Origin of the sequence: Pseudonocardia cypriaca (assembly GCF_006717045.1) — a bacterium.
Lineage (GTDB): Bacteria > Actinomycetota > Actinomycetes > Mycobacteriales > Pseudonocardiaceae > Pseudonocardia > Pseudonocardia cypriaca.
In genome coordinates this window covers 2,273,776-2,329,575 of the sequence record NZ_VFPH01000001.1, presented here as the reverse complement: position 1 = coordinate 2,329,575, position 55,800 = coordinate 2,273,776, and the positions used below count along the sequence as shown (strand labels likewise).

The window sequence follows — 55,800 nt, the reverse complement described above, 5'->3', positions numbered from 1 at the left end:
CAGGGCCTGCAGGCGCTGGGCGTGCCGCAAGAGTCGCTGGACAGCTTCGCGCCGGAGTTCCGGGAGGGCATGGCGGCCCGCGCGGCCCAACTGGGCGACGTCGGCGAGAGCAGCCCGGCCAATTGGGAGAAGCCGCTCGGAACCCCCGACGTCCACGTGGCGCTGGCGGCACTGTCGCCCGACGCCGCGCGGCTGGCGGCCGTGGTCGAGCGGGCCCGCCGCGCCCACCAGGAGCTGCCCGGGGTGGAGGTGATCTGGCGCCAGGACTGCTACCAGCTCCCCACGGGGCGCACCTCCTTCGGCTTCAAGGACGGGATCGGCCAGCCGGCTGTGGAGGGCAGCGGGATCCCGGGCTCCAACCCCAGGGAGCGACCGATCAAGGCGGGCGAGTTCATCCTCGGCTATCCCGACGAGACGGGGAGCCTGCCGCCGATGCCGACCCCTCAGCTGCTCGGTCGCAACGGCACCTACATCGTGTTCCGGAAGCTGCACACCCGCGTCGCGGCCTACCGGCGCTACCTCCGCGAACGAGCCGCCAGCCGCGAGGAGGAAGCGCTGCTGGGCGCCAAGATGATCGGACGCTGGCACAGCGGCGCGCCCCTGGCGCTGTCGCCGGACCACGACGATCCCCAGCTGGGTGCGGATCCCGCGCGCAACAACGACTTCGACTACCACGACGATCTGCGGGGCTTCGGATGCCCGGCCGGCGCGCACGCGCGGCGGGCGAACCCGCGTGACGCGCTCGACCACGAGGGAAGCGTCAACGTCCGCCTCCACCGCATGATCCGGCGCGGCACGAGCTACGGCCCCGTGTTGCCCGAAGGCGTCCTGGAGGACGACGGCGCCGACCGAGGAATCGTCTTCGTGTTCGTCGGTGCGCACCTGAAGCGCCAGTTCGAGTTCGTCAAGACGCAGTGGTTGAACGACGGCATCTTCATCGGCGCACCGGCCGAGAAGGACCCGCTCGTCGGGGCGAACGACGGGTCCGGCGCGTTCACAGTCCCGCAGCGGCCGATCCGGCGTCGGCTGCAGGGCCTGCCGCCGTTCGTCGTCACCCGCGGTGGCGAGTACTGCTTCGTGCCGGGCCTGCGAGCCCTGCGCTGGCTGGCGGAGCTGGAGACCTGAACGGGCATCGAAATCCCAGGAAAGGAGGGCGACGTGACAACGAGCCCGACGAGCACCGACCGCTGGAAGGCACTCGACTTCGGCCCGCCGCCGTCGGGGCTGGCGGAGCCCGAACTGCCGGTACTCGTCGACTACGGCTCCGGCGGACGCGTGGCACTCATCACCCTGAACCGGCCGCACACCGACAACGCGATCACGACGGAGATGGGGGCGCGGCTGACGGAGGTCCTCGAGACGATCGCGGTCCGTCCCGCCGTGCGCGTCGCCATCATCACCGGCGCCGGCGACCGAGCCTTCTCGGTCGGCAGCGACCTGCGCCAGCGCAAGGACATGACCAAGGAGCAATGGCTGCGGCAGCGCCAGGACTTCGACCGCACGCTCTACACCCTGCGCCAGCTGCGCAAGCCGATCTTCGCCGCCGTCAACGGCATCGCCTACGGCGGCGGCTGCGAGATCGCCCAGAGCACCGACTTCATCATCGCGTCCGACAACGCGACCTTCGGCCAGCCCGAAGCGATGATCGGCCTGGCCGCCGGTGGCGGCTCGCCGGCCCTGCTGCCCCGCTTGCTCCCGCCGGGCAAAGCCCTGCAGATGCTGATGACCGGCGACCCGATCACCGCGCAGGAGGCATACCGGCTGGGCATGGTCAACGAACTCCGCCCCCAGGACGAGCTGCTGGAGGTTTCGCACCGCATCGCGGACAAGATCGCCAGCAACTCTCCCACGGCGGTCCAGGCGGTCAAGCGAGCCGTCCGGATGGGCCAGGGGCAGCCGATCGAACAGGCCATCGCGATCATGATGGAGGCCCACTGGCGCTCAGCCGTGCACCCCGACCGCGTCGAAGGCATCGGCGCTTTCAACGACGACCGGGAGCCCACCTTTCAGGATCCCGACTACTGAGGCGCGACCCGCGCGTCCGCGGCCGGCCACGAGGAGGCGGAGAACATGACATTGGCAGATGACCTGGCGCAGGCGCGTTCGGCGCTCACGATGATCCACGACGAGCCCTTCAACGCAGAAGCCCCGCCGGAGGCCCTGGAAGGCGACACCACGCCGACGGAACTCCACTACGTCCGCAGCAATTTCGCGGTACCCGCCCACGATGGATCGCTCGAGGTCGGTGGCGCGATCGAGCACCCGAGGACCCTGACGCTCGACGACCTGCGCGCCATGCCCTCGGTCGAGCGGGCCGTCACGATGGAATGCGCCGGGAACGGGCGCCTCGCGATGCGACCGCTGCCGGCCGGCGAACCATGGGGTGACTACGCCGTCTCCACGGCTCGCTGGACCGGTGCCCTCCTGCACCAGGTGCTGGAGCAGGCCAAGCCGACAGCGGAGGGCGTCGAGGTTCGCTTCGCAGGCGCCGACCACGGCTCGTACCTGCTCCATCCGGTCCTTGCCGTCACCAAGCGGTCCGACTTGGCCTTCGTGCGATCCCTGACTCTCGCCCACGCGACCGATCCGCAAGCCGAGATCCTGATCGCCTACGAGATGAACGGCGAGCCGCTCAACCCCGACCACGGCGCGCCCTTCCGGCTCATCGTGCCTCACTGGTACGGCGTCGCCTCCGTGAAATGGCTGAGGCACATCGACGTCCTGACCGAGCCGTACGCCGGGGAGTTCGAGACCGGGCACTACATGTACCAGTGGGCCGATCGTCCGCCTGAGCGCGTCACCGTCATGCGTGTACGCGCGCGGATCACCGATCCCGCTCGCGGCGCGACCATCCCCGCTGGCACCTACACCGTGCGCGGAAAGGCCTGGTCGGGCACCGGACCGATCACGAACGTCGATGTCAGCCTCACCGGCGAAGGCGAATGGCACCCGGCGCAGGTCGAACCCCCGAAGGGCCCGTACCAGTGGCAGGATTGGTCGTTCGCGTGGGAGGCGACCGAGCGCTGCCGCCACAGCCTCCGCGCCCGTGCGATCGACGAAGCCGGCAACGTGCAACCCGAGGTTCCACCCTGGAACCGCCTCGGCTACGGCAACAACGCCGTCGAGGTTTCCTACGTCGACGTGCGCTGACGCCGGGCAAGCCCAACCGGCTCCACGTCCTTCATCCGATCAGCTCGGCCCCCGTGACGGGTCCGCGCAGCACGACCAACGACCTGGCATTGACCGTGACGGGATCGCCGACGCCCAGCTTTGCCGGCGAAGCGACGCCCGTGGGCTCGGAGCTGTCCAGCTCCGGCTCCCAGACCTGACCGTCCCGCGTCGGCGGTATCACGAACCGCAGCGGCGCCCACCAGGCGTTGACCAGCACGAGGAAGTCGTCGTCGAGTAGCAGGGCGCCATCCTCGGCATGGTCGGGCTCGTCGACCCCGTCGAGGTAGATCGCCACACTGCGCGCACCCGGATCAGCCCATTCCTCGCCGGTGACGATCTCTCCGGACGGTGTGTACCAGCGCAATTGCTGCCAATCGACGCCGAAGAGGAACCGTCGTCGCCGGAACACCGGGTGCCCCCGCCGGAATGCGATCAGGTGCCGGGTGAAGGTGAGCAGTTCTTCATCGACGTGGTCCCAGTCGAACCACGTCAACGGGCCGTCCTGGCAGTAGGCGTTGTTGTTGCCCTGCTGCGTGCGGCCGAGCTCGTCGCCGCCGAGCAGCATCGGCACGCCGAAGGACAGCAACAACGTCGTCAACATGGCTCGCTGCTGCCGCCCGCGCAGGGCGAGCACGTCCGGATCGGTGGTCGGACCCTCGGCGCCGCAGTTCCACGATCGGTTGTCGTCGGACCCGTCGCGGTTGTCGTCGCCGTTGGCCTCGTTGTGCTTGCTTTCGTAGGAGACGAGGTCGGCCAGGGTGAACCCGTCGTGCACGGTGATCAGGTTGACCGAAGCGGTGGGGCGGCGGCCCCGGCCACCGTAGAGGTCCGCCGAACCGCCGAAGCGTGTCGCGAAATCGCCGAGCAGGCCGTCGTGGCCGCGCCAGAAATCGCGCATGGTGTCGCGGTAGCGGCCGTTCCACTCCCGCCACAGCGGCGGGAACCGACCGATGTCGTAGCTGTCGCCCTGGCCGACGTCCCACGGCTCGGCGATCAGCTTGGCCCGTGAGACGATCGGGTCCTGCGCGACCAGGTCGAAGAACGCCGAGAGGCGGTCGAAGCCGCCCTGCTCGCGGGCGAGCGTCGGCGCCAGGTCGAAGCGGAATCCGTCGACCCGCATCTCGGTGAGCCAGTAGCGCAGCGAGTCCATGATCATCTGCAGGGCGAACGGGTCCGCCGCGTTGAGCGAGTTGCCGCATCCGGTCGTGTCGACGTAACGGCTCCGGTCCGCCGGGTCGAGACGGTAGTAGGCGGCGTTGTCGATGCCACGGTGGCACAGGGTGGGGCCGAGGTGATCGCCTTCGGCGGTGTGGTTGAACACCACGTCGAGCACCACCTCCAGCCCGGCGCCGTGCAGGGCGTCGACCATGGCCTGGAACTCGGCGACCTGCCCGCCGGGGCGTCCGGCGCGCACGGCTGCGGAGTAGCCGGCGTGCGGGGCGAAGTAGCCGATCGTGTTGTAGCCCCAGTAGTTGGTCAGGCCGCGCTCGGGCAGGAATGCCTCGGGAACGTTGTGGTGGACCGGAAGCAGCTCCACCGTGGTCACGCCGAGGCCGACCAGGTGGGAGAGCGCAGCGTCGTGCCCGAGGCCGGCGTAGGTCCCGCGGAGCGCGGCGGGCACGTCGGGGTGGCTCGCGGTGAAGCCCTTGACGTGCACCTCGTAGAGGATCGTGTCCGAGTACCGGCGCCGGGGCCGAGGTCGCTCGCTCCACCGGAACCCCGTGTCGATCACGAGGCTGCGCGGCACGTGCGCCGCGGACTCCAGGTCGCTGCGCGCGTACGGGTCGTCGGGCCGGTGCGCGAGCACTTCCGGCCCGAACCGCACCTCCCCGCTGATGGCCCGGGCGTAGGGGTCGAGCAGGAGCTTCGCCGGGTTGTAGCGCAGCCCCCGGCGCGGATCCCACGGCCCGGACATCCGGTAGCCGTACGCCTGGCCGGGGCCGACACCCGGCACGAACCCGTGCCAGACGCCCGCGTCGTACTCGGTGAGCTCGACCTGGCGCTCTCCGCTGCCGTCGATCGGGCCGCCGTCGATCGAGCCGTCGTCGAACAAGCAGAGGCGCACCGCCTCCGCACCCGAGGCGACCGCGAAGTTCGTGCCACCGGTCGTCGGGCCCGCACCCAGCGGGAACATGCTCCCGGGCAGGGCTGACGCCACCGTGGTCGTCACGATCGCACCCCTTCGTCGCGCATGCGGCGCAACACGGTGCCGATCGATTCGGTTGCGCCGTGCCTGCGGCGGATGAGATCGGCGACCACGCCGGTCCACCCGGTCTGGTGGGACGCGCCGAGCCCGGCCCCGTTGTCGCCGTGGAAGTACTCGTTGAACAACAGGTTGTCCCGCCACGCCGGATCGTCCTGCAGTCGGTCCACCCAGCCGAAGCACGGCCGCCGGCCGTCGGCGTCCCTCAAGAAGATCAATATCAGGCGATCCTGCAGATCCCGCGCCACCGCACCCAACGACATCCTGTGCCCAGACCCGGTCGGGTAGTCGACCGCGTAGTCGTCGCCGAAGAACCGGTGATATCGATCCAACGCCTCGACCACCAGGTAGTTGAGGGGGAACCACACCGGGCCCCGCCAGTTGGAGTTGCCGCCGAACATGTCCGTGGTCGACTCAGCCGGTTCGTAGTCGATCGTGGCGCGGACCCCCTGGACGTCGAGCTCGTAAGGGTGCTCGCGGTGATACGCGGAGAGGGCGCGCAGGCCGTACGGCGAGAGGAACTCGGCCGGGTCGAACAGCGGACGGAAGATCCGCTCCAGCTTGTCGGCGCTGACCACGCTGAGCAGCAGCTGGCGCTGGTCCGGGCCGCCGCGCAGGAGCCCGAGCTTGACGAGCTTCTCCCGGTCCCGCAGCCCTTCGCGCTCCAGGAACTCGGTGAAGTACTTCCCGGCTGCCTCGACGCGGTCCAGCATGTGCTCGTCGACGACCCCGGCGGCGAGCATCGGGATGATGCCGACCATCGTGCGGGTCCTGATCGGTACCCGCTGGCCGTCGGGCGTGGCGAGCCGGTCGTAGAACAGGCCGTCGGTGTCGTCCCACAGCCCCTGCGAGTCGATCGCGTCGCGGATCGCGGCGAAGTGCTCGAGGAACTTCAGCACCAGGTCGTCGGCCGGTCGCTGCCCCGCGCGCCGCAGTATCAGCGCGATCGTGCCCATCGACAGGGCGTAGGTGGCCATCCACCCGGTGGCGTCGGACTGCTCCAGCACCCAGCCATCCGGCAGGTGCGAACGGTCGATCGGACCGATGTTGTCCAGCCCGAGGAACCCGCCCTCGAACAGGTTCGAGCCGTCGGCGTCCTCGAGGTTCACCCACCACGTGAAGTTGACCAGCAGCTTGTCGAACACGCGGCTGAGGAACTCGATGTCCCGGCCACCGTCGATGGCGAACACCTCGAGCGCCGCCCACGCCTGCACCGGCGGGTTGACGTCGCCGAAGTCCCATTCGTACGCGGGCAGCGCGCCGTTCGGGTGCTGGAACCACTCGCGGCAGATCAGGAGGAGCTGGGACTTGGCGAACGCGGGATCCACGTGCGCCAACGTGACGCAGTGGAAGGCCAGGTCCCAGGCCGCGAACCAGGGGTACTCCCACTTGTCCGGCATCGACATGATGTCGAAGGCCTTGAACGTGCGCCATCGGGAGTTGCGGCCGGATCGCCGTGATCCGGGCGGGAGCGGTTCGTTCGGGTCGCCGTCCAGCCAGCGCGCCACGTCGTAGTGGTAGAGCTGCTTGCTCCACAGCATCCCGGCGAACGCCTGGCGCATCACGGCCGCCTCGTCCGGGGATGCGGCGGGCGGGGTCAGCTCGGCGTAGAACTCGTCGGCCTCGGCCCGCCGTGCTGCCCGGACCAGCTCGAAGTCCGTGCCCACCGTGCCCACCGCGACGACCGGTTCCGGCGCCACCTCTGCCGGACGCAGCCGTAGCCGCAGCTCGACGGTCTCGCCCGGTTCGACGTCGATCCGGTACCAGGCCGCGCACTTGCTGCCGCGCCGCTCCGGGTTCACCGTCGCCGCGCCCGCGACGACGTGGTCGTTGATGCCGTCCTTCGGGAAGCGAGGGCCTGCGTCCGCTCCGTACAGCCGCGCTGTGTTCGTCTCGTTGTCGCAGAACAGCAGGGTGGGGTCGGCGCCATCGGGACCGGGTCCGGCGACGAGCTCCAGGTCGCCGAGGAACGGGTGCGGCACCGTCACCGACCGCGAACCGGTGGCCTCCAGCACGGGCGCGGGTGCCTCGAGCTCCCAGGACCAGGTGTTGCGGAACCACAGCGTGGGGAGCACGTGCACCACGTCGGCCGCCGGGCCTGCGTTGGTCACCTCGATGGTCATCAACAGATCGGTGGGATCGGCCTTCGCGTAATGCACCTCGACGATCCAGTAGCGGTCGTCGTCGAAAACGCCGGTGTCGAGCAGCTCGTACTCGGGATCGAACTTGGTCCGCCTACCGTTTTCCACGCGAAGCTGCTCATAGGGGAACGCACCTTGTGGGTAGTGGTAGCGGTACCGGTTCCAGGCGTGGCTGGGCAGGGCGTCGAGGTACCACCAGTACTCCTTGACGTCCTCACCGTGGTTGGCCTCCGACCCGGTGAGCCCGTACGCCCGCTCCTTGAGGATCGGGTCGCGGCCGTTCCACAACGCGAGCCCGAGGCACAACCGCTGCTCGATGTCGCTGAACCCGGCGAGGCCGTCCTCGCCCCACCGGTACGCCTGGGATCGCGCGCGGTCGTGCGGGAGGTAGGTCCAGGCCTCACCGTCGGCGCTGTAGTCCTCGCGGACCGTGCCCCACTGCCGCTCGCTGAGGTACGGCCCCCAGAGGTACCAGGGGCTCGCCTGCCCCCACCCGTTCTCCACGTGCCCGAACCCCTCGGTCCGTTCGCGTTCGGCTCCCACCGCGACCTCCCCTGGTTCGCCCCACGGCGGGGCCGAGTCTCGGACCTCGCCATTTCCGGGAACTCATCCGATGAGGGCGAACCGGTCGCTCGTCAGGATCGGCCGGCAGAGGTGGTACGTACGGCGTCGTCGCGTGAGGCACGGCTCCCGTTCCGGGGGCCCACACCGCGGCACGAGCCGCCCGACGCGGGTGAGGCGGCCGGGCCACGGCCCGCTGCACGCTCAGAGGGACCTCGTCGACGGAGGACCGCGATGCGAACCGTGCTCAACGTCATCTGGCTGCTCCTCTGCGGGATCTGGCTCGCCATCGGCTACGTCCTCGCCGGAGTGGTCTGCTGCCTCCTCATCGTCACGATCCCGTTCGGGCTGGCGTCGTTCCGGATCGCGGACTTCGCGCTGTGGCCCTTCGGCCGGCAACTCGTGCGCCGCGAGGACGCCGGGGCGCCGTCCACGATCGGCAACGTCATCTGGATCATCTTCGCCGGCTGGTGGCTCGCGCTCGCGCACCTCACCACGGCCGTCGCGCTGGCGGTCACGATCATCGGGATCCCGCTCGCCTGGGCCAGCCTGAAGCTGATCCCGGTCTCGCTCGTCCCGCTCGGGAGGATCATCGTGCCCACGGACGACGCGCAGGCCACCCGGTATCCCGTGGTGCGCTGACCCCGCAGGGGTCTCGCCCGGTGCGGATGCGAACCTCGGCTTTCGGTCGTAGACCACGATCGAGCCGGCGACGAGGTCCTGTACCGAACGGCGCGTCGGGCTGATCGCGCACCACAGCAGCCCGACGGGGAACGCGACGCACGCCAGTGCCCGCACCGACGCGCGGGCCCAGCCCAGCCGGCGGCCCCGTCGCGCGAGCACCCGGACCCCGAGCAGGCCTGCGCCGTAGGTGCACCCGGTCGTGGCCCACGCCACGGTGAGGTAGGCGGTCGCGATCAGTCCTCCGACGACAACGGTGACCTCCGTCGTCGGTCGGGGCCACGTGAAGGCGAGGGGCGACCACGCGAACCGGACGCCTGCGATCGAGAGGTACACCAACACGGTCAGCAGCACGACCACGACGAGGTCCACGGCGGCGGCGAGAAGCCGGGTGACCACGCCCGCGTGACACGGCCAGGGGGTGGCGCTCATCTCCCGCCCTCGCTGTGCCGATGACCCGCTTGCAAGATCACTCATTGCAGTGCAGGCCGAGCTGGATCCGGCCGTCGCAACATCCGGCCGACGAAGCGCGCAACCGCATCGTCGGCGTGCATGCCCTCCGCCCGGAGGCCGTGCACGGTCTCGGAGGACAACGCCCTGCTGGACTGGCGGATGATCTCGGGCAGGTCGATCGCGTCGATTACCTCGCGCGCGATCCTGGCGAGGTCGAGGCGGGCGACCACGGCGTCGAGGTCCACCCGCCCGACGACCGTATCCGCATCGAGACGCTCCGCGATCGCATCGAGATCGAGACGGGATGTGACGAGGTCCAGATCGACCCTGGCGACGATCGCGTCGAGGTCGATGCGGCCGAGGATGGCGTCGAGGTTCACCCGGGCCACGACAGCATCCAGATCAGCGCGGCTCACCGCGGCGTCGAGGTCGGCGCGGGCGACGACGGCGTCCACATCGATTTCGCGGGCGAGCGCGTCGAGATCGACGTTCCGGCGGACGAGCTCGGTCAGGTCGACGACGTCGACGACCGCCAGCACGAGCCGGCGGACGGTCGCCCGCATCGCGTGCTCCAGCTCAGCCCGGACCTGCCCCCCGCGATCGGCGAGGCCTGCCAACACCCGCTCCCCCGCTCCGATGCGGGACATCCGCAGGCCGAGCCCGAGCACCGTGCCTGCAGCGGCGAGGACGGGCGCCGCGAGCGTGCCCACCAGGTCAGCGAGGGCGGCCCCGACGCCCAGTGCCGTGTCCCCTCGACCACCGGGCAACTCGTCGGGTCGGTCGCCCCGCCGCTCGTCATCGCGCACGCTCTCACGCTCCGTCGGACTCCACGCCTCGGCCTCACCCGGAGCAGGCGAAATCCGCAGTACGGCAGGCGACAACGACCCCGACCCGGCCGCGGGCCGGCAAGATCGCGGCCGAGTTCAGCCGGCCGCGCGAGGCGCACGACTGCACCGCTGTCCCCGCCCCCTGGCGCTGCCACGGAGTCGACTCGGGCCCGGGCCGAGCGCGAGCGGAGGCTCCATCGCCCGGCTCACCCGTCACGGGTGAGGGACCTGCAGCCTCCGAGAGCCACGATCGCTGCGAACGGCACGAGGAGGAGGTACAGCCCGATGTCCACATCGCACCAGGGCAGCCAGGCCGACTATCGCGATGCCACAGTGCGCGGCGTGGGCGGCATCTCGCCATTGGCCAGCGGGCTCGCCCTGTTCGCCGGAACAATCATGATCATCGCAGGGGTCTTCCAGGCCGTCGCGGGGCTGGTGGCGCTCTTCCAGAACGAGCTGTACGTCGTCGGCGTGAACTACGTGTTCTCCTTCGACGTCACGACCTGGGGCTGGATCCACCTGCTCGTCGGTGTCCTCGTCGCCGTTGCCGGTGGGGCAGTGCTCGCTGGCCACATGTGGGGACGCGTCATCGGGATCGGGATCGCCAGCCTGAGCATGCTCGCCAACTTCCTGTTCGTCCCGTACTACCCGATCTGGTCACTGCTGATCATCGCGCTGGACGTGTCCGTGATCTGGGCCCTCTGCTCGTACGGCCGCGAAGCTGCCCGTCGCTGACGCGCGGCGACTCCGGGTCCATGGGTGCCGATTCCCTGCTCGCGGTGCTCGTACCACCGCCCGTCATCGATATCGCGCCCGCGCCCCTCGGCGCGGCCGGCTGATGCCTCGGCCGACCGCGTCGAGCTACCGGGCGCGCCCGGGGTGCGGGGACCTCGCTCCGCGAGGGACCCTGCTTCCCCTGCACCTCACCCTGTCGTGATGACGCCACGTCGGGGGCGGGCGCGGACGATTGGGACGTGACGGCAACTCCGGAGGTGACGGCGGTCTCGCCCTGGCCGCTGCAGCGTGGATTGATCGTGCTGATCGGACTCGCCCCGGCGGGTGTCGGTGTTTCGCCGTGAGGAGCTGCTCCGGCGATTCGGCGGGTGGTTCCCCGTACGGGTCGCCGCGCGCTACGTCGCGATCGGCGGCTACGACCGCGCGCTCGCGCTCGCCACCCAGGTGTTCGTGGCGCTCGTACCGATGCTCATCGTGGTGGCCGCAGCTGTGCCGAGCGACGATCGCCCGGCTGCCGGGGGTTTCCTGGTCGACCGGTTGCGGTTGTCCGGCTCGGCGGCGGCCGATCTGCAGCAACTCATGCAGCGTCCACCCGGCCCCACCGAACCGGTGACGCTGCTCAGCGCGGCCCTGCTCGTCGTCTCCGTCGTCGGGTTCACCCGGACGCTGCAGCGGACCTACCAAGCGGCATGGCTCCTGCCGACGCAGGGGTTGCGCGGGTTCGTCCATGGCCTGCTCGGCGCAGCGGCGCTGGTCGTCGAGGTCGTCCTGGTCCTCCTGGTCGGTCTGCTCGTCGATGGATTCCGCGGCGCGGCGCTCGTCACGGTCGCGGTCAACCTGGTCCTCTCCGTGTTGTTGTGGTGGCCGGTGCAGAGGCTGTTGCTCGGCGGCCGCGTGACCTGGCGACAGCTGCTGCCGAGTGCGGTTCTGTCGGGTGTGGGCCAGGTCGTCGTCATCACTCTGTCCGGTGTCTACCTCCAGGTCGCCATCGAGACGCAGGCCGCCCGGTACGGCCTGATCGGGGTGGCCTTCGTCCTGGTGTCCTGGATGGTTGTGCTGGGGCTGCTGCTCGTCCTCGGTGCCGTCCTCGGTGCCGAAGCCGCATACGACCCCACTTCGGCCGCGCCGACCGCCGCCGGGTGCGGTCGCCGAGGGTGTGCCGGATCAACTCGGCCGCCTGCGGATGAGCCGTCGACCACCTGATCGAGGCGAGGCGACAGCCTGGGGGACGTGCCACCTTCGGCGCATGCAACGTTTCGAGTACCGGGTCCTGCAGATGCGCGAGAGCATGATCGGCGGCAAGTTCTCCCCGGACAAGCTGGAGGACGTTCTCAACGACGAAGCCCGTCAGGGTTGGCAGCTCAAGGCGATCACGAGCACCGAGGTCAAGGGCCGGGTCGGTCCGGGCGGAGTCGAGGGCCTGCTCATCACCTTCGAACGCCTTGTCGCGTGACGACCGAATGGATCAGACCGACTCAGGGCGGTACGCCGCGAGCGCCCAAATTAGCACTACGTCGAAGGCGATGATCAGCGCCGCCCAGAGCGGGTAGTAGAGCAGGAACAGGAAGTTGGCGAACAGGCTGAGCCCCGCCAGCAGTATGCCCACGAGCCGGCCCCACAACCGGTCCCGTAGCACCGCGGCCCCTGCGAGCGCGACGAGAACGCCGAGCCCGAGCTGCACCCATCCCCACGTCGTCACGTCGAGGGCGTAGGTGTAGCTCGGGGTCTCGACGAAGATTTCATCCTCCCTCAGCGCGGCGATCCCGGCCATCGCGTGGTATCCGCCGATGACGAGCATCAGCACGCCTGCGAACGTCCTGATGCCTGCGAGCTGCCTCGTGCGCGCCGACTCGGTTTCCTCTCCTGCGGTCATCCTCCGGGCTCCGATCTCTCCTTCAGGTGAACCGCCTCACGGGCGCACGTGGCGGGTGCGGTCACGCCTCGCGTCGGTAGGTGGCGAGCCCCCAGATGATGGCAACGTCCAGGGCGATGATCAGAATCGACCAGACGGGGTAGTGCGGGATGAACGCGAAGTTGACGAGGGCGCTGAGCGAGGCCAACGCGATGCCGAACACCACTCCCCATGTCGCGCCCTGGATGACGCCCACCCCCGCGACCGCCACGAGCACACCGAGGATCAGGTGGATCCAACCCCAGCCGGTGATGTCGAAGCTGTACACGTATTGCGGTGTCGTGACGTACACCTCGTCGTTCAGGATCGCCGCGAATCCGGCGAGGACGCTCCAAATACCTGCGATGATCATCAGGACGCCGGCGAACATGGCGAAGCCGGTCGCGAACGTTGTGGGCGAACCTCCCGGTACGGCCGGGCGGGACGCGGCGGGTGTGCTCATCGGATTCCTTCCGTTGTCAGCCACGCTGGCGGCCAAACACGAACGCTGGCCCCTCGCGGGCTCACGTCCCCCATCCGTGACGGGTGATTCCGCGGATCCCGGCACCTCTTGCAGGCCGGCGTCATCGCGCCAGTCGTGGACGACGACCGACAGGAGCACCACGTCCTGCACCGAACGACGGCGCGGGCTGACGACCACCCACAGGCCCGGCGGGAACATCACGTACAGCACGACCGCAGCCCGGAGGACGACCACCGCCGGCGCCGGGAGGGACGCTCACCCCGCGCGGATGAGGTGTCCCGCCGGCTGACGATTGAGACTGCACCACCTGCGACGGCAGCGCAGGAGCACATGTGCGGACCGCGGAAGGAACGATCATGGCGGACGATCTGGTCGACGGATTCCGTCGCCTGCGAGTGGTCCCGCCGAGGCCGACCGCCGGGATTCCCGGCAGACGCGTCGCGTTCGCACCGGTCCCATCCGAGCAGGCCGTGTGGGGCGAGGAGCTGATGACTTTCCTCCGGGCGGAGGTCCGCGCCGCCGCTCGACGCGGCGTGATCAGCACCGCCGACTCCGAACAACTGCTGGCGCGGTTGGGTCTGGTCATCGACCAGGCCCTCACATCCCGCTGAGACCCGACGCCGATCCCGGCAGCCGGACGAACCCATCGGAGCCACGCCATGTCGGACGTCGAAGTCACCTACGAGGAGCCGTTGACCAGGGACGAGACCGCCCGGTGCCTGTCCGCGCTCGCCGCGGCGCTCGCCGACGAGGGCGAGGTCGAGCTCGAACTCGGTGCCACGAAGATGAAGGTGCACGTCCCGGGGAAGGTGCGCTGCAAGGTCGAAGTGGAGATCGACCGGGACGAGGTCGAGTTCGAGGTGGAGCTCACGTGGAAGACGGCGGCGCGCGACCAGCCGGCGCCGCCCGTGGAGCAGACCGAGCCCGACACCGCGGACGAGCAGGCCAAGGATGTTCACGCTCCTCACTCCGGTCGACGCAAGGCGAGTGCGCGATGACACGGACCGCTGGGCGGACGAGGGCGGCCGCACGAACCCCGGGCGCCGCCGAGGTGCGGCACCCGACGCGCGCGGAGCGGGTGGCAACGGGACGAGCATTGCGGAGCGAGTTTCCCCGTTCCAGCCACGCCGAGCTGCCTCCCGAGCGCCGCGATCGGGATCCACTGGAGCTGCTGAGCTCGCAGGACGCGGCCCGGGTACCGGAGCTGCTGCCCATCCGGTACGCCCGGATGGCGGTCTCGCCGTTCACGTTCTACCGGGGTGCGGCGCAGGTCATGGCCGACGACCTCGCCTCCACCCCCCGCACCGGGCTCACCGTCCAGGCGTGCGGTGACGCGCACCTGTCCAACTTCGGGCTCTTCGCCTCCCCGGAGCGTCGCCTGGTCTTCGACATCAACGACTTCGACGAGACGCTGCCCGGGCCGTGGGAGTGGGACGTCAAGCGTCTCGCGACCAGCGTCGAGGTCGCCGGCCGGGAGAACGGCTACCCGGCCAAGGAGCGGCGCGCGATCGTCGAAGCGTCGGTCGCCGCCTACCGGAACTGCATGCGTGATCTCGCCGGGAAGACCTCGCTCGAGGTCTGGTACACCCACATCACCTCCGACGAGCTGGCCGAGCGGTTCGGCTCGAACGTGTCCCGGTCCGGGCGAAAGCTGCTCTCCAAGACCTTCGCGAAGGCACGCACCCGCAGCAACCTCGGGGCGCTGGAGCGCTTCGTCGGGGAGCAGGACGGGCAGCAGCGCCTGCTGGCCGACGCCCCGCTCGTCGTCCCGGTCCGGGACCTCGTGGAGCCCGGAACCGACCCGGACGAGCTGGCTGCCCAGTTGCGGGACATGCTCGCCCGGTACCGCGAGACGCTCGAGCCGGAACGGCGGGCCCTCTTCGACCGGTTCCAGCTGGTCGACATGGCGCGCAAGGTCGTCGGGGTCGGCAGTGTCGGCACTCGGTGCTGGATGCTCCTGCTGCTCGGCACCGACGAGCGGGACCCGTTGTTCCTGCAGGCCAAGGAGGCCGAGCCGTCGGCGCTGGAGGCCTACGTCGGGCGCAGCGAGTACGACAACGCCGGCCAACGGGTGGTGGTCGGGCAGCGGCTCATGCAGACGGTCAGCGACATCTTCCTCGGCTGGATCCGGGCCTCCGGCTTCGACGGCCGGCGCCGCGACTTCTACCTCCGTCAGCTGCGGGACTGGAAGGGCTCGGCCGAGGTGGAGACGATGCTCCCGGCGGGCATGAAGGCGTACGGGGAGCTGTGCGGGTGGACGCTCGCCCGAGCTCACGCCCGATCCGGGGACCGGATCGCGATCGCCGCCTACCTCGGCTCCGGGGCCTCCTTCGACGTCGCCGTCGCCGAATTCGCCCGCCGGTACGCCGACCGCAACACCGACGACCACGGCGCGCTCGTCTCGGCAATCGGCTCGGGGCATGTCGTGGCCGCGGAGCCGTTGATCGACTGAGGCAGATGATGCATCCGGACGCCCGGACTCATCCGCCTCGGGCGGTGCTGACGTCGTGCGCGGAGTAGAGCCTTCGGTGGTCGGCGAAGACGAAGGAGGAGCTGCGATGACGATCGGTCCGGTGCAGTTGTTGGTGCTCGGGTTCGACCGTCCGGAATTCCACGGGGAGATCCGGGCGGAGCTGGAGCGCCTGCGCGACAACGACACGGTTCGGGTGATCGACTTCCTCGGCGTCCACAAGACGGCGGGAGGCGAGGTGACGGCGCTGAAGGAGAGCCAGCTCGCCGCCGAGGAGATGGTGGAGTTCGGGGCGCTCGTCGGCGCACTGGTGGGGCTGGGCGAAGGCGTGGGAGTCGAGGCCGGCGCAGCCGCCGGGGCCGAGCGGGTCGCCGACCAGGGCGGTGTGTTCGGAGAGGAAGCGTGGGATGCGCTCGCCGAGATCCCGGAGGACTCCGCGGCCGCGCTCGTCCTGCTCGAACACCGCTGGGCGATCCCGCTGCGGGACGCGATCATGCGGGCTCGCGGGGTGCGGTTGGCGTCGGAGTTCATCAGCCCGCTGGACCTGGTCGCGGTGGGACTCGTGGAGGCGGAGGAAGCCGAAGCGCTCGCTGCGATGTCGGCGGACACGGTCTGAAAAGGGGTGGTGTAGCGATGTTGGGACCCCACCGGCGGATCGCGCGCCGAACTGGTCGCCGCACGGGGCGGCGCGTCGCCCGGCGGCTGGTGCGGCGCCGATGAGCTAAGGCACTCGGGCCGGCCGGGGTCTCCCCCGGCCGGCCGACCTCGACCGACCACCTCTGGAGGCCATCCGGCCGCAGCCCCGGACGAGCGACTGCGGGAAGTGCGAGGCGGACGCGTTCGGCGAGGGAGTTCGATTCGTGGCGCACCATCCGTCGGCGTTGCGCCTCGACTTCGTCAGCCGAGGACCACGTCGCTCGAACCGGACGGTTTCGGATCCGGGAGCCTCCCCATGCGGAAGGAGTTGGCCAAACCGGCGAGGGCGGCGACGAGCGGCATCACCCCCACCGGGTGACGTGCGAGGGGCCGATGCCCGCGACGGTTCAACACCGGACACGGCCGGGACTGCGGTGGTCGCCCCGGTGGGCGAAGCACGGCTCCACGGGAGCATCGGTGGACCAGGTTCCGCCAAGGAGGCCATCGTGAAGATCGCGCTCGTCCTCGCAGCGGTACTCGCCCTCGTGCTCGGAGCGGTTGTCCTCGCCGGCCGGTCCGCGTGCTGACGCCATTGTTCGGGTCCCTTGGAGGGTGGACATGCTCAAGCGGATCAGCGGAATGCCGGCCGGAACCTTCGGGTTCGAGGCCATCGGAAAGGTCGATGACGACGACGTCGAGGACACGGTCGCCCCCGTCCTGCGCAATCACATAGCGCAGGGCGGGAAGGTGCGTGTGCTGTACCTGCTCGGTCCCCGGATGCGGAAGTACGAGGCGGACGCATTCGGCGAGAAGGTCCGCTCCGTGGCGCATCATCCCTCGGCGTACGAGAAGGTGGCGGTCGTGACCGACGAGGAGTGGCTACGGCCGGCGCTGCGGGTCCTTTCGGTGCTTGCACCCGGGCAGATCCGCGGCTTCCCCGTGAGCGCGTTGGACGCGGCGAAGTCCTGGGTCTCCGAAGGGTTCGAGGAACGGGGAAGGCCGCTCACGACCCCCTAGTAGGGCTCGCCCCAGGGATGGAGCCGGCTTCACGACGGCCGCGCCTCCATGGCAACGCCCCCTCGATCTCGATCTGCAGCGAGAAGCTCAGGAAAGTCCGGATCAGGACGATCAGACCGAGCACGAGCACGTTGTCCACGGTGGGCGCAACGGCGACGGTCTTGATGAGGTCCGCCGCCACCAGGATCTCCAAGCCGAGCAGCAGACTCCCCCCGATGCTCTCACGCAGCTCGGCGTAGGTGCGACGACCATCCGACGTCTGGGCCCACCCGATCGCAGCGCGCACCCCCGACCACGCGATTCCCACGACGAGCACCCCGACACCCAGTAACTCCACGCCGGTTGCGACGTGTTCCATCGTCTCGGTGAAGGTCACGGAATCCGCCCAATGCTCGGGTGCAGTGTCCCCGCAGAGTGCCGAGGCCGGAACGGGCCCGCGTCGTCCGGAGCGGGTGGGTGGGGCGGGCAGTCGATGTCACTCGCATCGCGTCCGCCGAATGGCCAACGCAACATCGGCGTTGGGGACCAGAACGTGGCCGCCATCCGCGCAGGGAGCCCGCGTGGCGGAGCGACGCAATGCTCACTCAACAGCCGAATGTGGGCGCCGAGCGCGTTCCCCGACCACGTGCAGATGTAGAAGCCGGCTCGTCCACGACCGATCTGCACGACCCAGGGCCAGACGGCCTCCGGAGCCGCCGCGATTGTCACAACGGTCGTGACGGTCGGCAGGCTGCCCGGGACCACCACCTCGTCGCCCGGCAGCCGCATCCGGATCTCCGCTTCGAGAGCACCCCACCGCGGCATCCGATGCGCGGCGACCAGCACCGCGACGCCTGTCGCGCATCGAGTTGTGGCCATAGCCAGTTGGCGGTTGGCCCGCCGGGCGAGCGTCGAGCCGTCCGAGGACCGATGAGTCGGACGCTGGCGGGCGCGTCTGTTCCCGAGCGGCAACCCCACGCGGCCCCGGGGTCGAGGGTCCACCGGCGCCGGGCTGATGATCCTCACCGCCGCCTACACCGGCCTACGTTGGGGTGAGCTCGCCGGCCTGCAGCGGACCCGCACCCACCTCGACGACGCCTGCCCTCGCATCGACGTCGACGCGACCGACGGCGCGCTGCACGAACTCGGCGGGCGCCTCGAACTCGGCCCGCCCAAGTCCACGGCCGGCGCCCGCACCGTGCACCTGCCGCCATTCCTGGCCGACCTGCTCACCGCCCGTCGCGACCGCCGAATCGGTGCGGGTTCAGCGCCGCCGCGGGTTCTCCGGGCGATCGCATCTGGCACCACCGGCGGGTCGGATGTCCGCCTCCTGGAAACGGCGAAGCTCATCGTCGCCCAGCCGGTCGTCATGGTTCCGGTCGATCATCGCCGCGGACGATCTCCAGCCGTGGAAGGCCCGTGTCCTGCTCATGTTCGCGATGACGATCACCAAGGACGTCACGGAGATCCAGCAGATGTTCGAACACGACTGACCGCGACCCGTTTGATCGATCCCGATCACTCCGCCATGATCGTCAAGCCTAGCCCGTTTGGAGGGGATGTCCTGTGGTGTCCGTGCTGTTCGACGCCGACATCGAGGTGCACTACGGGTTCCTGTCACTCCAGCCCGCCATGGCGGCCGCGGATCCGGCGACCGGTCGTGCCGGGCAGCTCAACGGCCTGTGCGGTGCCGCCGAACCGGGGTGTCTGTCGATGACCACGGGGCTGCACACGGGGCAGGTTCCGCTGCGGATCGAGGCCCACGACGGCGAGCCGCCGGTGGGCGCGGACTGGGAGGAGGTCGTCGAGGTCTCCTGCACGTTCGAGCCCGGCGGGTACATCCTCGCGGCGTTCGACTTCCGGGAGGACATCCAGCTGCCTGCTCCCGGCAGCTACCGGGCCCGGTGGTGCGCCTCCGGAATGGACGAGGCCCACGAGGCCGACACCCGGATGGACGACGAGCCCGCACTCGACCGCTACCTGCTCCAGCTGTGGCCCGCCCCCCACCGGGCAGAGGTGCTCGTCCGCCAGACCAGCGAGATCGCGGCCTACTGGCACAGCGCTGCCCGAGAAGACCCCTCCACCGACACGCGGTGACTCATCGGCACCAACCCCTGCCGCAAGCTGCGCATCACCTTCACCGAGCGCCCCGAACGCCCCCACGCCACACCCGGCGAGGTCGTCGCCAGCTCCGCGCGCATGTCCATCGGCGCCGGGCTGATGATCCTGACGGCCGCCTACACCGGCCTACGCTGGGGCGAGCTCGCCGGCCTGCAGTGGACCCGCACCCACCTCGACGATGCCTGCCCTCGCATCGACGTCGACGCGACCGATGGCGCGCTGCACGAACTCGGCGGGCGCCTCGAACTCGGCCCGCCCAAGTCCACGGCCGGCGCCCGCACCGTGCACCTGCCGCCATTCCTGGCCGACCTGCTCACCGTCCATCGCGACCACCACCCGGACACACCCTTCGTGTTTACCGGCGCCAACGGCGGACTACACCGCCGTCCTGAGGACATCGACGACCTCTACACCCACGTCACCCCAGCCATGCGCGAGAAGATGCTCACCGCGCTGCAACAACGATGGCTGCACAGCGGCGGCCGAGGCATGGCGCAGCTCCTCGAGCCGGGCCCGGACGCGGCGTGAACACTTCGGACCACGGAGGTGGTCAGCAGACTCTGCTCCCCACACACGCAAACGGCCCGCCGATGAAGATCATCGACAGGCCGTCTGACCAGGCAAAACACACGGTGGGCGATACTGGGATCGAACCAGTGACCTCTTCGGTGTGAACTATGCCAAGCACAGTGCGCTGACCTGCGGGAACATGGCTCGTGCAGGTCAGCGCACGTGCGTTGAGAGCCGATGACGTCAGTTCGCGCCCGTCGAGCGCAAGGCCCTGCTCCCCCGCTGCTCCCCACCGTGCTCCCGCTCGCGATGCCGCGACCCGACAGCCTTGATCGTCAAACCAGGACGGCGATATCTCCGCGAGGCTCGCTCGCCCGATTGTCGACGGCGGCGGTGACAATGATGCTGCGAGCCGACTCCACCGATCGCAGCGATTTGACGGACTGAGGGGCACCTCAGCGAGCACGAAGCCGACCCTCCGCAGGTGGGCGCCTCCCCCGGAACAGACTCCGGCGGGGAACCGATGCCGCCGCGGCGGATGGGGCGGCAGCAGCGGTGACACCCGCTCCCACAGCGAGTCCGGAACAAGATCACTCACCACGACGGGGAGCGTGGCCGAGCTCGCCGCCAGTCCACAGCAGACACACCGAGATCATTTTGAAACGAGCTCTAAGAAGACCATCACACCGGAGACCTCGTGGGGAACCTACCCGCGGGCGGACGTAAGGACCTCACCGACGCGCAGTGGCGGCTGCTGGAACCACTCCTGCCAGCGATGAGCGCGCTCGGGCGGCCCCCGATCTGGACCCGACGCCAACTGATCAACGGGATCCGATGGCGGATCCGCACCGGCGCCCCGTGGCGTGACGTGCCCGAACGCTACGGCTCCTGGCAATCGATCTACGGGCTGTTTCGGCGTTGGCAGCGCGATGGAACCTGGACCCAGGTCTGGGCACGGCTGCAGGAGCTCGGCGATGCTGCCGGGTTGATCACCTCGGATGTGTCGGCCGACTCCACGATCGTGCGCGTCCACCAGCACGCCGCGGGCGCGCGCCATCAGCCCGACCGCCAACGCGAACTGCCCGGCCCCGAGCCCGCCGACCACGGGCTGGGCCCCGATGCCTCGCACTCGACGACGAGCCGCCGCCACCCGCCGGGTGCGGCCATCGTGAGGGTCGCCGTCAGGGCGGCGAGTTCGGCCGTCGTGTCCGGCTCCTCCTCTGGCACGGGATCGGCGGGCAGTGACGGGAACCAGACCGAGACCCGTTCGTCCCTGACCGCCTCGCGGATCTGTCGCACACTCGTCCCGGCCGGCGCCAGATCGCCTCCTCCGGTGGCCGGGCGCCCTCGAGACCGATCTCGAACCGCACCGGTCGTCGTCGTCGAATTCGCGGCGCAGCCGCAGCTGGGCCCGGAAGCGGGTGTCGTTCGGCAGGTACGTGGTGCCCCACTCCAGGACCGGGTCGTCGAGGTCGGCACCAGACTCCGCCGCCAGGCCGAGCCGTGCGTGCAGTGTCCCGACGGTACGTGGGCGTCCACGGCGAGATCCGCTCCTGCGGTCAGCACGCCCTGGCCTAGCGGGCGAACGACCATAACCGGTCATGTCACACGGATGTACCCATCGGTAACCGGCAGTGCTCCGAATGAGGAGGGGGAGGCTCGCAGCCCGATCACTCGATCGGGTTTACTTGCCACGTTCGGTGAGGACGCTGTCACGCAAGGTGCGTTGGCGTTCCTCACGACATCGTACTCAACGGGGGGTTTTCGACGATGCCCTGGAGGTCCGGGGACGCGGACGGCGCGCCCGCTGGCGTAAAAGCCGGGCAACCCGTGGTGCGAGGGGGTGTGCACGACCTGGCCGCCCGCAACGCACGCGCCGCGGCCTTGTTCACCGCCGGCAACGTGAAGGAAGCCGCGGACATGTTCGAGGACACGTTGCGCGGCTGCCGAGCGCTGCTCGGGCGCGACCACCACGCCACGCTGACCGTCGCCGGCAATCTCGGGGCCGCTCGGATGTCGGCGGGGCAGCGGCGGGAGGGCATCCGGCTGATCGCCGAGAACGTCGCCGACCGATCGCGTGTGCTCGGCGAGGAGGACCCGCGCACCCTCACCGCCCGTGACGCGCTCGCCGTGGCGTACCGGCTCCACGGCGACGTGGACGACGCGGTGCAGCTGTCCGGCAAAGTCATCGCTCAGCGCATCCGGGTGCTGGGACCCGCGCACCCGGACACTCTCACTTCCCGGATGGGAATGGCGCGCTCCCAGGCCGCCGCGGGCGACCTCGATGCGGCCGCCGCCCTGCTCAGCGCGGCCATGCAGGACGCCGAGTCGCTCCCCCCGCGGCATCCGCACCGGACCGCCCTCGCCGAGTGCGCTGAGGCGATCGGCATGACCCTCCTCGAGGGGTAGCTCGTGCCCCTCCGACTCCCCCGAGCCCCGAGACCAGACGAACCGAGGCAGCAGCATGTCGAGCCCATCTACCTATCTGACGAGAGATCGCGATACCGCCCGTGGTTCACCGGCCCGGTCCGCGAGGAAGCCGCGGATGCGGAGCTCGCGGCCATCCTGCGCGCGGCCCCGCAGCCGCAGGCGCATCACCAGCAGTTCGTGCACCGACTCTGACCGGCGCTCATGCACGCCGCGTTGGTTGGCGCACCCCCGGGTTGGCTGACGCATCCTGTTCTACAGGAGGGTGTAAAAGCTGAAATCGTTCGGCGATGCTGTCTCGCAATCTTCAGTAGTGGGTGCCCTGGGGCACCTCCCGCAGTGCGCATTTACCCATCGGACACCGATCCATCGTTTCTCGACGCCGTGCGCCTCGTCGCGCACTGAAGGAGTCGCTATGTCAGGCACCGAGAAGGTGCAGCAGTTGCGTCGGGAGTACCGCAACCGGCAGGTGCGGTGGGGTTTCATCTGGGCCATCTGGTGCGCGGTTCTGTGGGGCGCCTGGTACGTGCCGGGCACGGTCATCTACTCGGAGGTCCCGTTCGTGGATCTCGCCGGATCGACCGGCGACTACCTGCTGGCGGCCATGGTGATCACGACGCTGAACGCGGTGGCGGTGCTGCTGGCGATGTACCTGTGGGTGGCGGTGCTGGGCAAGACCGGCGAGTACGTCCAGACGATGCGGCGGACCCGCATCTCGCGCTGGTACGCCCCGGCCGGGCTCGCCGGCATGCTGGCGATCTTCGGCTCGATCCTCGCGATCGCCTACGTGGGTGCCGCGTTCGCCGCGGTCGCCGCCCTGCTGTACCCGATCATCGGCGCCCTGCTGGCCAGGCTCTGGTACCACGAGCGCATCACCCGCCAGGCGGCCGTGGGCATCATCGTGATCGTCGCCGGAGGAGTGATCATCTTCGCTCCCGGGATCGTCGGGGAGCTCGCCGGCGCCGGCACGGGCGGCATGCTCGGCTACGTGGGTGGCGCGCTGGCGTTCATCGGCTGGGGCGTCGAGGGCGCCATCGCGGGGCGCGCGCTGGACGTCAGCGACCCCGACGTCGGTCTCACGCTGCGGTTCACCGCCGAGGTGGCGCTGTGGGTGCTCGTCGTCGTGCCCATCACGTGGGTGCTCGCGGGCAACCGGCTGTGGGAGGTCATCGGGGCCACGCTGGCCAACCCCAACAACCTGTTGCTGCTCGTCCTGCTCGGGCTGACGTTCGGCTTCTGCTACGTGGCCTGGTACAAGTCCTTCCCGCTCATCGGCGTCGGCCGTGGCCAGGCGATCGCAGCGCTGTACGGGCCGCTCGCGCTGGTGTGGCTGTACCTGTTCACCCTCGAGGCGCCGGGCGTCCAGTTCGTCGTCGGCGGACTGATCGCCGTGATCGGCAGCTTCGTGCTGTTCACCGAGAAGCGCGACGTGCTGGAGGTCGTCCGGGCGGTCCCGGGTGCCCACGTCGACCCGGCACCAACGCCCGAGGAGGTACCCGACATGCACATGAAGGGCCACATGCTGCAGCTGCTCGCGGAGCGGGGGCCGATGTGGGACTACGACATCGCCGACGAGGTGATGCAGGCCTACGGGGTCTCCGGCGACTACTGGTTCGGCACCGTGCGGCTGACGCTCACCGACCTGTTCTCCAGCGGCCTGCTCGACGAGATCGAGACGGCCGTGGATCCGGAGAAGTCGCGCGGCGAGGAGAAGCTGCTGTTCAAGTTCGGCCTCAACGACTTCGGGCGCAGCCGCATGCGGCAGTCCGGCCTGATGGGAGAGAAAGCAGATGAGCACGTTCTTCGCGTATCCGGCGGGCCCGGTGCTGATGGTGATCCTGATGATCGGGCTCCCGCTGCTGGCGCTCTACCAGGCGAGGACGTTCGTCAAGAAGTTGTGAGCGCAACTGACGGAGCGACCCCGGAAAGCCCTGACCCCGTTTCTGCCCCGCTCGCTTCGAGCCCACCCAAGAGGAGAGACATGGCACGTGTCGCCGTCATCGGTGCAGGCCCGAGCGGCCTGGCCCAGCTACACGCGTTCGAGCAGGCGCGTCGGGCGGGTGTCGAGGTCCCCGAGGTCGTCTGTTTCGAGAAGCAGAGCGACTGGGGTGGCCTGTGGAACTACACCTGGCGTACCGGGCTCGACCAGTACGGCGACCCCGTGCACGGGAGCATGTACCGCTACCTGTGGTCGAACGGGCCGAAGGAATGCCTGGAGTTCGCCGACTACACGTTCGACGAACACTTCGGCAAGCCGATCCCGTCGTTCCCGCCGCGTGAGGTGCTCTTCGACTACATCACCGGGCGGGCGAAGAAGAGCAACGTCCGCCAGTACATCCAGTTCGACTCGGCCGTCCGGTGGGTCTCCTTCGACTTGGCCCGCGACGTCTTCGAGGTCACGGTGGAGTCGCGCGAGGACGGTTCCACACGCACCGAGGAGTTCGACCACGTCATCGTCGCGACCGGCCACTTCTCCACACCGAACATGCCCGAGTACCCCGGTTTCGCGAGCTTCCCCGGGCGGGTGCTGCACGCGCACGACTTCCGGGACGCGCAGGAGTTCGCCGGCAAGGACCTGCTCGTCGTGGGCAGCAGCTACTCGGCGGAGGACATCGCACTGCAGTCGAAGAAGTACGGGGCCCGCTCCGTCACGATCTGCTACCGCAACGCCCCCATGGGCTTCGGCTGGCCCGAGGGGATCTCCGAGGTGCCGAAGCTCGATCGCCTGGAGGGCAGGACCGCGCACTTCGTCGACGGGACCACCCGTGACGTGGACGCGATCGTGCTGTGCACCGGATACCGGCACTGGTTCCCGTTCATCGAGGACAACCTGCGGCTGCGCACGGACAACGTCCTCTACCCGGCCGACCTCTACAAGGGTGTGGTCTGGACCGCTAACCCGAAGCTGATGTACCTCGGGATGCAGGACCAGTACTACACGTTCAACATGTTCGACGCGCAGGCGTGGTTCGCCCGCGACGTCGTGCTCGGCCGGATCCCGCTGCCTGCGCGGGGGGAGATGGAGCGCGACATCGCGTCGTGGCGGGAGCGCCAGGACACCCTCGGCGGCCCCGCGGACGACATCGACTTCCAGACCGACTACGTGCGCGACCTGCTCGAGGACGTCGACTACGCGGCGTTCGACCTCGACCTGGTCCGCGAGCACTTCAACACGTGGGAGCACCACAAGGAGGAGAGCATCACCGGCTACCGGGACAAGTCGTTCTCCTCGCCGTGCACGGGCACCACCGGTCCCGTGCACCACACGCCGTGGTGGGACGAGCCCGACGACTCACTGGGAGCGTTCCTGCGAACCGATGCGTGAGTCGCGGTCTCGCGAGCGGAGGTCCCGGGGAGCCGGAGCGTGGACGTCAGCACCTGCGCCCTCGACGGGCATTGCGGCGCCATGGTCGCGCCGCCGCTGAAGCACCCGGAGGGCTCTCCCGGGCGTGACCCCGACGGCTTCCCCGGGAAGGTCGCAAACGCGGCCTGCCCGGTCTGGCTGATCGAGATGAGCGACGACCAGATGATCGAGAGTGGGTGGGCGGCGAAGGTGTAGGTCGCCACCCCTGACGTGCGGGTGCTACGGCTGCAGCCCGCTGTGGGTGTGCGAGCACATGTTGGTCCGCTGCGAGATCGTCCAGCAGCGCCGTGCCCGTGGTGCCGCTCGCGGCGTTCCTGTTCAGGGTGGTCAATCCCTGGGCAGGGCCGCGACCGCGGTGGTGACCACGTGGCGGCGTTGCTCGCGACTGAGCCCCTCCGTGATCGTGGCCATGTCCGGTGTGGCCGAGTGCCACAGCGTCGACAGGTGGACGACCAGCGCGAGCAGCTCGGCCCGGCGGGTACCGGTCGGGACCAACCCGTCGCGCTGCGCCTTCTCGATCGCCTCGACCTTCTGGCGGGTGCTGTCCATGACCACGTCCAGTGATGGTCCGACGGCGGCCCGCTCGAGCCGGTACGACGTGGCCAGCCGGCCGGCGATCGCGTTGTCGGCGCACGGGTCGAACAGGCGGCCCGCGTACTCCGGCAGGTTCGTCGCGTCGACTCGGCGACTCCCGGACGAAGGTCGCCGCCAGCTCCCGCAGCACCGCGTCGAACAGACCCTCCTTGCTGGTGAAGTAGTGGTAGATCTGCGCCTTGTTGCTCTTGGCGGTCGCGGCGATGCAGTCCAGGCGCGCACCTGCGATCCCGTGATCGTCTTTCCTCGGGTGAGCGCCGAGCACATCCGACATCCCGCCTGGGCCGGCCACCTCGACGCGCGCTGCGGTCCGCGGGCGTCCACCTCGGGTACGGCGAGTCCGTCTTCCCATCGACAGGACCCGTCAGGCGCCGCCCGGGGGCGTCCGCTCCCGTGGGCTGCGATCCTCGAGCTGACCTCTCGGGTCATCTCCAGTGTGGCCACCGCACTAGGTAGTGGCGAGCCGGGCTGCGGCGACAGGGGCTCGCGGGGACCTTGGCTACGAATTCAGATTGACCCCATGTCACATTGGCGTGCCCGCCCACGTGCAGGATGCGGTAATTGTTGCGTCGCGCCCGTTCCTCGGCCGCTTGGCGCAGTACCCCGGACCCGGCGTTGAGGTAGTCTGTCGCAACATCTTTGGTCCCGTAACCGTGCGGCGCTTCGGCGAGTCTGACTTCCGAACCTCGGATGCCGAGCGGGACGTCACCGGATGCGCGGGATACGCTGCGACCAGCGAAGGTGGCGCTGAGCTGGGTGCAGGCCAGGTGAGACGTCGATCCCGTCCACCGATTCGGCCGCGAGTGCGCTGAGCTCGGTCCAGGTGCGGTCAACGTCGCGAACCGCTGCGCCGAGGAGATCGTCACACCGTCGTGCTGCGGGGGTTCGGGGCCACGTTCCCGTGTCCGATCTCGCTGAGCCGCTCGTCCCTGGCCTTCTTCGCGACCGCAATGAACTCCCAGCCGTCCGCCTCGCCCTTTCGCGCACCCTGCAGGTTCAGCGGACCCATCCGCCCTGCGTCACGGGTGCCGAGAGCCGGATTCCAACCCGACCACCTCGCTCGAGTGCACCCCGCGGAACTTCTGCGGACGCCCCTTCCGGTGACTGTTCCACGCCCCGTACACCAACGACCCCGGGTCATGCGCGTACAACGCCACGCGGGCCGCCGACAACTGCAGCGGCCCGCGTGGGTGCAGCACAACTCAGCCGAGCAGGGAGCTCAGACCAGGGATGCCATGCAGGAATCCCAGGAAGCCGCCGACCTCCTCCTCAACAGCCGCGACCTCCCCCTCGACAGTCGTCACTTCGCCCTCGATGACAGCTGCCGGGTCCTCCTGGACAGCCGACAGGTGCCCCTCAACAGCTGCTGCCGGGTCCTCCTGGACAGCCGCCACTTCATTCTCAATAGCTGTTAGTGCCGGGTGCTCCACAGCCGACGTCTCCTCAGCCGGAGCCTCGGACTCGGTGCCCGCGCCGGCCTCGGACTCGGTCTCAGGGCTCGACGACGACTCCTCCTCCGGGGTGGACTCGGACTCGGTCGGCTCCCCCGCGGTGCCCTGCTCAGCGGACACGGGCAGGAGGGAGGGAGCGGGGATGGCCGGCAGCTCGGGGATCTCGATGGCGTTCGCAGCTCCGGGGGAGAGCAGCAGCGCAGCAGTGACCGTCACGCCAGCAATTGCAGCCTTCTTCAGCATCATTTCCTCACCACCACAATTCGCCAGAATTGCGATGTAGTCGTAGTGGGTCGGCTCCCCATCGGGGTTATGAGAGCCGCGAGCAAGGCTAGGGGTAGCACAACCGGGCGACAAACCCGGTTCACTCGTTCGGGTGATCAATCATAACTCCTGGTAACCACGGCTCGTTAGCTCACGCGACATGCGAGCTCAATGACATGTGGCCCAATCTTTGGGATTACCAAACCGCGATACCCGTTACGGGGCGCCACCGAGTTCGCCACCCTGCGCTACTTCGCCCTCAACGGCACCGACCACCGCAGCCACGACGAGCAGAACGCCGCGGTCGCCGCCTACGTCCGCTGGCGCAACGCCAGCGCCCAACCCAAGACGAACTTCGCGGTCGACTCACCGATCCGCACCTGGACCAGTTACACGGTCGAAGCTGCGTGACAAGCCACTAGTGGAGCCGCCTCTCGACTCCAGACCGGCTCGGTGCACCGGCGCGTTACATGCATTCGGACCGCCGTCTGGAAGCCTAACTAACCCAGGGGTGGTGGGATCGACCGTCGTCGCGATGGCCACGTCATAGTGTCGAATTCATGAAGATCTCCTCCTGGTCGGTGAACATGACCGGAAGGCTCTTGCGATGCTCCTGCGCTCGTCGACTGTCTGGGTCTTGGCTGACGGCGGCCTGGATTCGTTCGTAGGCGGCACGATCGTCGTACTCCCAGACCGCGACGACCCGGTCGTCTTCGGTCTCCCACCGGCCGACCAACCTGGCGCCATGCCGGAGCTGCACAGGAAGCAGCCAGGTGTGGAAGAACCCGTGGAACACCGCAGCCCCGTCTGGCGTCATGCGGTAGATGCGCATCCTGTAGATCATGTTGATGATCTAACTTCGACGGAGAGTTCGGCCCGCTGCGGCGGGCGCGGCCGGTTAGACGCTGATCTTCGCCGCGCTGGCCGATAGATGGGTGGGGGGAGTGTCAGGCGAGACGCTGCTGCTCAATAGTCAGATTCGAGGTAGGTCGAATGGCTGGTGCGGCGAACCCAGCCGCTCCGTGATCGGGTGCTTGGGAGGGCCGCTCCGGGATCCCCGCCCGGTGTCCCAAAGATCCGGACGCGGACCGGCGACGGCATTGCCGGGGCCTGCAAGGGCTGGAACGCTCCGCGCGCTGCCACGTCACGTGAAGGAGAGCACCACCATGCCCCTCGCCCGGGTCCACGACCACGCCGTGTCGTTCGACGGCCTCGGCACGGGCGCGGCGCAGAGCACCGACGCCCACCCCGGGCACGTCGAGCACCGGCTGCACCGCCGGAAGCGGTGGCCGGATCCGGGTGGCCCTCCGACCGTGTCGACCCTCCTGCTCGTCGTGCTGGTGATGGCGCTTGGCGTCGCCGCGGGTTGTGCGGGCCCGTCGCCGGAGCGTGGCGAGTGCGTCCTCATCGAGGGCGACGGCGTGCAGGAGCAGGTCCGCGCGGCCGGCTGCGGGGACGCGGGCGCGCTGCGCGTACTGGAGGTCCGCTCGTCGGCCGAGCCGTGTCACGACGTGCCGGCGGTGACCCGGTCGCACGAGGAGCTCGGGGCGGGGCAGAAGCTCTGCCTCGGTCCACCCGACGCCGATCCCGGCTCCGCGATCAACACCGCTCAGGTCGGTGACTGCCTCGCGCCGGAGGCAGGCGGGGACCTCCGCGTCCGGGTGGACTGCGCCGATGCCCGGGCGGAGTCGCGGGTGGTCCACCGGGTCGCAGGGGTGGAGGCGGTGACCGCCGACTGCTTCGCGGTCCCGGGCGCGACCGCCGAGTACGAGTGGCGGCTGAAGGGGGACGGCCTGGCCGCGCTGTCGACGGACGCCGTCTCCCTCTGCCTCGGCCCGGCCCGCGCGGATCCCGCGTCGCCGATCGAGCTGGCCCGCCCCGGTGATTGCGTAGCGGACGCAGGGGGCGAGGCCGGGTTCCGTGTCCTGGAGTGCGTGATGCCGGAGGCGGAGTACCTCGTCCTCGAGCGGATCGAGGGACTCGCTGCGTCGGTCGGCGCCTGTGAGGCGATCCCGGAGGCCACGGGGTCGATCCGGGGCAGCGCCGGGCCGGGCGAGGAGTTCACCCTTTGTGTTGCGGCGGCCCGCGGATGAGCCCGGGTATCGCGGGATGGTGGCGCACCGGGCTGGGCTTCCTGAGGCGTGGGGGAGCTGCCCTGGCGGCCTTGGCGGCCCTGGCCGCCGCCGTGGACGCCATGGCGAGCACACTGGCGTCGATCCTCGCGGTCGGCCTGGTGGCCTGGATCGGGGAGGCGGTCTCGCTCGTCGTCCGGGCGTGGGTCTACGGCGCGGCAATGCTGATGCTGGTGCAGCCGGGCGGGGCGCCGGTGGGTGCCGTCGCCGCTCTCGGGAAGGCGGGTCGACGCCTCCCGTTGCTGGTGGGGTGGCTGCTGATCGCCGTCGTTCTCGTGGTGGCGGGCTTGGCTGCGCTCCTGGTCCCGGGGCTCTACCTGCTGGTGGTGCTGGGCTCGACGGTCATCGCGGTGGTGACGGTCGAGGGTCGTGGGCTGCGGCGGTGCCTGGGGTTGGTCCGGGGCCGGTTCTGGTCCACCGCCGCGCGCTTCCTGATGACCCTGGCGCCGGCGGTGGGGTGGTGGTGGGGGACCGAGGCGCTGGCATCGACTCTCCCGGTTCCCCTGTCCTGGATCGCCGCGGGCGCACTCGCCGTCCCTGCCTACATGGCCGTCGCCGCCTTCCTCGCGACGACCTACGTCGAGCTCATCGAGGGTGATCGTCGGCGCCCCGACCCCGTCCGCACCGCGCCCGCCGCGGCGGCAGGCAGCCAACGGGACATCGACGTGCCGCGCCCGGGCGACGCTACGGGAACGGAGCCGCTCGACACCGCCCCACGGCAGCGCACGGCACAGTCGTCGGTCGTTCGCGGCACCGCCGGTGTGGTCGCCGGCCTTCTGCTGGTGCTGGCCGGCGCGGCGGTCTGGGGATCGCTGCGTCCCTCGGGTGTGGCGGATCAAGTCGGCTCCGGTGAGCCGTCAGCGCCCGCGCCGGTCCCGACCACGGCGGCCGCGGCGTTCGCCGAGACCTACACGCAGTCCCGCCGCGACGGGTCGGCGTCCTACACCGCCGATCCGGGGAAGCTCTGGGACGGCCTCGGCTACTTCGGCAGCACCGGAGAGGTCCGTTTCGACGGCGACACCGCCTCGGTGCACGCCCGGCTGAGCGATCCGAAGATGCACGTCCGTGAGGTCGCCGTCGTGGACGGGCAACGGTGGATCAAGGGGATCTACCCGCTCCCGGAGGGCGGGTGGGACCCGTGCTCGGTGCAGGAAGGCGGCCTGTACGCCGCGGAGTGCGCCTTCACGCTCTACCAACAGGATCTCGCCGATCCCCTCGCGCTGCTCGTTCGCGCAGGTCCAGCCGCCCGCGTGACCGCCACGGACATCGGGCTCGTCGACGGTGTACGGGCGAGGTGGTTCGACGTCGCGTTCGATGAGGACCTCGCTGCCCGCCGGGAGACCGATCCCGGGTGGCGTACCCGGTTCGCCGACACCCTCTTCGCGGTGGGGTCGGCCCGGCTCTGGGTCGACCCGGACCAGCGGCTGCTGCGGATGGATCTCCCCCCGTCCGCAGGCGGCGGGCCTGACCAGGCCCGCGTGCTGTACACGGGGTGGGGAACCGTCGACGCGATCGCCGCTCCCTCCTGACCGCGTGGAGACGGGGCCCTGACGTGGAGTCCAGGTCCGACCGTGGCGGACTTCGGTATCGCCCGCTCCACGAGCTTCGCTGCGCGCGAGCACGTTTTCGAGAAACCGTGCTGTCGGGCCCGCTTCACGCCTGGCTAGCAGTCGACCGTCACAGCGGCATCCACCGGTCACGCAACGTGATGCCAGCTACCTTGACGTCGTAGTGGTCGTTGCGGTCGCCGAACTTGGCGTTCGTCGAGCTTGGGGTCGGCTAGCGCCCAGGTGATGGGCAGCCCGGCCGGGGTGCACACCAGGTGCAGGCGCAGTCCTCAGAAGAACCGCGAGTGCGAGGCGCAGTAGCTGTAGCCGGCCCACCCGGCCAGGTTCGACCGTTTCACCGTGGAGCGGGAGCGGGCGCACTCGACCGGGGTGGAGTCGACGATCCACACCGGGTCGTCCCACGGGTCGGTGTCGGTGGCCATGACCCGGATCAGCTGCTTGATCAGCGACAGCGCGCGACGGCGTTCATCGCCGCCCACGACGAGTCGTAGTCGTCGCGGATCTCGGCGACCATGCGCACCGCCCGCTCACGCAACACCGGCGGGTAGGGCGACTGGCAACGACCTGTCATGACTCCATCTCCTCAGAAGATCAAGTCTCCAGACACGCCGGGGCGGTTCATTCGCCGTCTCGATGCCTATCGGGAGCACCTCACAGCTGTTGAGGAACCCCCCGAGCTGTACCTGACGACGGGCATCACGCCAGGCCTGGGCCACGACGACGGCGGGAACGAGCAGGCGGCGCCCCTCTTCCAGCGCGTGCCGCGAGGTCCTCGAGCGTGAACGCCCCGTGCTCGGCCTGCCAGTGCACACCCCGGCCTGAGACTCAGACGATATGTCAGTCAGGGTCCGCGGCGTTGACCGCTATCCAGTGCCGGTGAGCCAAGCGGTCTCGCCCTGGTGGAACGCGTCGAGCTCGGCCGGCCGGTCGTCGCCGAGAAGGTCCTGACTCACCGTCACGCCGCGGGTCGACTGGATCCAGGTGAGGAACCGGTATGACGGCCGAAGCCCAGCGAGCTGGGCCACGTCCACCGGGAGCGCCTCACCTGCATGGACGGGGCGCAGCTCGTCGCGCTCCAGCAGGACCTCGAAGCTCATCAGCCTCCACCGTCCTTCGTCCCGAACGGCACGTGAGAAGAACCGGCAGTAGGCGTGGAAGTCGACCTCCACTCCCTCCACCGTGGTCCGGTTGAAGATCTTCGCCGGGCTCTCGACCGTCGCCCGGTCGCCCTCGACCCGCGCGTAGGCGGGGAAGACCCAGTGCTTGCTGTTCCCTGTCCGCCTCATCCACGTCTTCGTCGCCTCGACGTAGGCCTCGCCGCCGCGTCCGTCGTACCACGTGGTCCGGACGTAGGCGTCGTCGTGGAAGCAGTCACGCATCACGTCGAAGAGTCGCTGGTCGCGGGCGAAGCGTTCCCGCCTCACCAGGTCGAAGAGCTCCTCCCGGTCCAGGAGGACTGCCAGCCGCTCGCCGTGGTCGGGGTTCACCATGTCGTCCCCTCGTTCACTGCCGATAGCCGAGCACGGCCTTCACCTCGAGGTACTCCTCGAAGCCGAACCGCCCGAACTCTCGTCCGTTCCCCGACTGCTTGTAGCCGCCGAACGGCAGGCTGCGGTCGAACGGAGCGCCGTTGAGGTAGACGCGGCCCGCTCGGATGCGGTTGGCGACCCTGCGGGCGTGGTCGGGGTCCTTCGACTGCACGAAGCCCGCCAGCCCGAACGGCGTGTCGTTCGCGATCTCGACGGCCTCGTCCTCGGTCTCGTAGAGCAGGATCGAGAGCACGGGGCCGAAGATCTCCTCGCGCGCGATCCGCATCTGCGGCGTGACGTCGCCGAACACGGTCGGGCGGACGTAGAACCCCTCGTCGAGCCCGTCGGGGCGCCCCGGGCCGCCGACCACGAGCGTCGCGCCCTCGTCGATCCCTGACTGCACGAGCGCGGTGATCTTCTCCAGCTGAGCCTGGCTCACCACGGGCCCCATCGTGGTCGACGGATCGAGCGGGTCCCCGAGACGGACCTCCTCGACCGCCCGTCGCCCCGCGGCGTACGCCTCGTCGCGCTGCGAGCGGTGCACGAGCATCCGGGTGGGCGACTGACAGTTCTGGCCGCCGTTGGTGAAGCACGAGTGCACCCCGGCGACGACCGCGGACTCCAGGTCCGCGTCGGGCAGGATGATGTTGGCCGACTTGCCACCGAGCTCGAGCGCGACGCGCTTCACCGTGTCGGCCGCGAGCTTGGAGACCCGGATGCCGGCGCCGGTCGAGCCGGTGAGCGAGACCATGTCGATGTCGGGGTGCGCCGCGATCGCCTCGCCGACCGTGGGACCGTCACCGTTGACGAGGTTGAACACGCCGGGCGGCAGCCCGGCGTCGTCAATGACCTCGGCGAGCACCATGGCGCTGAGCGGCGCGATCTCGCTCGGCTTGAGCACCACGGTGCATCCCGTGGAGAGGGCCGGGGCCACCTTCGACGCGACCTGGTTCAGCGGCCAGTTCCACGGCGTGATGAGACCGCAGACGCCGATCGGCTCGCGCCGCACGATCCCGGCTCCCATCTCCTCCTCGAAGCGGTAGTCCGCAAGCACGCGGGCCGCCTCCTCGAAGTGGAACAGCGCCACCGTGGCCTGGCGTTCCGTCGAGAACGTGATCGGCGACCCCATCTCGCGCGTCATCGTCCGGGCGATCTCGGGCAGCCGGGCCCGGAAGCCGGAGATGATCCGCTCGAGGTACTCCAGCCGTTGCTCCACGCTGACCTGCGAGTACGCAGCGAAGGCCGCGCGCGCCGCCACCACCGCGCGGTCGACGTCCTCGGCCGTCCCGAGGCTGATCGTCGCGAATGTCTCCTCGGTCGCGGGGTCGAGGACGCCCAAGGTCCGCGGCGCGGCCGGCTCGACCCACGCACCCCCGATGTAGAACAGGTGCCTGGTGGACATGTCGCTCTCCAACCTCCTGACGAGCGTGGTCACGGTGTCGCCACGGTGAGCGGGACGTCGACGCGCGAGCGGAGCTCGTGGAACGAGATCCCCCACGTCTCCCGGACGAGGACCTGGTCCCCGCCGGTGATCTCGAACGTGGCGACGTCGGTATAGATCCGGTCCACGCACCGCAGCGCGGTGAGCGGATACGTGCATTCCGTGACGAGCTTCGGCTCGCCGGTCCTGGTGAACAGCGACATCAGTACGAAGACCTGCTTGGCGCCCACGGCGAGGTCCATCGCCCCGCCGACCGCCGGGATCGCGTCGGGCTCGCCGGTGTGCCAGTTGGCGAGATCCCCCGCTGCCGAGACCTGGTAGGCGCCGAGAACGCACAGGTCGAGGTGGCCGCCTCGCATCATGGCGAACGAGTCGGCGTGGTGGAAGTACGAGGCGCCGGGCAGCTCGGTCACCGGGAACTTGCCGGCATTGATCAGGTCGGGATCGATCGCGTCGCCCGTCGCCGCCGGCCCCATGCCGAGCATGCCGTTCTCGGTGTGGAGGATGACCCCCGACTCCGGGGGGAGGTGGTCGCCGACGGTCGTGGGCTGACCTATGCCGAGGTTGACGTACGCCCGGCGGGGAATGTCGCCCGCGAGCACCCGGGCCATCTCGTCCCGTCCGAGCGGGCCACGGTCGGTGTGCTCGACGATGCTCGGAGACACCACGCTCATGACGGCACCTGCACGATCCGGTGGACGTAGATGCCTGGGGTGACCACGGCCTCGGGATCGAGCGCTCCGGGCTCGACGACGTGCTGCACCTGCACGACGGTGGTCGTCGCGGCCGTCGCCATGACGGGAGCGAAGTTGCGTGCCGTCTTGCGGTAGACGAGGTTCCCGAGGGTGTCTGCGGTGTGGGCGCTGATAAGCGCGACGTCGCCGGCGATGGGCAGCTCGAGGACGTACGTGCGGCCGTCGATCTCGCGGGTCTCCTTTCCCTCCGCGAGGAGGGTCCCGACTCCGGTGCGGGTGTAGAACCCGCCGATCCCGGCTCCGGCGGCGCGCATGCGCTCGGCCAGGTTCCCCTGCGGCGCGACCTCGAGCTCGATCTTCCCGCTGCGGTACAGCTCGTCGAAGACCCAGGAGTCCGTCTGCCGGGGGAACGAGCACACGATCTTGCTCACCTGCCCGGCCGCGAGCAGCGCCGCGAGCCCGGTGTCCCCGTTGCCCGCGTTGTTCGACACGACGGTGAGGTCTCGCGCTCCCTGCCGGATCAACGCGTCGATCAGGTCGAACGGCATGCCGGCCGTGCCGAAGCCGCCGACCAGCACCGTCGAGCCGTCGGCGATGCCGCTGACCGCCTCGTCGGCAGAGGTGCAGAGCAGCGTCATGCGACGTTCTCCAGCACGACCGCCAAGCCTTGACCCACACCGATGCAGATGGCTGCCACGCCCCATCGTTCGCCGGACTCCACGAGCCGCGCCGCGAGGGTCCCGAGAATGCGCCCGCCCGAGGCACCCAGTGGGTGCCCGATGGCGATCGCCCCGCCCTTGGCGTTGACGACCTCGGCGTCCCGCAGCCCGAGCTCGAGCCAGGCGTCGACACAGGCGATCGACTGGACGGCGAACGCCTCGTTCAGCTCGACGGCGCCGATGTCGTCCCAGGTGATGCCCGCCCGCTCGAGCGCGTCGTTGCCGGCCTCGACCGGGGCGTAGCCGAACTGCTGCGGCTCCAGCGCCGCCCAGCCGCGACCGGCGATCCGCGCGACCGGGTCACGACCGATGGCCGCGGCCGCGCTCGCCGAGCCCAGCAGGACCGCGCTCGCGCCGTCGTTCAACGGTGAGCAGTTGCCGGCGGTGATCGTCCCGTCGGGCCGGAACGCCGGCTTCAGCCCGGCCAGCGCCTCGAGCGAGGTGTCGGCACGGATGCTCTCGTCCCGGACCAGGTCGGTGCCGGGGACGGGCACCACGAGGGCGTCGTAGAAGCCCTTCTCCCACGCCTCCGCCGCGAGGCGGTGCGAGCGAGCGCCGAACTCGTCCTGCCGCTCGCGCGAGATCGAGAACTTCTCCTGCAGCTGTTCGTTGCACTCGCCCAGCGAGGCCGTCCACTCGGCGGGCATCCGCTCGTTCACCAGACGCCAGCCCAGCGTCGTGGAGACGGCGGTGACGTCGCCTGCCGGGAACCGGCGCGACGGCTTCGGCAGGACCCATGGCGCCCGCGTCATCGACTCCACGCCTCCGGCGATCGCGATCTCCGCGTCGTCGACCTCGATCATGCGTGCGGCCATCATGGCGGCGTCCAGCGACGAGCCGCAGAGCCGGTTCACCGTGGTGGCGGTCACCGAGACGGGCATGCCCGCGAGCAGCACGGCCATCCGGCCAACGTTGCGATTGTCCTCGCCGGCGCCGTTGGCGTTGCCCCAGAACACGTCGCCGACCTGGCTGGGGTCCAGGTCCGGCGAGCGGTCGAGAAGTGCCTTCAGCGCGGTCGCGGCCAGATCGTCGGTCCTCGTGTCGGCCAAGGCTCCGTTGAAGCGACCGAACGGGGTCCGGACCGACGCGTACACGAATGAGTTGCTCACCGCGTTGTCTCCACTTCCTGCCCCCTATCCGGAGGCGTCGTGTCGTGCCAGTTCGGTAGGACGTGCCGCCCGACGAGGTCGAGCGTGTGGCGGGTGACGTCCCGCGGCGTGCCGAACGGGGCGACCCGCAGCTGGACGGACGTGACCCCCGCCCGGACGTACCGGGCGATCGTCGCGTCGATCTCGTCGGGCGTGCCCACCATGGGGAGCTCGAGCTCAGCAGGGCCGTCCGCACCCATCCATGAGCCCCGCTCGGTGTAGTAGTCGGTCGCGGCCTTCAGGTGGCGCGCGGCGAGCTCGCGGGCAGTGGCGGCATTCTCGTGGACGACGCAGAACCTGGTGGTGGCGACGACTCCACCCGTCCCGACCGGCCGTCCGCCGCGACACGACCAGTAGGCGGCCGACTGCTTGATCAACAGGTCGTCGCAGTAGTTCGTCGCGCCGTAGAATCCGTCGGCGAGCGTCGCGGCACGACGGGCCGAGGCGGCCAACTTGCCGCCCACCAGGATCCGCGGCCCGCCGCGCCGCACCGGGGGTGGGATCGCCACGGGCGAACCGGTACTCGCGTCGGCGGACCAGGCGTCGCGCAGCAATCTCAGCGTGGCGTCGAAGGCCGCGCCGGCCGGACCTGACGCGGGCAGCCCGGCCCGTTGGGCGACCTCCGGGCCGCCGAGCCCGAGGCCGAGGGTGAGCTTCCCGCCGCACAGCTGGTCGAGCAGCGCGGCCTCGTAGGCCAGCTTCTCCGGACTGTACGCGCGCAGGAGCAGCACCGCTGATCCCAGCGCCAGGGACGTCCGTCCGGCCAGATGTCCCAGGACCACCAGGGCGGACGGGAGGTGGAACGGCTGAGGGGCCGCGTGGTAGCTCTCCCCTACCCACGTGGAGTCGAAACCGTGCTGCTCCGCGCGGGCGAGCATCGTGACCGTGCGATCCACCTGTGCGCGGACCGGCTCCTGGGAGCTCAGGTCGAGCGCGACCCCCAGCCGCATTCAGCCGGCGCTCTCTGCTCGCTTGATGACGTCGTCGTAGGAGAAGTTGTTGAACGCCGTGAACATCTCGTCGGTGTAGATGTCCTTCGCCGGGAACTTCTTGATCAGTCCGGCCGAGGCCATGAAGTCGAGCGAACGGGTGAACGCAGCGTCGTCGATCCGGCCCAGGGTCTTGTCGTCGAAGCCCTGTCCGTCCAGACGGACCTGGAGGACCTTGATCCCGTCAGCCAGCGCTTTCTCCTCCGGGTCGGACCCGCGGGTCTCCGGGTGGAGCTTCCACAGGTCGCGGATCGCGGCCTCGGGGTTGGCCTTGGCGAAGACGAACGCCTTCGCCACCGCACGACCGAACCGTTCGAGGACGTCCTTCTTGGCGTCGAGGTTCTTCCGGGTCGTAGCGAAGCCGCCGCCCCACGCGTCCGCCGTCTCCTTGATCGGAAGCGGCGTCAGGGTGACGCCGGCGTTCTTGACGGCCTGGTACTGGATGTCCCAGAGTGCCAACGCATCGACCTGTCCGCTCTTGATGGCGTTGATCTGCTGGGCGCCGGCACCGATCGGCACCAGGCTGGCCGCGTTCTCGTCCATCCCGTTGAGCTTTATCGCGGTCCGGGCGAATGTTGCGCCGGAGCTCGCGACCGCGGTGACGCCGATCTTCTTACCCTTCAGGTCGGCGATGCTCTTCACGGCCGAACCGGCCGGCACCTGCAGGCTGTAGATCCACTTCGGCCAGTAGGAGCCGAAATAGGCCAGGTTCAGGTCCTTGTCGTGGCCGATGGCCACGGGCTCGACCGTCATGAGGCCGAGGTCGGCTCCGCCGCCGGCGACCTGCTGCGCTGCCTGGGTGGCCGACGGGAACAGGTTGGTCGTGACCTTCAGACCCTCCTCCTCGTAGAAGCCCTCGGCCTCCACGACGGCCATGACCGCAAAGCCGGCGTTCCAGCTGGGGGACGCCATCGCGAAGTTCACCGACGTCAGCTCGCCGGACTCGGCCGAGTCGTCGGATCCGCTGTCGGAACCGCACGCACTCAGCGTTACGGCCGCGCACAGGACGGCGACCGCACCACTCACGAACTGCATCGTTCGTCTGGTCTTCACGATGGAACCTTCCACTTACTGGGTGGGGAGCGGGTAGGTGTCTTCGTTGAGCACTCGGCCCGGCGTCCGGGAGAAGTCCAGACGCGGCGGACAGAAGATGTCGATCAGCTGGTTGGTCCCAGAGCCCACGGCCTCGCTGGTGTGGATCATGGGCGGAGGGATCACGGCCACCGAAGGACTGCCGCACCGCAGGTGCCGGTCGTCGCGCCACTCGCTGCGACGCTTCGACCACGGGGTCCGCAGGTGGTGGACGTACTCCCCCTCCACGGCGAGCGAGCACTGCTCGAAGTCGTCGTGGTCGTGCGGCGAGAGGCTGTCCGGATCACGCGGTCCGATCCTGGGCGCCAGGAAGTTGACCATGAAGGTGCTGCACCGCACGATCTGGCCCGGGCGGACGGCGTCTTGCGTCACCGTCAGGTCGGCCAGTCGGTAGGGCCGGATGCGATAACCCTCCGGCGGGTCCGGCCACGGCTCGAACGGCTTGACGTTCGGGTGCGGTTCTGCGTACGAATCCCGGTTGCGCGCCTTGTCCAGCAGGTCGGTGGACCGAGAGCTGAACAGCCGCACGACGGTGCAGTCGTCGACGCCGACGATCGTGCTGCTGCCCGGCGGAACCATCACCACCGCCTTGCCCGAGACCGACGCGGCCTCCCCCAACGCGCGGACCTCGACGCTGCACTCCTCGTAGGGGAGGATCACGACGTACTCGTCCGGCTGATCACCCCGCTCCAGCACGTCGCCGGCGACCAGCGTCGTGTGGGCGAGCACGAAGTTGTGTCCGCGGAAGTACCACGTCGACGATCCGCCAGGGGTCGTCTCGTCGGGATCGCCCGTACCGAGGTCGGAGAACTCCACGTCGGGTGGGGTGGCCAGGGTGGTCATCGCCTGTCCTTTCGGGTCAGCGGCAAGATGCCGGTTCAGTCGTCCAGGCCGAGCAGGAAGGCCGGGTTGTCGCAGAAGATCTGCCGCAGCGACCTCTCGTCCAGGCCGAGGTCCAGCAGCGCGGTCGCGACGCGGATGTAGGAGTCCACCGGCAGCGGCCGATCCTTCTGACCGAGGTCGGAGGCGATCACGGTGTGCTCCGGGCCGATCTTCTCGATCCAGTCCAGAAGGATCTTGGGATCCCACTTCTTGGTCCCCTCGGGGTCGTAGAAGCCGGTCTCGTGCTCGACGAACGCTCCGTAGCCGACGAGCTCACGGCACTTCGCCTCGTCCGCACCGATGACGTAGTCGGGATGGTTGAGCAGCATCCGGGTGACACCCTTGTCCTTGGCCGCGGCAAACAGCTGGGTGATCGACTCGGTCTCCATGTGACCGCCGGTCACCATCGCGCCGCTCTCCTTCACCAGGTCGAGCACCTCGTGGACCTCAGGGATGAGCTCGGCGTTGTCCTGGTGGATGTCGACCCGGGACGACGGCACCTCGACGCTCGCCGTGGGAAAGCCGACGCCCTCCGGATGACAGTCGATGTGCCGGCCGGCCGAGAACGTCGGAAACCACACGGCCCTACCCCCCATGCGCAGTGACATGGCCACCGCCTGCGGGTTGATGCCGCCGACCATGCTGTTCAGGGTTATGCCCCCGAAGACCGGGGTGCTGATCTTCGCCAGCCGGTCGCGCATCGCGAGCAGGTCCATGACGGTGTTGTGGTGGTGGGACTTCACCAGCACGCCCCGCATGCCGAGCCGCTCGCCGTCCTTGCCGGCCTCGGCATGGTCGATGCGTCGAGGGAACGGGTTCGGGCCGGAATGGCAGTGCAGGTCGACGCAGCCGTTCAGCAGCTTGATGACGGCGGGTGAGTCGGTCATGAAGTCTCCAGGCGTCGACAGTGTTCGCATCACAGACTGAGAGTTCGCGATTCGGTCTGTCAAGAGAGTATTCCGGACGATGCTTCGACGAAAACCCCTGGAAGATCTTGCTGTGAGACGCAGGCCATGCGTACCCTCCGTCCGTACTGCGGACTACACGCACACCTTGCGGACATTAAACGAGACGGGTGAAACCCAATGGCGGAGGACCAGGACGAGCCGGTGACTGCTCGCGAGCAGGACATCCAGGCGGTGAGCCGGACCGCGCAGATCCTCGGACTGTTCGGTCCGGAGACTCCGGAGCTCTCCGTCGCGGAGGCCACCCGCCGGCTCGGTCTGAAGCGGACCACGGTGCACCGCTACTTCAGCTCGATGATCAGCTCGGGCCTGCTCGAGCGCGTGGAGGACTCCGCACTCGTCCGTCCCGGACGGTCGATCCTGCAGCTCGGCAGCTTCATGCTGGGACAGCAGCGCATCATGCAGATGGCGCCGGCCTACCTGCGCGAGCTCGCGCTCGAGATCAAGGTCAGCACCGTGCTGTCGCTGTGGGGCGCCTCCGGCCCGGTCGTCTCGCTGGTCGAGGAGGCTGACCATGCCACCCTGGTGACGGTGCGCGTCGGCTCGCAGCTCGCCCTGAACTCCTCGCAGGCCAAGGTCTTCCTGGCCTTCCTCCCCGACCAGTTCCATGCCGAACGGCTCACCGGCAGCCTCCCCGAGCCCGAGCGCACCGAGACTCGCCGTCGTATCGAGGCGATCCGGCAGGCCGGGATGAGCAGCAACGTCAACCACCGCGGCATCTGCGTCCTCGCGGCGCCGGTGTTCGCGGCGGCCGGGATCTGCGCCACGATCGCGGCCGTCGGCACCGAGCGGATGCTGCCGGAGGCGCTGGACTCCCGAGAGGCCACGGCGTTGAAGGCCGCCTGCAAGCAGCTGACCAAGGAGATGGGCGGCACGTGGCCCGAGGCGACCGGCTAACGCTGCCAGCCCGACAACCCGGGCGCGGGCAGTCTGTGCCCGAACCAGGTGAGGAAGGACAGACATGCCGACCAGCACCGACACCGACTGCGTGATCCGCTTGGACTCGCTGTCCATGCTCTACCCGACGAAGTCCGGCGGGACCGTCCAGGCTCTCGACGATGTCTCCCTCAGCGTCCGAGCCGGTGAGTTCATCTCCATCGTCGGCCCCAGCGGCTGCGGCAAGAGCACGCTGCTGCGGATCATCATGGGCCTGTCCCGCCAGACCTCCGGACAGGTCACCTTCGAGCCGTCGGAGGACACCCACCGCAACCAGCTCGGGATGGTCTTCCAGCAGCCGCTGCTGCTGCCATGGCGCACCGTGCGGAAGAACCTGCTGACGTCGCCGGACCTTCACCACGCGCGGGACGCCGCGACCCACGCGAAGGCCGCCGAGCTGCTGGTCATGCTGGGCCTGGAGGAGTTCGGCGACCGGTACCCCCACGAGCTGTCCGGCGGGATGCAGCAGCGGGTCGGGATCGGCCGCGCCCTGATGCACGACCCGCGCATCCTGCTCATGGACGAGCCCTTCGGCGCCCTCGACGCGATGACCCGCGACCAGATGGGACTGGACCTGCTGAAGATCTGGGACCAGGACCGCAAGACCGTGCTGTTCGTGACGCACAGCATCCCCGAGGCGGTGCTCCTCGCCGACCGCGTCGTGGTCATGACACCGCGACCCGGCCGGCTGGCGGACGTCGTCGAGGTCGCGCTCCCTCGTCCGCGGCGGCTCGAGAACATCAACACGCCTGAGTTCGGCGCGATCGTCCTGAAGATCCGCAAGCTGCTCGACTCCGAGCACAGCGCCCACTAGGAGACCTGATGTCCACCCACACCAATCGCCGCGCAGCCGGCCGAGAGGCACTCGCCGTCCCGGACGGCGAGACCGTGCCGGTGGGGGTGCCCACGAGCTCGGACAACCCGGTCCGAAGCCGACGCCGCCGAGTACCGGAGATCACCTACAGCGTGCTGGTGTTCATCGGGCTGTTGGTGGTCTGGCAGGCCATCGTGAAGATGTTCGACGTCTCCAACATCCTCGTCCCCGCGCCCACCGCCGTCGTCGGCTCCCTGGTCGACGGCTTCCAGGACGGCAGCCTGATGACCCACTCGGTCGTCACCCTGAAAGAGATCCTGATCGGGTTCGGCATCGCGGTCGGCTCGGCACTGCTCTCCGCGGTGCTCATCACCCAGTTCCGGGCGGTGGAGCGCGTGCTCTTCCCGCTGCTCATCCTGACCCAGACCATCCCGAAGGTCGCCATGGCGCCTCTGCTGATCGTCTGGTTCGGCATCGGGATCAGCTCGAAGGTGCTGACCGTGGCCCTGATCGCGTTCTTCCCCCTGCTGATCAACGCCATCCTGGGATTCCGGTCCGCCGCCTACGAGCAGGTCGAAATGCTCCGGTCCTTCGGCGCGTCCCGCATGCAGGTCATGCAGCACCTGCAGATCCCGTCGGCGCTTCCGCACATCTTCGCGGGACTGGAGGTCGCCGTCATCCTGTCCGTGACCGGCGCCGTGGTCGCGGAGTTCGTGGGCAGCTCCGAAGGTCTGGGCTACCTGATCCAGGCGAGCAACTTCACCCTGGACGTGGCCAGGACCTTCGCGGTGATCGTCGTGCTGTCGGCCATCGGCATCGCACTGCACGCGGTCGTCGTGCGGCTCGGCAAGTGGCTGGTCTTCTGGACCGCCACCCCCACCGACACCGCCGGCGAGGTCTGAGCCCGTGGCACGGGTGCGCGACGGGATCAACGGCGGCACGCTCGAGACCTGGATCAAGCTCTCCAGCCCCGAGAGTGTCGAGATCATGGCTTACGCGGGCTTCGACTTCGTGGTCATCGACCTCGAGCACACGACACTGGACCTGGGCGCCGCCTCGACCCACATCGCGATGGCCCGCGCCCTCGGGGTGTACCCGCTCGTCAGGGTGCCTGACCACGGCCTCAGCGTGATCCAGCGGGTCCTGGACGCCGGCGCGGCCGGTGTGGTCGTGCCGCACCTCGACACGGTCGAGCAGGCCCGGGCGGTCGTGCGGGCCACCTGCTTCCCGCCGCGCGGCGACCGCGGGTCCGGCGGCACCAGCCGAGCGGGTCGCTGGGGCTGCTGCCGCGGGCGGACTACCTCGAGTACGGCAACGAGCAGGCCCTGTGCATCGTCCAGCTCGAGAGCGAGGTGGCGATCAGGAACACGAGGGAGATCCTGGCCCTCGACGGCATCGGTGCCGCGTTCGTCGGGACGGCCGACCTTGCCATGTCGATGGGCGTCGCGGCGGGAAGCGACGAGGTGGACCGGCTCGCCACGTCCGCGCTGGCGGCTGCTGCCGCGGCAGGTGTTCCCATCGGCACCGCGTCCGCCACGATTGACCAGGCCCGGGCCGCACTGGCCCGGGGCTACGACTACGTGGTGGTCCGCAACGACACCTCGATCCTCGCCAGCGGAGGCCGGGCGATCGTGAACGCGCTGAAAGCGCCCGTCGCCGAGCGAGTCGCTCGATGAGCCCGCCACGTGTCGCCATCGTGACGGGCTCGAGCTCCGGGATCGGAGAAGGGATCGCCCGCGCGCTAGCGGCCGACGGCTTTACCGTCGTGGTGACCTCGTCCACCTCGGTCGACGCCGGTGAGCGGCTCGCGGCCGAGCTCCCGGGGGCCAGCTACATCCAGGCCGACATCGCCGATCCCTCCGACGCCGTGCGCCTGGTGGAGACGGCCGTGGAGCGGCACGGCCAGCTCGACCTGCTGGTGAACAACGCCGGCGTGTCGCGACCCGTCCCCCACACCGACCTGGATGCGATCACCGCTGACGACTGGCACCGGATCCTCGGCGTCAACGTCGTCGGGACGTGGCAGGTCTCCGTCGCCGCCGTGAAGGTCATGGAGCCCGGCGGCCAGATCATCAACATCACCTCGGTGGGCGGCTCGCGCCCCCTCGGCAGCTCGATCCCCTACTCCGTCAGCAAGGCCGCCCTCGACCACCTGACGAGACTGCTGGCCAAGGCCGTGGGTCCAGACATCCGGGTGAACGCGATCGCCCCGGGGCCGGTCGAGACCCGACTTACCTCGGACAGCCTCGCCACACGGGCGGCGCGCACGGCGGCAATGACACCGCTGTGCCGGCTCGGGCAACCATCCGACGTCGCAGCGATGGTTTTGGCGCTCATCAAGGTCCCCTTCGTAACCGGTGAGGTGATCCACGTCGATGGCGGCATCAACCTCGTCACCCACGTCGACGCGCCTCGCAACGACGACGAGTGATCCGTGAGCCCGTTCCGCCCCGCTGAGCGGGCGCGTCCGCATCGGACGATCCGTCCGGCGCCCGAGTGAATCACCGCGCCCCGAGGCGCCGAACTGCCGGCGATGATCAAGTGCCCAGGCGGAGAGCCGGAATCAACCGCACGACGAACCTGATCCCAGACCTCGGGGAACCGCAACGACGCCGAGGACCGCGCCGCCGACATCGAGTCCGACCAACGCCGCGGCCGCTTCGTCGACCCCCGCCTGGCACAGACCTCGATCGACGAACGGATCCGCAACTGGTCCCGAGCCCACTACGTCACCGACACGACCCGCGCGACCTACGACTCCCACATCCGCAACCACATCCTGCCCCGCTGGTCCGGCACCCCCGTGGGAGACATCGCGCGCATCGCGGTCAAGGGCTGGGTGAACAACCAGCTCCGCCGCACGCTCAGCGACAAGAGCTGCCAGGACATCCTGGTGCTGTTCTCCATGATCCTCGGCGAAGCGGTCGACGAAGGACTCATCGGCACCAACCCCTGCCGCAAGCTGCGCATCAGCGTGGCTCAGCTCCTCGAGCCGGGCCCGGACGCGCGTGAACACTTCGGACCACGGAGGTGGTCAGCAGACCCTGCTCCCCGCACACGCAAACAGCCTGCCGATGAAGATCATCGACAGGCCGTCTGACGAGGCAAAACACACGGTGGGCGATACTGGGATCGAACCAGTGACTTCCTACGAAGCGCGACACTGGGCGCTACCTGCTGATACCCTCCTCTAGCTGGGCAGATGCGGCCCGGTGTCGCGTGTCAGATCAGGACGAGTGGCCACGGATCCACGTTCGATCTGGCACGCAGCTGGCACGAGCATTGACACACGGGGGGTTCGAGCTGATGGCGACCAAGCAGGGCAAGCGGCAGTTCGGCAGCATCCGCAAGCTGCCCTCAGGCCGCTTCCAGGCTCGCTACACCGGCCCGAACGGGCACATGTACTCCGCTCGCCGCGAGAACGGCCAACCCCTGACGTTTGAGACCAAGGGCGACGCCAACGACTGGCTGTCGCTGCGGCGTTCGGAGATCCTGCGCAACGACTGGCTTCCCCCGGCGGCCCCCAAAGCCGCCCCGGTGACCGTGCGCGAGTTCGCAGAAGCGTGGCTGAGCCATCGCGACCTGGAGGACCGGACCCGGGACCACTACGCCCAGCTCCTGCGCGACCACGTGTTCCCGCGATTCGGCTCGACCCCGGTTCCCAGCGTCTCCCCCGCCGAGGTGCGGACCTGGCATGCCAACCTCGGCAAGGTCACCGGACCGACGGCGCGCTCGCACGCCTACGCGCTGCTGCGCACGATCATGAACACCGCAGTGGCGGACGACCTGATCGCGGCCAACCCGTGCCGAGTCCGCGGAGCCGGGCAGACCAAGCGCGTCAAGAAGATCGTTCCTGCAACGCTGGCCGAGCTTGAGGCGTTGACCAAGGCGATGCCCGCCAAGTACCAGCTTCTGGTGCTGCTCGCAGCGTGGTGCGGCCTGAGGTTCGGCGAGCTTGCCGAGCTGCGGCGCTCGGACGTCGACGCCGTAAAGGGCGTCATTCACGTTCGTCGTGGCGTGGTGCGGACAAACGCCGGCCGCGTGGTCAAGGGCCCCAAGAGCGACGCTGGCAAGCGCACCGTCGCTCTCCCGCCTCATCTGCTCCCGGTGGTCAAGGACCACATCCGCGATCACGCTGCGATGGGGCGTGATGGACTGCTGTTCCCGGCAGGGCACGGCGAGCAGCTCGCACCATCGACTCTCTACCGCGTGTTCTACCCGGCGAGGATGAAGGCGGGGCGCGAGGACCTCAGGTTCCACGACCTGCGCCACACCGGAGCCGTTCTCGCAGCGTCCACGGGCGCAACCCTGGCCGAACTGATGGCCCGACTCGGCCACTCCACGCCGGGAGCGGCGCTGCGCTACCAACACGCGGCTCAGGACCGAGATCGAGTAATCGCCGCAGCACTGTCCAAACTCGTCGCCGGGCAGGTGACTCCGATCGATGCGGCGGGTATACGGAAGAAGCGGAAAAAGACCGCCGGGAGCTAGAACACCCAGCCGTCACCGTGGCATATCCAGAGCGAGTCCTGCGGGGTCCTGCGGGCTGTCCAGTCTCAGCAGATCTTTGACAGTTGAGTCTCAGGACATGGTTGTCACTCGGCCTAGGAAACATGGGTTGTGCGGGGTCGGTGGGCTTTGGTGCTGCGGACCGGTTGGGTGGTGGTCCGGGAGATGGTGCGTTGGTCGCCGTCGTCGAGGTCGATGGTGATGGTGGTGTCGGCGACGTGGGCGGTGACGACGCGGTGGGCGTGGGTGCGTCCGAGCGCGATCTGCTGTCCGGCGATCATGATCACGCCGGTGTTGGACGTGCGGCGCTGAACGGTGATCGGTTCGGTGACGGGTCGGGGTGGCGGCCCGGCCGGGCGGGAGCCGCGCAGCCTCAGGACCTGGTCCCAGGTCAGTGGGTTGGGTCGGGTGCGGAGCAGCTGGCGGGTTTCGGGGTCGAAGAACGACAGCAGGGTGGGGTCGATCCGGATGCTGATCCGGCGGCCGGCGAGGATCTCGGCGGCCAGGACCTGGGTGGAGCCGAGGGAGACCACGCCGTTGCGGGCGACGGTGCGGTCGACCTCGATCGCGGTGGTGTCGGGTTCGGCCGGGGGCAGCGGCGAGGGGCCGGCGGCGCGTCCGCCGGTGGCGGCGAGCGCGGCGAGGTCGGTGCCCGACAGGTGCGAGCGCAGTGTCTTGATCCGGGCGCCGGCGATGAGCAGGTGGATGACCTCGTGGTCGGCCCAGAACGTGACCGTGACCCCGGCGCGGGCGGGGCCGAGCCAGAACTGCTTGCCCGCGACACCGAGGTTCCCGCTCGGTGGGACGACTCGGTCGAACTCGACCGGTCCGCCGGTCCAGGGCGTCGACACCGCGGGTGCGGGTTCGGGTTGGTGCTGCGCGGCGGGTGACTCGGTCGGGACCTGCAGGGTTGGTGGTGGTGTGCTGGTCAGGACCGGTGGCAGGCGCAGCGGCAGCAGGTTCTCCTCGGCGCGGGCGGCGGGTGTCTGCGACGGTGCGAATCGATCCGCGGGGCGGGCCATGTCGATGCCCTGGTGCGGGCGCGCGCAGTTGTAGTCGGTGATCCAGGAATCCAGGGGGCTGCGTCCTCAGAGGTGGTGTACGAGTCCCTCGCTGGTGAGCGGCGTGGCGTCGTGATGTGAGACGGCCACCGCGTGATCTTGATGAGTACCGACCAAGGAACTCACCGAGAGGATCACCACGATGGCCGCACCGCACCATATCGAGGTCACCGAACTGTTGGAGCAGCAGCTGCAGGGCGCGTCGCCGGATCTACTCCGGCAGATGATCGCCTCGCTGGCGAACGCGATGATGTCCGCCCAGGCCGACCAGGCCTGCGGCGCCGACTACGGCGAACGCAGCCAGGAGCGGGTCAACCGGCGCAACGGGTATCGGGCCCGGGAATGGGACACCCGCGCCGGCACCGTCGAGCTCGCCGTGCCGAAGCTGCGCGAGGGCTCCTACTTCCCCGACTGGCTGCTGACCCACCGCCGCCGCGCCGAGCAGGCCCTGGTCACCGTCGTGGCCACCGCCTACCTACTCGGCGTCTCCACCCGCCGAGTCGAGCGCCTCGCCGAGCAGCTCGGCGTCAAGTCGCTGTCCCGATCGCAGGTGTCGGAGATGGCCACCCACCTCGACGCCCAGGTCACCGCGTTCCGGCAGCGCCCCCTCGATCACGGGCCCTACACGTTCGTCTGGGTCGACGCTCTCGTGGTGAAGGTCCGCGAGGACGGCCGCGTGGTCAACGTGCACGCGCTCGTGGCGACCGGGGTGAACGCCGATGGCCATCGGGAGATCCTCGGCCTGGACGTCGCCAGCGCCGAAGACGGCGCCGGCTGGCTGGCGTTCCTGCGCGGACTGGTCGCCCGCGGCCTGTCCGGGGTGCAGCTGGTCATCTCCGACGCCCACCCCGGCCTGGTCGCGGCGATCGGCTCCGCGTTGCCCGGCGCGGCCTGGCAGCGGTGTCGCACCCACTACCTGCGCAACCTGCTCACCCGCGTCCCGAAGAGCGCGCAGCCGCACGTGGCCACCCAGGTGCGCACCATCTTCGACCAGGCCGACACCGACGCCGTGCACGCCCAGTACGACCGCGTCATCCACGCCCTCGAGCCCCGCTTCCGCGACGCGGCCCAACACCTCGAAGCGGCCCGCGCCGAGCTACTGGCCTTCACCAGCTATCCACGCGAGATCTGGCGCCAGATCTGGTCCAACAACCCGCAAGAGCGGCTGAACAAGGAGATCCGCCGCCGCACCGACGTGGTCGGGATCTTCCCCGGCCGCGACGCCCTGATCCGCCTGGTCGGCGCCGTCCTGGCCGAGCAGAGCGACGAATGGACCGAAGGCCGCCGCTACATGGGCCTGGAACTGCTGGCCAAGTCCCGCATCCGCATCATCACCACCGAACCCAACCCGGCCACCAGCGAGCCACCGGTGACAACCGAGGCGCTCACCGCATAACCTTCACCAAGATCACGCGGGGGCGATCTTGTACACCACCTCCGCGGACGTGGCCCGGGTCGGCCCCCGTCTGGTGAAGGTCGACCTGACCGAGCTGGACCAGCTGGTCCGTCCCATTCCCACAGCTCGCGGTCCCAGCTGACCAGGGTTGGTGTGGCTGCCCCTCGGGGAGGCCGGCGGGATTTCGCGCGCCGGGCGTCCCGTTGAGCTGCCCCGCCCGGTGAGGGCGTCGTCGCTGCACTTCGGAGTTCTCGACCCCACCGCACTTGAAGTAACGGGTTGAATCACGGGAGCCAGTCGCTGTGCGCGACCACCTTGTTACTCCTGGTCGCGGCGCCATCCCTGCCCCAAGCCGGGCCGATAGCTCAATGCCGAGCGGGCTTCATCGCCGTTTCGCGGCCATGGCCCGCACCTGGCTGGCCGAGGAGCAGCGAGTTGTTCACGGTCCGACTCGTTCTCGACCTCTACGTTGCCTCCATGAGCCTGACGATTCGCGGCGAGCGACCAGACGATCTTGCAATGTTGCAGGAGATTCTCTCTGACGCTGGCTTCGCTGATCAGGCCTGGGAACTTCAGCATCCCGCTCGGTACTACGACATGTTCGTGGCGGTCACGGAGGATGGCGAGGTCGTGGGCGTTCTCGATGGCAAGCTGTCCACGGACTACGACGTACGCATCGCTCCACACGTCACACCGCCGCAGGCGTGGATCAGCACCATCGCAGTTGCGCGATCTCATCGCCGCACGGGCGTTGGGCGCGCACTGGTGGCCGCGTTCGCACGGGCTGCCCGCGAGGCGGGTTCGACGCACCTCGTCTGCAAGGTTGACGAGAGCAACGAGACCTCGGGACGGATGTCGTTCTTCCGCTCCTGCGGACTGCATTCGGTGATGCCTGATCAAGAGGACGACGTGGTGGCCGGTCCGCTCGACAAGATCATCGATGCATGTGAGCGCACGGAGGGGTTCACGTCGCCAGCAGAATGACGCCGCGCGACTGACGTGTACGTGGCCCTGTCTCGACCCGGGCATCCCGCCCACCACGGCCTCGGCGCTGGTGCGGCCGTACACGTCGCCGCGCCTTCCACGTGTCGTACCGCCAATCGAGGTGCTTCGCCTCGACACCTTCGATGCCGGCGCCCTGTAGCGCTGCTGGCTTTGGAGGTCTCCACCAGCACCGTTTGTAGGTCAGTGCTGACACCACCCGGACCAGGAGGGCACCCTAGTGTTGGTGGGAGTTGACACCACCCTGGCGGGCGCGCAAGCGGAGCGAGTCCGAGCAGGTTGAGCGGAGGTGGGCGTATGTCGGCGACGAAGCTCCTGGTACTCGGAATCGTGCACCTCTCCGGCGGCGCGCATGGCTACCAGGTGCGGTCCGAACTGCAGAGCTGGGGTGCGGAGATTTGGGCCAAGATCAAGCCCGGCTCGATTTATCACGCGCTGAAAAAGGCGGCGGCTGATGGCCTCCTCACCGAACACGCCGAGCCGGGCAACTCCGGGCCGGAGCGCGTTTTGTACCGCGCGACAGCTCGGGGACGTGACGAGATAGTCGAACTGGTCCGCGACGGTCTGCGGCGCACCCATGACCCCACCATGCTCGACGCGGCCATCGCTATGTTGCCCATGCTGACCAGGACAGATGCCATCGCGCACGTTAACGAGCGGGTCGCGCGCCTGGAAGCGGAGCTCGTAGGGCAGGCCAAGGGGTGGGAGAACCCGAACCCCGACATTCCCGAACACGTCCGCGATCAGGCCGAACTGTGGGCGGGACACGCACGCACCGAACTGGAGTGGGCGAAGAACCTGAGCAAACGACTGTCTGAGGGCGCCTACACCATGGCCGATGATCCGGGTTCGTGGCGAACGGTCCACGATCCCCTCAAGATGCGCTTCTAATCAACCTTGACTAGACGTTCCTCCTCGTGTACTCTGGCCAAGTAGTCAAGCTTGACTAGCTCAACCAATCCGTTCGCAACACCGAGAGAAGGACTCGAACCCATGGGAAAGCTCGCGATCGAGACGAGAGGGTTGAAGAAGAGCTTCGGCAAGACCCACGCGGTCGCCGGTGTGGATCTGGCCGTGAGCGCCGGTGGCGTGTACGGCGTGCTCGGCCCGAACGGGGCGGGCAAGACCACCACGATCCGCATGCTCGCCACGCTCCTGCGCCCCGACGCCGGAGAGGCGCAAGTGCTCGGCTACGACGTCGTGCGTGATGCGCGTTCGGTACGGACCCGGGTGAGCCTTACCGGGCAGTTCGCGTCGGTCGATGAGGATCTCACCGGGGTGGAGAACCTGTTGCTGCTCGCCAGGCTGCTCGGCTACTCGCGCCCGCGGGGCAGGCGGCGAGCGGCCGACCTGCTCGACGCGTTTGGCCTCGCCAATGCCGCCGACCGGCAGGTGAAGAAGTACTCCGGCGGGATGCGCCGGCGCATCGACATCGCAGCGAGCCTGGTCGTCCCCCCGGAACTGATCTTCCTCGACGAGCCGACCACCGGGCTCGACCCGCGCAGCAGGAACCAGGTGTGGGAGATCGTCAGGGGTTTGGTCGCCGAAGGCACGACCGTGTTGTTGACCACGCAGTACCTCGACGAGGCCGACCAGCTGGCCGACCGCATCGCGGTGATCGACCACGGGAAGGTCATCGCCGAGGGCTCCAGCGGCCAGCTCAAGGCATCGGTCGGCGCCGGCTCGCTGCACGTACGCCTCCGTAGTCCCGAGCAGCGGGCCGAGGCCGAGCGGGTCCTCGCCGCCGCTCTCGACGTGCCGGCCGAGCCGTCCGCCGACCCGGTCGCGCTGTCCGCGCGGATCTCCGACCCCGAGCGGGTCGCCCGCGCCCTGGCCGAGCTATCCCGCGGCGGCATCGACGTCACCGAGTTCGCGCTCGGTCAGCCGAGCCTGGACGAGGTGTTTCTCGCCCTGACCGGTCACCCGTCCGAGGAGACACCCGAGGAGGATGCCGCATGAATGCCACGTCCGCGGAGCAGGCGTCGCCGCCGGTCACCGAGGACGCGCTGCGCGGTGTGCTCTTGGCCGGTGAGCGCCCGCCCCGACCCGGTCCGGTGAGCACCTCGTTGACATTCGGCTGGCGCGCCCTCCTGAAGATCAAGCACGTGCCCGAGCAACTCGTCGACGTGACCATGTTCCCGATCATGTTCACGTTGATGTTCACCTACCTGTTCGGTGGCGCGCTCGCCGGGTCGACGCAGGAGTACCTGCAGTTCCTGCTGCCGGGCATCCTGGTGCAGGCGAACGTCATGATCACCATGAACACTGGTATTACGCTGAACACCGACATTCAGAAAGGCGTTTTCGACAGGTTCAGGTCGCTCCCGGTGTGGCGACCGTCCCCGCTGGTCGGCGCCCTGCTCGGCGATCTGGTGCGCTACTCGATCGGGTCGGCGATCGTCATCATGCTCGGCCTGGTCCTAGGGTTCCGGCCGGAGGGTGGCGCCGTCGGCGTGGTGCTGTCGGTCGCGCTGCTGCTGGTGTTCTCGTTCTGCCTGTCGTGGCTGTGGACGATGCTCAGCCTGATCCTGCGCACGCCGAACTCGGTGGCGGGAGTCAGCATGATGGTGATGTTCCCACTGACGTTCGTGAGCAACATCTTCGTGGACCCGAAGACGATGCCCGGGTGGATGCAGGCGGTCGTCGAGGTCAACCCGATCACCCACCTGGCGACCGTGGTACGCGGCCTGATGGACGGCTCGGTGCCCGCCGGGGAAATCGGCTGGGTGCTCGTCTCGTCCGTACTTCTCGTCGCGGTCTTCGGTCCCATCACCATGGTCCTCTACCGCAAGAAGAAGTAGATCCCGCTACCGCGAGCACTTGGTCGACATCAACTCCGACAACCCGGCCCACTCGGCCAACGCCATCACCGGTACCAGGCCCGGACACGACAAGGAGAGACGCATGAGCACCATCCCCAAGAACAACTCGGAAACCGTTGCGCACACGCCCGGGCGGGCGAGCAGCATCGGGGTCTGGATTCTGCAAGTCGTGCTGGCGGCGATAATCGGCGGCGGCGGAATCTCGAAGCTCGCCGGCGACCCGGTCATGGTCGACATGTTCGCCGACATCGGGGCTGGCCAGTGGCTCCGGTACCTGGTCGGAGCGCTGGAGGTCGCGGGAGGGGTTGGACTTCTGATCCCGGCTCTGGCGGGCCTGGCCAGTCTCGGGTTGGCGGCATTGCTGACCGGTGCTGTCATCACCGATCAGTTCGTGCTCGAGCAGAGCCCTTGGCTGCCGCTCGCCTTTCTCGTCGTGGCGGCCGTGATCGCAAGGGCGCGGTGGTCGCGCACCGAGGCCGTCGTCGGCACGCTGCTCAGGCGCTGAGACAAACCTCTCGAACGGAGATGTGAGATGAACGAGATGGCCTTTCGCGTGACATCAAACGATGGCACCACCATCGCCTACGACCGGAAGGGAAGCGGCCCGGCTGTCGTCCTGGTAGGCGGCGGACTGGACGACGGAGCCGAGAACGCTCCCTTGGTACCTGCTCTCGCCGAGCACTTCACGGTTTACAACTATGCCCGTCGGGGACGCGGCGCGAGCGGCTTCACCGAGCCCTACGCCGTGGAAAGGGAGATCGAGGACCTGGATGCGTTGATCGCGGAGGCGGGCGGCTCGGCACACCTGTTCGGGGCGTCCTCTGGTGGCGCGCTGGCGCTGGAAGCCGCCGCGGCCGGGTCAGCCATCGACACGATCGCCGTGTGGGAGGTGCCCTATGTGGTCGGGGACGACATACGCCCGCGATTCGAGGAGTACATCGCGGACACCCGACGCGCCTTCGACGCCGGGCGAGACGAGGAGGTTCTCGAACTGTTCATGCGCGTGACCGGCGCCTCCGACGACAACATCGCGGCCAGGAAAGCGGCAGGCAAGCAGACGGCGCATTGGGCGGATTCGGTCGCCCTCGCGCCCACGCTGGTCCACGACAGCGTCTTCCTCAACCGCTACCAATTGCCGGCCGATCGACTGGCAACGGTCACCCAACCGGTCCTGGTCACCACCGGAGGACCGATCACGGTCCCCTACATGGCAGGCCTGCCCTCGGACTTCTTCGACCGCGCGGCCGACGAGCTCGCAGACCTACTACCCCACGCTCAACGGGAGACCCTCGAGGGGCCGGATCACGTCGTCGACCCACAGACCGTCGGCCCGCTGTTGCTACGGTTCTTCAGCAGCGAACGCTGAGGGGCCCGCGAGGTGCTGCGGGAAGACCGATTAGGCACCGCGCAAGCAGATCTTCGTCGCGCCAGGGACACGGGGCGGACAGGTGGTGTCGAGGTTGATGTCGTCGGCGGCATCACAGGCCTGATCCTGGGCGTGCTCGTCACCACGCAAGGCCGGGCCGTCATACCGACCTGGGCTTCAGTGGGACTCGACCTGGCCTACTCGCTGCTCATCGGCTCCGTCGTCGGTCGTACCCCGCACTCCGGGCCGACTCAGTACCGCCCACCGAAGCCCTGCGCAGCACATGACCAGGCACCTCGGTAGGGCCAGTGATTCCGGGCTGTGGTCGCATGCGGTCACCGTTCCCGGGCGGTGGCCCGGTGCCGAAAGTCGTGCCCACGGCGTGCTCACGTCAGGAGTGCCACCGATGACGCAGCCGCGTTCCCGGGTCGACCTGTACGCGGCGATCCGACGGGATGCCCGATCTGGGATGTCCAACCGCGCGCTGCGGCGCAAGCACGGCGTCGGCTTCCGAACCGTGACAGCGGCGCTGGAATCTGCATGGCCGAAGGAGAGAAAGCAACCGCCCAAACGCGGCTCACGGCTTGACGCGTACCGAGTGGTGATCGACGACTGGCTGCGCTCGGACCTCGACGCGCCGCGGAAGCAGCGACACACGGCGAAGCGGATCTTCGATCGACTGCTTGACGAACATGACGGGGCCGGGGTGGTGTCGTACTGGATGGTCCGCGAGTACGTCGCCACCCGACGCCGT

Annotated in this window: 60 protein-coding genes and 4 pseudogenes (2 of these 64 cut by a window edge); 37 read left to right on the top strand and 27 right to left on the bottom strand. The window is 69.2% G+C overall.

Going from position 1 to position 55,800, the window contains the following annotated elements:
• The 3 genes from FB388_RS11125 to FB388_RS11115 form a co-directional block, all read left to right on the top strand.
• Positions 1-1,125, top strand: partial view of a Dyp-type peroxidase gene (locus FB388_RS11125; RefSeq protein WP_142100043.1) — the 3' portion only. It extends 228 nt beyond the left edge of the window; the window shows 1,125 of its 1,353 coding nt (coding positions 229-1,353); its start codon lies beyond the left edge, outside the window; it ends in the stop codon at positions 1,123-1,125.
• A gap of 150 nt (positions 1,126-1,275) precedes the next feature.
• Entirely contained in the window at positions 1,276-2,025 is a 750-nt protein-coding gene (locus FB388_RS11120; RefSeq protein ID WP_170225566.1) for an enoyl-CoA hydratase/isomerase family protein, read from the top strand.
• A gap of 90 nt (positions 2,026-2,115) precedes the next feature.
• Positions 2,116-3,150: a sulfite oxidase gene (locus FB388_RS11115; RefSeq protein WP_170225565.1), complete on the top strand. Its 1,035-nt coding sequence runs from the start codon at positions 2,116-2,118 to the stop codon at positions 3,148-3,150.
• 31 nt (positions 3,151-3,181) lie between these two features.
• Here FB388_RS11115 and glgX read toward each other — a convergent pair whose 3' ends face one another.
• Positions 3,182-5,341: a glycogen debranching protein GlgX gene (gene glgX, locus FB388_RS11110; RefSeq protein ID WP_342787890.1), complete on the bottom strand. Its 2,160-nt coding sequence runs from the start codon at positions 5,339-5,341 to the stop codon at positions 3,182-3,184.
• Entirely contained in the window at positions 5,338-8,058 is a 2,721-nt protein-coding gene (locus FB388_RS11105; RefSeq protein WP_142100037.1) for an MGH1-like glycoside hydrolase domain-containing protein, read from the bottom strand. The genes glgX and FB388_RS11105 overlap by 4 nt, the downstream gene beginning before the upstream one ends.
• A 252-nt stretch (positions 8,059-8,310) precedes the next feature.
• Here FB388_RS11105 and FB388_RS11100 point away from each other — a divergent pair, with 252 nt between their 5' ends.
• The gene (locus FB388_RS11100) at positions 8,311-8,718 is read left to right on the top strand and encodes a YccF domain-containing protein (protein ID WP_142100035.1); all 408 of its coding nucleotides are present in this window, start codon (positions 8,311-8,313) and stop codon (positions 8,716-8,718) included.
• 75 nt (positions 8,719-8,793) lie between these two features.
• Here FB388_RS11100 and FB388_RS41190 read toward each other — a convergent pair.
• Positions 8,794-9,189: pseudogene (locus tag FB388_RS41190) on the bottom strand (RDD family protein); the annotation flags it as partial.
• A gap of 41 nt (positions 9,190-9,230) precedes the next feature.
• Positions 9,231-9,773 carry a hypothetical protein gene (locus FB388_RS11090; RefSeq protein WP_142100033.1) on the bottom strand — a complete coding sequence of 181 codons (543 nt, stop codon included), beginning with the start codon at positions 9,771-9,773 and terminating at the stop codon, positions 9,231-9,233.
• 549 nt (positions 9,774-10,322) lie between these two features.
• Between FB388_RS11090 and FB388_RS11085 the strand changes: the two genes are divergently transcribed.
• The 3 genes from FB388_RS11085 to FB388_RS11075 all read left to right on the top strand — a co-directional run bounded on the left by FB388_RS11085 (position 10,323) and on the right by FB388_RS11075 (position 12,225).
• Entirely contained in the window at positions 10,323-10,772 is a 450-nt protein-coding gene (locus tag FB388_RS11085; RefSeq protein WP_246121819.1) for a DUF7144 family membrane protein, read from the top strand.
• A 330-nt stretch (positions 10,773-11,102) separates the two neighbouring features.
• On the top strand, positions 11,103-11,975 hold the full coding sequence (locus FB388_RS11080; RefSeq protein WP_170225564.1) for a YhjD/YihY/BrkB family envelope integrity protein: 873 nt from the start codon (positions 11,103-11,105) through the stop codon (positions 11,973-11,975).
• Between the two features lie 43 nt (positions 11,976-12,018).
• Positions 12,019-12,225, top strand: coding sequence for a DUF4177 domain-containing protein (locus tag FB388_RS11075; RefSeq protein ID WP_142100029.1), 207 nt, complete (start codon positions 12,019-12,021; stop codon positions 12,223-12,225).
• A 12-nt stretch (positions 12,226-12,237) separates the two neighbouring features.
• Here the strand turns inward: FB388_RS11075 and FB388_RS11070 are convergent, their stop codons facing one another.
• The gene (locus tag FB388_RS11070) at positions 12,238-12,645 is read right to left on the bottom strand and encodes a DUF7144 family membrane protein (RefSeq protein ID WP_211361855.1); all 408 of its coding nucleotides are present in this window, start codon (positions 12,643-12,645) and stop codon (positions 12,238-12,240) included.
• Positions 12,646-12,706: 61 nt separating this feature from the next.
• Positions 12,707-13,381, bottom strand: coding sequence for a DUF7144 family membrane protein (locus FB388_RS40355; RefSeq protein ID WP_246121818.1), 675 nt, complete (start codon positions 13,379-13,381; stop codon positions 12,707-12,709).
• Between the two features lie 122 nt (positions 13,382-13,503).
• Here FB388_RS40355 and FB388_RS11060 point away from each other — a divergent pair, with 122 nt between their 5' ends.
• The 5 genes from FB388_RS11060 (at position 13,504) to FB388_RS11040 (ending at position 17,270) form a co-directional block, all read left to right on the top strand.
• Positions 13,504-13,758 (top strand): hypothetical protein, encoded by a 255-nt coding sequence (locus FB388_RS11060; RefSeq protein ID WP_142100027.1) that lies wholly within the window; start codon positions 13,504-13,506, stop codon positions 13,756-13,758.
• A gap of 48 nt (positions 13,759-13,806) precedes the next feature.
• Complete coding sequence (locus FB388_RS11055; RefSeq protein WP_142100025.1) at positions 13,807-14,145, top strand: amphi-Trp domain-containing protein; 339 nt, start codon at positions 13,807-13,809, stop codon at positions 14,143-14,145.
• Positions 14,142-15,599: a DUF2252 domain-containing protein gene (locus FB388_RS11050; RefSeq protein ID WP_142100023.1), complete on the top strand. Its 1,458-nt coding sequence runs from the start codon at positions 14,142-14,144 to the stop codon at positions 15,597-15,599. The genes FB388_RS11055 and FB388_RS11050 overlap by 4 nt, the downstream gene beginning before the upstream one ends.
• 106 nt (positions 15,600-15,705) lie before the next feature.
• Entirely contained in the window at positions 15,706-16,233 is a 528-nt protein-coding gene (locus tag FB388_RS11045; RefSeq protein WP_142100021.1) for a hypothetical protein, read from the top strand.
• A gap of 638 nt (positions 16,234-16,871) precedes the next feature.
• A complete protein-coding gene (locus FB388_RS11040) occupies positions 16,872-17,270 on the top strand; it encodes a SpoIIAA family protein (protein ID WP_142100020.1) in 399 nt (132 codons plus the stop codon).
• Here the strand turns inward: FB388_RS11040 and FB388_RS11035 are convergent.
• The 3 genes from FB388_RS11035 to FB388_RS11030 form a co-directional block, all read right to left on the bottom strand.
• Positions 17,257-17,646: a DUF1622 domain-containing protein gene (locus FB388_RS11035; protein ID WP_211361854.1), complete on the bottom strand. Its 390-nt coding sequence runs from the start codon at positions 17,644-17,646 to the stop codon at positions 17,257-17,259. The two genes, FB388_RS11040 and FB388_RS11035, sit on opposite strands and share 14 nt — an antisense overlap.
• Before the next feature lie 645 nt (positions 17,647-18,291).
• Entirely contained in the window at positions 18,292-18,453 is a 162-nt protein-coding gene (locus FB388_RS39365) for a hypothetical protein (RefSeq protein WP_170225562.1), read from the bottom strand.
• A 60-nt stretch (positions 18,454-18,513) separates the two neighbouring features.
• Positions 18,514-18,771 (bottom strand): hypothetical protein, encoded by a 258-nt coding sequence (locus FB388_RS11030; protein WP_142100018.1) that lies wholly within the window; start codon positions 18,769-18,771, stop codon positions 18,514-18,516.
• A gap of 44 nt (positions 18,772-18,815) precedes the next feature.
• Between FB388_RS11030 and FB388_RS11025 the strand changes: the two genes are divergently transcribed.
• The 6 genes from FB388_RS11025 to FB388_RS39345 all read left to right on the top strand — a co-directional run bounded on the left by FB388_RS11025 (position 18,816) and on the right by FB388_RS39345 (position 25,866).
• Complete coding sequence (locus FB388_RS11025; protein ID WP_211361853.1) at positions 18,816-19,346, top strand: hypothetical protein; 531 nt, start codon at positions 18,816-18,818, stop codon at positions 19,344-19,346.
• Between the two features lie 102 nt (positions 19,347-19,448).
• Complete coding sequence (locus tag FB388_RS11020; RefSeq protein ID WP_142100014.1) at positions 19,449-19,898, top strand: site-specific integrase; 450 nt, start codon at positions 19,449-19,451, stop codon at positions 19,896-19,898.
• Between the two features lie 679 nt (positions 19,899-20,577).
• The gene (locus FB388_RS40350; protein ID WP_281290393.1) at positions 20,578-21,696 is read left to right on the top strand and encodes an IS5 family transposase; all 1,119 of its coding nucleotides are present in this window, start codon (positions 20,578-20,580) and stop codon (positions 21,694-21,696) included.
• 14 nt (positions 21,697-21,710) lie between these two features.
• Positions 21,711-22,289, top strand: coding sequence for a tetratricopeptide repeat protein (locus tag FB388_RS11010; protein ID WP_211361852.1), 579 nt, complete (start codon positions 21,711-21,713; stop codon positions 22,287-22,289).
• Positions 22,290-22,722: 433 nt separating this feature from the next.
• The gene (locus tag FB388_RS39885) at positions 22,723-25,632 is read left to right on the top strand and encodes an NAD(P)-binding domain-containing protein (RefSeq protein ID WP_142100010.1); all 2,910 of its coding nucleotides are present in this window, start codon (positions 22,723-22,725) and stop codon (positions 25,630-25,632) included.
• A 39-nt stretch (positions 25,633-25,671) separates the two neighbouring features.
• Positions 25,672-25,866, top strand: a complete 195-nt coding sequence (locus FB388_RS39345; protein WP_170225560.1) for a hypothetical protein — start codon at positions 25,672-25,674, stop codon at positions 25,864-25,866.
• Positions 25,867-25,998: 132 nt separating this feature from the next.
• Here FB388_RS39345 and FB388_RS40345 read toward each other — a convergent pair whose 3' ends face one another.
• From FB388_RS40345 to FB388_RS10990, 5 genes and pseudogenes are all read right to left on the bottom strand, one after another.
• Positions 25,999-26,487, bottom strand: coding sequence for a hypothetical protein (locus FB388_RS40345; RefSeq protein ID WP_246122083.1), 489 nt, complete (start codon positions 26,485-26,487; stop codon positions 25,999-26,001).
• Positions 26,405-26,617 (bottom strand): annotated as a pseudogene (locus FB388_RS41185) (TetR family transcriptional regulator); the annotation flags it as partial. The pseudogene FB388_RS41185 and the gene FB388_RS40345, both read right to left, overlap by 83 nt.
• A 510-nt stretch (positions 26,618-27,127) precedes the next feature.
• Positions 27,128-27,274, bottom strand: a complete 147-nt coding sequence (locus FB388_RS39330; protein ID WP_170225559.1) for a hypothetical protein — start codon at positions 27,272-27,274, stop codon at positions 27,128-27,130.
• 10 nt (positions 27,275-27,284) lie between these two features.
• Positions 27,285-27,422 carry a type I-G CRISPR-associated protein Cas7 gene (locus FB388_RS41180; protein WP_425468559.1) on the bottom strand — a complete coding sequence of 46 codons (138 nt, stop codon included), beginning with the start codon at positions 27,420-27,422 and terminating at the stop codon, positions 27,285-27,287.
• A 45-nt stretch (positions 27,423-27,467) separates the two neighbouring features.
• Positions 27,468-27,962 carry a hypothetical protein gene (locus FB388_RS10990; RefSeq protein ID WP_142100004.1) on the bottom strand — a complete coding sequence of 165 codons (495 nt, stop codon included), beginning with the start codon at positions 27,960-27,962 and terminating at the stop codon, positions 27,468-27,470.
• Between the two features lie 189 nt (positions 27,963-28,151).
• Between FB388_RS10990 and FB388_RS10985 the strand changes: the two genes are divergently transcribed.
• On the top strand, positions 28,152-28,391 hold the full coding sequence (locus FB388_RS10985) for a transposase (protein ID WP_142100002.1): 240 nt from the start codon (positions 28,152-28,154) through the stop codon (positions 28,389-28,391).
• 133 nt (positions 28,392-28,524) lie between these two features.
• Here the strand turns inward: FB388_RS10985 and FB388_RS10980 are convergent, their stop codons facing one another.
• Complete coding sequence (locus FB388_RS10980; RefSeq protein ID WP_170225558.1) at positions 28,525-28,812, bottom strand: NIPSNAP family protein; 288 nt, start codon at positions 28,810-28,812, stop codon at positions 28,525-28,527.
• Between the two features lie 334 nt (positions 28,813-29,146).
• Here FB388_RS10980 and FB388_RS10975 point away from each other — a divergent pair, with 334 nt between their 5' ends.
• Positions 29,147-30,073, top strand: a complete 927-nt coding sequence (locus FB388_RS10975) for an LppU/SCO3897 family protein (protein WP_142099998.1) — start codon at positions 29,147-29,149, stop codon at positions 30,071-30,073.
• Positions 30,074-30,144: 71 nt separating this feature from the next.
• Positions 30,145-31,641 carry a hypothetical protein gene (locus FB388_RS10970; protein WP_142099997.1) on the top strand — a complete coding sequence of 499 codons (1,497 nt, stop codon included), beginning with the start codon at positions 30,145-30,147 and terminating at the stop codon, positions 31,639-31,641.
• Between the two features lie 221 nt (positions 31,642-31,862).
• Here the strand turns inward: FB388_RS10970 and FB388_RS10965 are convergent.
• From FB388_RS10965 to FB388_RS10920, 11 genes and pseudogenes are all read right to left on the bottom strand, one after another.
• Positions 31,863-32,141, bottom strand: a pseudogene (locus tag FB388_RS10965) (transposase family protein); the annotation flags it as partial.
• A complete protein-coding gene (locus tag FB388_RS40845) occupies positions 32,123-32,251 on the bottom strand; it encodes a hypothetical protein (RefSeq protein ID WP_281290425.1) in 129 nt (42 codons plus the stop codon). The gene FB388_RS40845 and the pseudogene FB388_RS10965, both read right to left, overlap by 19 nt.
• Positions 32,252-32,543: 292 nt before the next feature.
• The gene (locus FB388_RS10960) at positions 32,544-33,170 is read right to left on the bottom strand and encodes a nuclear transport factor 2 family protein (protein ID WP_211361851.1); all 627 of its coding nucleotides are present in this window, start codon (positions 33,168-33,170) and stop codon (positions 32,544-32,546) included.
• 13 nt (positions 33,171-33,183) lie between these two features.
• Positions 33,184-34,611, bottom strand: a complete 1,428-nt coding sequence (locus FB388_RS10955) for an aldehyde dehydrogenase family protein (RefSeq protein ID WP_142099995.1) — start codon at positions 34,609-34,611, stop codon at positions 33,184-33,186.
• 29 nt (positions 34,612-34,640) lie between these two features.
• A complete protein-coding gene (locus tag FB388_RS10950; RefSeq protein ID WP_142099993.1) occupies positions 34,641-35,324 on the bottom strand; it encodes a 3-oxoacid CoA-transferase subunit B in 684 nt (227 codons plus the stop codon).
• Positions 35,321-35,983 (bottom strand): 3-oxoacid CoA-transferase subunit A, encoded by a 663-nt coding sequence (locus FB388_RS10945; RefSeq protein ID WP_142099991.1) that lies wholly within the window; start codon positions 35,981-35,983, stop codon positions 35,321-35,323. Before FB388_RS10945 ends, FB388_RS10950 begins: the two co-directional genes overlap by 4 nt.
• Entirely contained in the window at positions 35,980-37,173 is a 1,194-nt protein-coding gene (locus FB388_RS10940; RefSeq protein ID WP_142099989.1) for a thiolase family protein, read from the bottom strand. Before FB388_RS10940 ends, FB388_RS10945 begins: the two co-directional genes overlap by 4 nt.
• Positions 37,170-38,162 (bottom strand): LLM class flavin-dependent oxidoreductase, encoded by a 993-nt coding sequence (locus FB388_RS10935; protein ID WP_142099987.1) that lies wholly within the window; start codon positions 38,160-38,162, stop codon positions 37,170-37,172. Before FB388_RS10935 ends, FB388_RS10940 begins: the two co-directional genes overlap by 4 nt.
• Positions 38,163-39,254: an ABC transporter substrate-binding protein gene (locus tag FB388_RS10930; protein ID WP_211361850.1), complete on the bottom strand. Its 1,092-nt coding sequence runs from the start codon at positions 39,252-39,254 to the stop codon at positions 38,163-38,165.
• A gap of 15 nt (positions 39,255-39,269) precedes the next feature.
• The gene (locus FB388_RS10925) at positions 39,270-40,136 is read right to left on the bottom strand and encodes a cupin domain-containing protein (protein ID WP_142099985.1); all 867 of its coding nucleotides are present in this window, start codon (positions 40,134-40,136) and stop codon (positions 39,270-39,272) included.
• Positions 40,137-40,171: 35 nt separating this feature from the next.
• On the bottom strand, positions 40,172-41,062 hold the full coding sequence (locus FB388_RS10920; RefSeq protein ID WP_142099983.1) for a DUF6282 family protein: 891 nt from the start codon (positions 41,060-41,062) through the stop codon (positions 40,172-40,174).
• Positions 41,063-41,284: 222 nt separating this feature from the next.
• Between FB388_RS10920 and FB388_RS10915 the strand changes: the two genes are divergently transcribed.
• The 8 genes and pseudogenes from FB388_RS10915 (at position 41,285) to FB388_RS10880 (ending at position 47,381) form a co-directional block, all read left to right on the top strand.
• Entirely contained in the window at positions 41,285-42,037 is a 753-nt protein-coding gene (locus tag FB388_RS10915) for an IclR family transcriptional regulator (RefSeq protein ID WP_211361849.1), read from the top strand.
• Between the two features lie 64 nt (positions 42,038-42,101).
• Positions 42,102-42,890, top strand: coding sequence for an ABC transporter ATP-binding protein (locus FB388_RS10910; RefSeq protein WP_142099979.1), 789 nt, complete (start codon positions 42,102-42,104; stop codon positions 42,888-42,890).
• An 8-nt stretch (positions 42,891-42,898) separates the two neighbouring features.
• Positions 42,899-43,792, top strand: coding sequence for an ABC transporter permease (locus tag FB388_RS10905; protein WP_142099977.1), 894 nt, complete (start codon positions 42,899-42,901; stop codon positions 43,790-43,792).
• Between the two features lie 85 nt (positions 43,793-43,877).
• A pseudogene (locus tag FB388_RS40335) lies at positions 43,878-44,087 on the top strand (aldolase/citrate lyase family protein); the annotation flags it as partial.
• Between the two features lie 155 nt (positions 44,088-44,242).
• Complete coding sequence (locus FB388_RS40330) at positions 44,243-44,566, top strand: aldolase/citrate lyase family protein (RefSeq protein ID WP_246121814.1); 324 nt, start codon at positions 44,243-44,245, stop codon at positions 44,564-44,566.
• The gene (locus FB388_RS10895) at positions 44,563-45,321 is read left to right on the top strand and encodes an SDR family NAD(P)-dependent oxidoreductase (RefSeq protein WP_170225557.1); all 759 of its coding nucleotides are present in this window, start codon (positions 44,563-44,565) and stop codon (positions 45,319-45,321) included. Before FB388_RS40330 ends, FB388_RS10895 begins: the two co-directional genes overlap by 4 nt.
• A 372-nt stretch (positions 45,322-45,693) precedes the next feature.
• The gene (locus FB388_RS41295; RefSeq protein ID WP_246121812.1) at positions 45,694-45,990 is read left to right on the top strand and encodes a hypothetical protein; all 297 of its coding nucleotides are present in this window, start codon (positions 45,694-45,696) and stop codon (positions 45,988-45,990) included.
• 206 nt (positions 45,991-46,196) lie between these two features.
• Entirely contained in the window at positions 46,197-47,381 is a 1,185-nt protein-coding gene (locus FB388_RS10880; protein WP_142099971.1) for a tyrosine-type recombinase/integrase, read from the top strand.
• A 113-nt stretch (positions 47,382-47,494) separates the two neighbouring features.
• Here the strand turns inward: FB388_RS10880 and FB388_RS10875 are convergent, their stop codons facing one another.
• Positions 47,495-48,421 (bottom strand): hypothetical protein, encoded by a 927-nt coding sequence (locus tag FB388_RS10875; protein WP_142099969.1) that lies wholly within the window; start codon positions 48,419-48,421, stop codon positions 47,495-47,497.
• 181 nt (positions 48,422-48,602) lie between these two features.
• Between FB388_RS10875 and FB388_RS10870 the strand changes: the two genes are divergently transcribed.
• From FB388_RS10870 to istB, 8 genes are all read left to right on the top strand, one after another.
• Entirely contained in the window at positions 48,603-49,856 is a 1,254-nt protein-coding gene (locus FB388_RS10870) for an IS256 family transposase (protein WP_142099967.1), read from the top strand.
• 477 nt (positions 49,857-50,333) lie between these two features.
• Positions 50,334-50,840 carry a GNAT family N-acetyltransferase gene (locus tag FB388_RS10865; RefSeq protein WP_142099965.1) on the top strand — a complete coding sequence of 169 codons (507 nt, stop codon included), beginning with the start codon at positions 50,334-50,336 and terminating at the stop codon, positions 50,838-50,840.
• Between the two features lie 315 nt (positions 50,841-51,155).
• On the top strand, positions 51,156-51,749 hold the full coding sequence (locus FB388_RS10860; RefSeq protein ID WP_132104296.1) for a PadR family transcriptional regulator: 594 nt from the start codon (positions 51,156-51,158) through the stop codon (positions 51,747-51,749).
• A gap of 102 nt (positions 51,750-51,851) precedes the next feature.
• Complete coding sequence (locus FB388_RS10855) at positions 51,852-52,817, top strand: ATP-binding cassette domain-containing protein (RefSeq protein ID WP_142099963.1); 966 nt, start codon at positions 51,852-51,854, stop codon at positions 52,815-52,817.
• Positions 52,814-53,659 carry an ABC transporter permease gene (locus tag FB388_RS10850; RefSeq protein WP_142099961.1) on the top strand — a complete coding sequence of 282 codons (846 nt, stop codon included), beginning with the start codon at positions 52,814-52,816 and terminating at the stop codon, positions 53,657-53,659. Before FB388_RS10855 ends, FB388_RS10850 begins: the two co-directional genes overlap by 4 nt.
• A gap of 103 nt (positions 53,660-53,762) precedes the next feature.
• Complete coding sequence (locus FB388_RS10845) at positions 53,763-54,185, top strand: DoxX family protein (RefSeq protein WP_142099959.1); 423 nt, start codon at positions 53,763-53,765, stop codon at positions 54,183-54,185.
• Between the two features lie 27 nt (positions 54,186-54,212).
• Positions 54,213-55,046, top strand: a complete 834-nt coding sequence (locus tag FB388_RS10840) for an alpha/beta fold hydrolase (protein ID WP_125812281.1) — start codon at positions 54,213-54,215, stop codon at positions 55,044-55,046.
• Between the two features lie 406 nt (positions 55,047-55,452).
• On the top strand, positions 55,453-55,800 hold the beginning of the coding sequence (gene istB, locus FB388_RS40840) for an IS21-like element helper ATPase IstB (RefSeq protein WP_142099957.1). The gene runs 1,197 nt beyond the window's last position; only the first 348 of its 1,545 coding nucleotides appear in the window; it begins with the start codon at positions 55,453-55,455; the stop codon falls past the right edge of the window.

Excerpts from the sequence above, each read along its gene's own strand:
- FB388_RS10960 (WP_211361851.1), bottom strand. The coding sequence starts at position 33,170 with ATGGTGAACCCCGACCACGGCGAGCGGCTGGCAGTCCTCCTGGACCGG.
- FB388_RS11100 (WP_142100035.1), top strand. The coding sequence starts at position 8,311 with ATGCGAACCGTGCTCAACGTCATCTGGCTGCTCCTCTGCGGGATCTGG.
- FB388_RS11040 (WP_142100020.1), top strand. The coding sequence starts at position 16,872 with ATGCTCAAGCGGATCAGCGGAATGCCGGCCGGAACCTTCGGGTTCGAG.
- FB388_RS10920 (WP_142099983.1), bottom strand. The coding sequence starts at position 41,062 with ATGACCGACTCACCCGCCGTCATCAAGCTGCTGAACGGCTGCGTCGAC.
- FB388_RS10990 (WP_142100004.1), bottom strand. The coding sequence starts at position 27,962 with ATGATGCTGAAGAAGGCTGCAATTGCTGGCGTGACGGTCACTGCTGCG.
- FB388_RS10950 (WP_142099993.1), bottom strand. The coding sequence starts at position 35,324 with ATGAGCGTGGTGTCTCCGAGCATCGTCGAGCACACCGACCGTGGCCCG.
- FB388_RS10870 (WP_142099967.1), top strand. The coding sequence starts at position 48,603 with ATGGCCGCACCGCACCATATCGAGGTCACCGAACTGTTGGAGCAGCAG.
- FB388_RS11055 (WP_142100025.1), top strand. The coding sequence starts at position 13,807 with ATGTCGGACGTCGAAGTCACCTACGAGGAGCCGTTGACCAGGGACGAG.
- FB388_RS10935 (WP_142099987.1), bottom strand. The coding sequence starts at position 38,162 with ATGCGGCTGGGGGTCGCGCTCGACCTGAGCTCCCAGGAGCCGGTCCGC.
- FB388_RS10945 (WP_142099991.1), bottom strand. The coding sequence starts at position 35,983 with ATGACGCTGCTCTGCACCTCTGCCGACGAGGCGGTCAGCGGCATCGCC.
- FB388_RS10895 (WP_170225557.1), top strand. The coding sequence starts at position 44,563 with ATGAGCCCGCCACGTGTCGCCATCGTGACGGGCTCGAGCTCCGGGATC.
- FB388_RS11070 (WP_211361855.1), bottom strand. The coding sequence starts at position 12,645 with ATGACCGCAGGAGAGGAAACCGAGTCGGCGCGCACGAGGCAGCTCGCA.
- FB388_RS11075 (WP_142100029.1), top strand. The coding sequence starts at position 12,019 with ATGCAACGTTTCGAGTACCGGGTCCTGCAGATGCGCGAGAGCATGATC.
- FB388_RS11115 (WP_170225565.1), top strand. The coding sequence starts at position 2,116 with ATGATCCACGACGAGCCCTTCAACGCAGAAGCCCCGCCGGAGGCCCTG.
- FB388_RS39885 (WP_142100010.1), top strand. The coding sequence starts at position 22,723 with ATGTCAGGCACCGAGAAGGTGCAGCAGTTGCGTCGGGAGTACCGCAAC.
- FB388_RS10845 (WP_142099959.1), top strand. The coding sequence starts at position 53,763 with ATGAGCACCATCCCCAAGAACAACTCGGAAACCGTTGCGCACACGCCC.
- FB388_RS10985 (WP_142100002.1), top strand. The coding sequence starts at position 28,152 with ATGACATGTGGCCCAATCTTTGGGATTACCAAACCGCGATACCCGTTA.
- FB388_RS10980 (WP_170225558.1), bottom strand. The coding sequence starts at position 28,812 with ATGCGCATCTACCGCATGACGCCAGACGGGGCTGCGGTGTTCCACGGG.
- FB388_RS10925 (WP_142099985.1), bottom strand. The coding sequence starts at position 40,136 with ATGACCACCCTGGCCACCCCACCCGACGTGGAGTTCTCCGACCTCGGT.
- FB388_RS11090 (WP_142100033.1), bottom strand. The coding sequence starts at position 9,773 with ATGCGGGCGACCGTCCGCCGGCTCGTGCTGGCGGTCGTCGACGTCGTC.
- FB388_RS10875 (WP_142099969.1), bottom strand. The coding sequence starts at position 48,421 with ATGGCCCGCCCCGCGGATCGATTCGCACCGTCGCAGACACCCGCCGCC.
- FB388_RS10865 (WP_142099965.1), top strand. The coding sequence starts at position 50,334 with ATGAGCCTGACGATTCGCGGCGAGCGACCAGACGATCTTGCAATGTTG.
- FB388_RS10975 (WP_142099998.1), top strand. The coding sequence starts at position 29,147 with ATGCCCCTCGCCCGGGTCCACGACCACGCCGTGTCGTTCGACGGCCTC.
- FB388_RS10880 (WP_142099971.1), top strand. The coding sequence starts at position 46,197 with ATGGCGACCAAGCAGGGCAAGCGGCAGTTCGGCAGCATCCGCAAGCTG.
- FB388_RS10905 (WP_142099977.1), top strand. The coding sequence starts at position 42,899 with ATGTCCACCCACACCAATCGCCGCGCAGCCGGCCGAGAGGCACTCGCC.
- FB388_RS10955 (WP_142099995.1), bottom strand. The coding sequence starts at position 34,611 with ATGTCCACCAGGCACCTGTTCTACATCGGGGGTGCGTGGGTCGAGCCG.
- FB388_RS39330 (WP_170225559.1), bottom strand. The coding sequence starts at position 27,274 with ATGGGTCCGCTGAACCTGCAGGGTGCGCGAAAGGGCGAGGCGGACGGC.
- FB388_RS40845 (WP_281290425.1), bottom strand. The coding sequence starts at position 32,251 with ATGACAGGTCGTTGCCAGTCGCCCTACCCGCCGGTGTTGCGTGAGCGG.
- FB388_RS10855 (WP_142099963.1), top strand. The coding sequence starts at position 51,852 with ATGGGAAAGCTCGCGATCGAGACGAGAGGGTTGAAGAAGAGCTTCGGC.
- FB388_RS10840 (WP_125812281.1), top strand. The coding sequence starts at position 54,213 with ATGAACGAGATGGCCTTTCGCGTGACATCAAACGATGGCACCACCATC.
- FB388_RS11050 (WP_142100023.1), top strand. The coding sequence starts at position 14,142 with ATGACACGGACCGCTGGGCGGACGAGGGCGGCCGCACGAACCCCGGGC.
- FB388_RS10860 (WP_132104296.1), top strand. The coding sequence starts at position 51,156 with ATGTCGGCGACGAAGCTCCTGGTACTCGGAATCGTGCACCTCTCCGGC.
- FB388_RS11085 (WP_246121819.1), top strand. The coding sequence starts at position 10,323 with ATGTCCACATCGCACCAGGGCAGCCAGGCCGACTATCGCGATGCCACA.
- FB388_RS10910 (WP_142099979.1), top strand. The coding sequence starts at position 42,102 with ATGCCGACCAGCACCGACACCGACTGCGTGATCCGCTTGGACTCGCTG.
- FB388_RS11020 (WP_142100014.1), top strand. The coding sequence starts at position 19,449 with ATGTCCATCGGCGCCGGGCTGATGATCCTGACGGCCGCCTACACCGGC.
- FB388_RS10850 (WP_142099961.1), top strand. The coding sequence starts at position 52,814 with ATGAATGCCACGTCCGCGGAGCAGGCGTCGCCGCCGGTCACCGAGGAC.
- FB388_RS11060 (WP_142100027.1), top strand. The coding sequence starts at position 13,504 with ATGGCGGACGATCTGGTCGACGGATTCCGTCGCCTGCGAGTGGTCCCG.
- FB388_RS11045 (WP_142100021.1), top strand. The coding sequence starts at position 15,706 with ATGACGATCGGTCCGGTGCAGTTGTTGGTGCTCGGGTTCGACCGTCCG.